This window comes from Blautia sp. JLR.GB0024 (assembly GCF_037000545.1).
Classification (GTDB): Bacteria; Bacillota; Clostridia; order Lachnospirales; family Lachnospiraceae; genus Blautia; species Blautia celeris.
This window is the reverse complement of record NZ_JBANBF010000001.1, coordinates 749,730-807,400: the sequence shown is the minus strand read 5'-3', so window position 1 is coordinate 807,400 and position 57,671 is coordinate 749,730. Positions and strand designations below refer to the sequence as shown.

Annotated in this window: 57 protein-coding genes and 2 pseudogenes (1 of these 59 only partly in view); 6 read left to right on the top strand and 53 right to left on the bottom strand. The window is 43.9% G+C overall.

Translation table 11 applies throughout. The features are described from left to right. The first annotated feature begins 79 nt into the window (after positions 1-79). The 4 genes from V8Q34_RS03680 (at position 80) to V8Q34_RS03665 (ending at position 2,886) form a co-directional block, all read left to right on the top strand. Positions 80-574, top strand: coding sequence for a hypothetical protein (locus V8Q34_RS03680; RefSeq protein ID WP_335834847.1), 495 nt, complete (start codon positions 80-82; stop codon positions 572-574). 47 nt (positions 575-621) lie between these two features. After that, positions 622-1,056: a methyltransferase domain-containing protein gene (locus V8Q34_RS03675; protein WP_335834846.1), complete on the top strand. Its 435-nt coding sequence runs from the start codon at positions 622-624 to the stop codon at positions 1,054-1,056. A gap of 881 nt (positions 1,057-1,937) precedes the next feature. Next, positions 1,938-2,396 carry a YbhB/YbcL family Raf kinase inhibitor-like protein gene (locus V8Q34_RS03670; RefSeq protein WP_033139790.1) on the top strand — a complete coding sequence of 153 codons (459 nt, stop codon included), beginning with the start codon at positions 1,938-1,940 and terminating at the stop codon, positions 2,394-2,396. A 28-nt stretch (positions 2,397-2,424) separates the two neighbouring features. Further along, the gene (locus V8Q34_RS03665; protein ID WP_033139791.1) at positions 2,425-2,886 is read left to right on the top strand and encodes a hypothetical protein; all 462 of its coding nucleotides are present in this window, start codon (positions 2,425-2,427) and stop codon (positions 2,884-2,886) included. Between the two features lie 121 nt (positions 2,887-3,007). Here the strand turns inward: V8Q34_RS03665 and V8Q34_RS03660 are convergent. The 31 genes and pseudogenes from V8Q34_RS03660 to V8Q34_RS03510 all read right to left on the bottom strand — a co-directional run. Then, a pseudogene (locus V8Q34_RS03660) lies at positions 3,008-3,244 on the bottom strand (flavodoxin); the annotation flags it as partial. A 341-nt stretch (positions 3,245-3,585) separates the two neighbouring features. Beyond that, on the bottom strand, positions 3,586-3,969 hold the full coding sequence (locus V8Q34_RS03655) for a DUF6262 family protein (protein ID WP_335834845.1): 384 nt from the start codon (positions 3,967-3,969) through the stop codon (positions 3,586-3,588). Then, the gene (locus V8Q34_RS03650) at positions 3,944-5,458 is read right to left on the bottom strand and encodes a tyrosine-type recombinase/integrase (RefSeq protein ID WP_335834844.1); all 1,515 of its coding nucleotides are present in this window, start codon (positions 5,456-5,458) and stop codon (positions 3,944-3,946) included. The genes V8Q34_RS03655 and V8Q34_RS03650 overlap by 26 nt, the downstream gene beginning before the upstream one ends. Then, positions 5,448-7,211 (bottom strand): tyrosine-type recombinase/integrase, encoded by a 1,764-nt coding sequence (locus tag V8Q34_RS03645; RefSeq protein ID WP_335834843.1) that lies wholly within the window; start codon positions 7,209-7,211, stop codon positions 5,448-5,450. The genes V8Q34_RS03650 and V8Q34_RS03645 overlap by 11 nt, the downstream gene beginning before the upstream one ends. Positions 7,212-7,223: 12 nt before the next feature. Continuing rightward, on the bottom strand, positions 7,224-8,336 hold the full coding sequence (locus V8Q34_RS03640; protein WP_335834842.1) for a tyrosine-type recombinase/integrase: 1,113 nt from the start codon (positions 8,334-8,336) through the stop codon (positions 7,224-7,226). 171 nt (positions 8,337-8,507) lie between these two features. Then, complete coding sequence (locus V8Q34_RS03635; protein WP_335834841.1) at positions 8,508-10,475, bottom strand: ATP-dependent DNA helicase; 1,968 nt, start codon at positions 10,473-10,475, stop codon at positions 8,508-8,510. Between the two features lie 567 nt (positions 10,476-11,042). Next, the gene (locus tag V8Q34_RS03630; protein WP_335834840.1) at positions 11,043-11,468 is read right to left on the bottom strand and encodes a sigma-70 family RNA polymerase sigma factor; all 426 of its coding nucleotides are present in this window, start codon (positions 11,466-11,468) and stop codon (positions 11,043-11,045) included. A gap of 363 nt (positions 11,469-11,831) precedes the next feature. Beyond that, complete coding sequence (locus V8Q34_RS03625) at positions 11,832-12,527, bottom strand: winged helix-turn-helix domain-containing protein (protein WP_335834839.1); 696 nt, start codon at positions 12,525-12,527, stop codon at positions 11,832-11,834. Positions 12,528-12,658: 131 nt separating this feature from the next. Next, entirely contained in the window at positions 12,659-13,768 is a 1,110-nt protein-coding gene (locus V8Q34_RS03620; protein ID WP_335834838.1) for an MBL fold metallo-hydrolase, read from the bottom strand. A 54-nt stretch (positions 13,769-13,822) separates the two neighbouring features. After that, entirely contained in the window at positions 13,823-15,001 is a 1,179-nt protein-coding gene (locus V8Q34_RS03615) for a MalY/PatB family protein (protein ID WP_335834837.1), read from the bottom strand. A gap of 11 nt (positions 15,002-15,012) precedes the next feature. Continuing rightward, positions 15,013-15,356, bottom strand: a pseudogene (locus tag V8Q34_RS27495) (cyclophilin-like fold protein). 254 nt (positions 15,357-15,610) lie between these two features. After that, the gene (locus V8Q34_RS03605) at positions 15,611-16,222 is read right to left on the bottom strand and encodes a LysE family translocator (RefSeq protein WP_335834835.1); all 612 of its coding nucleotides are present in this window, start codon (positions 16,220-16,222) and stop codon (positions 15,611-15,613) included. A gap of 31 nt (positions 16,223-16,253) precedes the next feature. Beyond that, positions 16,254-17,132, bottom strand: a complete 879-nt coding sequence (locus V8Q34_RS03600; RefSeq protein ID WP_335834912.1) for a DUF3737 family protein — start codon at positions 17,130-17,132, stop codon at positions 16,254-16,256. A gap of 205 nt (positions 17,133-17,337) precedes the next feature. Then, entirely contained in the window at positions 17,338-17,940 is a 603-nt protein-coding gene (locus V8Q34_RS03595) for a cyclophilin-like fold protein (protein ID WP_335834834.1), read from the bottom strand. Positions 17,941-17,990: 50 nt separating this feature from the next. Then, positions 17,991-20,357 (bottom strand): ABC transporter permease, encoded by a 2,367-nt coding sequence (locus V8Q34_RS03590; protein ID WP_335834833.1) that lies wholly within the window; start codon positions 20,355-20,357, stop codon positions 17,991-17,993. A 16-nt stretch (positions 20,358-20,373) separates the two neighbouring features. Next, positions 20,374-21,135 carry an ABC transporter ATP-binding protein gene (locus V8Q34_RS03585; protein WP_335834832.1) on the bottom strand — a complete coding sequence of 254 codons (762 nt, stop codon included), beginning with the start codon at positions 21,133-21,135 and terminating at the stop codon, positions 20,374-20,376. Between the two features lie 16 nt (positions 21,136-21,151). Next, complete coding sequence (locus tag V8Q34_RS03580; RefSeq protein ID WP_335834831.1) at positions 21,152-22,495, bottom strand: phenylacetate--CoA ligase family protein; 1,344 nt, start codon at positions 22,493-22,495, stop codon at positions 21,152-21,154. Between the two features lie 9 nt (positions 22,496-22,504). Further along, a complete protein-coding gene (locus V8Q34_RS03575; protein WP_335834830.1) occupies positions 22,505-23,623 on the bottom strand; it encodes a carcinine hydrolase/isopenicillin-N N-acyltransferase family protein in 1,119 nt (372 codons plus the stop codon). Between the two features lie 281 nt (positions 23,624-23,904). Then, a complete protein-coding gene (locus V8Q34_RS03570) occupies positions 23,905-24,609 on the bottom strand; it encodes a response regulator transcription factor (RefSeq protein WP_335834829.1) in 705 nt (234 codons plus the stop codon). A 41-nt stretch (positions 24,610-24,650) separates the two neighbouring features. Further along, positions 24,651-26,150 (bottom strand): sensor histidine kinase, encoded by a 1,500-nt coding sequence (locus V8Q34_RS03565; protein WP_335834828.1) that lies wholly within the window; start codon positions 26,148-26,150, stop codon positions 24,651-24,653. A 174-nt stretch (positions 26,151-26,324) separates the two neighbouring features. Continuing rightward, positions 26,325-26,549, bottom strand: a complete 225-nt coding sequence (locus V8Q34_RS03560) for an HPr family phosphocarrier protein (RefSeq protein ID WP_335834827.1) — start codon at positions 26,547-26,549, stop codon at positions 26,325-26,327. 28 nt (positions 26,550-26,577) lie between these two features. Then, complete coding sequence (locus tag V8Q34_RS03555; protein ID WP_335834826.1) at positions 26,578-27,597, bottom strand: glycosyltransferase family 2 protein; 1,020 nt, start codon at positions 27,595-27,597, stop codon at positions 26,578-26,580. Between the two features lie 16 nt (positions 27,598-27,613). After that, complete coding sequence (locus V8Q34_RS03550; protein WP_335834825.1) at positions 27,614-28,225, bottom strand: hypothetical protein; 612 nt, start codon at positions 28,223-28,225, stop codon at positions 27,614-27,616. Continuing rightward, a complete protein-coding gene (locus V8Q34_RS03545) occupies positions 28,222-30,660 on the bottom strand; it encodes a glycoside hydrolase family 3 C-terminal domain-containing protein (protein WP_335834824.1) in 2,439 nt (812 codons plus the stop codon). The genes V8Q34_RS03550 and V8Q34_RS03545 overlap by 4 nt, the downstream gene beginning before the upstream one ends. A 76-nt stretch (positions 30,661-30,736) precedes the next feature. Continuing rightward, the gene (locus V8Q34_RS03540; RefSeq protein WP_335834823.1) at positions 30,737-33,784 is read right to left on the bottom strand and encodes a glycoside hydrolase family 3 N-terminal domain-containing protein; all 3,048 of its coding nucleotides are present in this window, start codon (positions 33,782-33,784) and stop codon (positions 30,737-30,739) included. Positions 33,785-33,905: 121 nt separating this feature from the next. After that, complete coding sequence (locus tag V8Q34_RS03535; RefSeq protein WP_335834822.1) at positions 33,906-35,156, bottom strand: GHKL domain-containing protein; 1,251 nt, start codon at positions 35,154-35,156, stop codon at positions 33,906-33,908. 73 nt (positions 35,157-35,229) lie between these two features. After that, positions 35,230-35,934, bottom strand: coding sequence for a LytR/AlgR family response regulator transcription factor (locus tag V8Q34_RS03530; protein WP_335834821.1), 705 nt, complete (start codon positions 35,932-35,934; stop codon positions 35,230-35,232). A gap of 261 nt (positions 35,935-36,195) precedes the next feature. After that, entirely contained in the window at positions 36,196-37,368 is a 1,173-nt protein-coding gene (locus tag V8Q34_RS03525) for an iron-containing alcohol dehydrogenase (RefSeq protein WP_335834820.1), read from the bottom strand. A 36-nt stretch (positions 37,369-37,404) separates the two neighbouring features. Continuing rightward, the gene (locus V8Q34_RS03520) at positions 37,405-38,175 is read right to left on the bottom strand and encodes an SDR family NAD(P)-dependent oxidoreductase (RefSeq protein WP_335834819.1); all 771 of its coding nucleotides are present in this window, start codon (positions 38,173-38,175) and stop codon (positions 37,405-37,407) included. A 75-nt stretch (positions 38,176-38,250) separates the two neighbouring features. Then, a complete protein-coding gene (locus tag V8Q34_RS03515; protein ID WP_335834818.1) occupies positions 38,251-38,790 on the bottom strand; it encodes a flavodoxin family protein in 540 nt (179 codons plus the stop codon). Between the two features lie 24 nt (positions 38,791-38,814). Continuing rightward, on the bottom strand, positions 38,815-39,045 hold the full coding sequence (locus V8Q34_RS03510; RefSeq protein WP_335834817.1) for a hypothetical protein: 231 nt from the start codon (positions 39,043-39,045) through the stop codon (positions 38,815-38,817). Between the two features lie 179 nt (positions 39,046-39,224). Between V8Q34_RS03510 and V8Q34_RS03505 the strand changes: the two genes are divergently transcribed. Further along, complete coding sequence (locus V8Q34_RS03505) at positions 39,225-40,115, top strand: LysR family transcriptional regulator (RefSeq protein WP_335834816.1); 891 nt, start codon at positions 39,225-39,227, stop codon at positions 40,113-40,115. 54 nt (positions 40,116-40,169) lie between these two features. Here V8Q34_RS03505 and V8Q34_RS03500 read toward each other — a convergent pair whose 3' ends face one another. Genes V8Q34_RS03500 through V8Q34_RS03485 form a run of 4 tightly spaced genes read right to left on the bottom strand, consistent with a single transcriptional unit; the run spans position 40,170 to position 42,811 of the window. Next, positions 40,170-41,039: an aldo/keto reductase gene (locus V8Q34_RS03500; RefSeq protein WP_335834815.1), complete on the bottom strand. Its 870-nt coding sequence runs from the start codon at positions 41,037-41,039 to the stop codon at positions 40,170-40,172. Positions 41,040-41,074: 35 nt separating this feature from the next. After that, entirely contained in the window at positions 41,075-41,626 is a 552-nt protein-coding gene (locus V8Q34_RS03495; RefSeq protein ID WP_335834814.1) for a cyclophilin-like fold protein, read from the bottom strand. Between the two features lie 14 nt (positions 41,627-41,640). Continuing rightward, positions 41,641-42,582, bottom strand: a complete 942-nt coding sequence (locus tag V8Q34_RS03490) for an alpha/beta hydrolase (protein WP_335834813.1) — start codon at positions 42,580-42,582, stop codon at positions 41,641-41,643. Next, positions 42,563-42,811: a hypothetical protein gene (locus V8Q34_RS03485; protein WP_335834812.1), complete on the bottom strand. Its 249-nt coding sequence runs from the start codon at positions 42,809-42,811 to the stop codon at positions 42,563-42,565. The genes V8Q34_RS03490 and V8Q34_RS03485 overlap by 20 nt, the downstream gene beginning before the upstream one ends. Positions 42,812-42,959: 148 nt before the next feature. Here V8Q34_RS03485 and V8Q34_RS03480 point away from each other — a divergent pair, with 148 nt between their 5' ends. Beyond that, on the top strand, positions 42,960-43,901 hold the full coding sequence (locus V8Q34_RS03480; protein WP_335834811.1) for a LysR family transcriptional regulator: 942 nt from the start codon (positions 42,960-42,962) through the stop codon (positions 43,899-43,901). Here the strand turns inward: V8Q34_RS03480 and V8Q34_RS03475 are convergent. From V8Q34_RS03475 to V8Q34_RS03390, 18 genes are all read right to left on the bottom strand, one after another. Further along, positions 43,834-44,940 carry an aldo/keto reductase gene (locus V8Q34_RS03475; RefSeq protein ID WP_335834810.1) on the bottom strand — a complete coding sequence of 369 codons (1,107 nt, stop codon included), beginning with the start codon at positions 44,938-44,940 and terminating at the stop codon, positions 43,834-43,836. The two genes, V8Q34_RS03480 and V8Q34_RS03475, sit on opposite strands and share 68 nt — an antisense overlap. A 74-nt stretch (positions 44,941-45,014) precedes the next feature. After that, the gene (locus V8Q34_RS03470) at positions 45,015-45,221 is read right to left on the bottom strand and encodes a flavodoxin (RefSeq protein WP_335834911.1); all 207 of its coding nucleotides are present in this window, start codon (positions 45,219-45,221) and stop codon (positions 45,015-45,017) included. Next, positions 45,188-45,556 carry a hypothetical protein gene (locus tag V8Q34_RS03465; protein WP_335834809.1) on the bottom strand — a complete coding sequence of 123 codons (369 nt, stop codon included), beginning with the start codon at positions 45,554-45,556 and terminating at the stop codon, positions 45,188-45,190. The genes V8Q34_RS03470 and V8Q34_RS03465 overlap by 34 nt, the downstream gene beginning before the upstream one ends. Continuing rightward, positions 45,553-46,134, bottom strand: coding sequence for a KAP family P-loop NTPase fold protein (locus V8Q34_RS03460; protein WP_335834808.1), 582 nt, complete (start codon positions 46,132-46,134; stop codon positions 45,553-45,555). Before V8Q34_RS03460 ends, V8Q34_RS03465 begins: the two co-directional genes overlap by 4 nt. A gap of 101 nt (positions 46,135-46,235) precedes the next feature. After that, positions 46,236-46,994: a carboxymuconolactone decarboxylase family protein gene (locus V8Q34_RS03455; protein WP_103732346.1), complete on the bottom strand. Its 759-nt coding sequence runs from the start codon at positions 46,992-46,994 to the stop codon at positions 46,236-46,238. Between the two features lie 51 nt (positions 46,995-47,045). Next, entirely contained in the window at positions 47,046-47,675 is a 630-nt protein-coding gene (locus V8Q34_RS03450; RefSeq protein WP_033139794.1) for a TetR family transcriptional regulator, read from the bottom strand. 157 nt (positions 47,676-47,832) lie between these two features. After that, positions 47,833-48,042 carry a tautomerase family protein gene (locus V8Q34_RS03445; protein WP_033139795.1) on the bottom strand — a complete coding sequence of 70 codons (210 nt, stop codon included), beginning with the start codon at positions 48,040-48,042 and terminating at the stop codon, positions 47,833-47,835. Positions 48,043-48,070: 28 nt separating this feature from the next. Further along, positions 48,071-49,105, bottom strand: coding sequence for an aldo/keto reductase (locus V8Q34_RS03440; RefSeq protein WP_335834807.1), 1,035 nt, complete (start codon positions 49,103-49,105; stop codon positions 48,071-48,073). Between the two features lie 94 nt (positions 49,106-49,199). Further along, positions 49,200-49,787, bottom strand: coding sequence for a sugar O-acetyltransferase (locus tag V8Q34_RS03435; protein ID WP_335834806.1), 588 nt, complete (start codon positions 49,785-49,787; stop codon positions 49,200-49,202). A 182-nt stretch (positions 49,788-49,969) separates the two neighbouring features. Then, entirely contained in the window at positions 49,970-50,854 is an 885-nt protein-coding gene (locus tag V8Q34_RS03430; protein WP_335834805.1) for a LysR family transcriptional regulator, read from the bottom strand. A 149-nt stretch (positions 50,855-51,003) separates the two neighbouring features. Continuing rightward, the gene (locus V8Q34_RS03425; protein ID WP_298078557.1) at positions 51,004-51,576 is read right to left on the bottom strand and encodes a DUF305 domain-containing protein; all 573 of its coding nucleotides are present in this window, start codon (positions 51,574-51,576) and stop codon (positions 51,004-51,006) included. A 113-nt stretch (positions 51,577-51,689) separates the two neighbouring features. Then, a complete protein-coding gene (locus V8Q34_RS03420) occupies positions 51,690-52,391 on the bottom strand; it encodes a GGDEF domain-containing protein (protein WP_335834804.1) in 702 nt (233 codons plus the stop codon). A 271-nt stretch (positions 52,392-52,662) separates the two neighbouring features. Further along, positions 52,663-53,067, bottom strand: a complete 405-nt coding sequence (locus V8Q34_RS03415) for an ACT domain-containing protein (protein WP_033139802.1) — start codon at positions 53,065-53,067, stop codon at positions 52,663-52,665. A gap of 242 nt (positions 53,068-53,309) precedes the next feature. Then, positions 53,310-54,545 carry a sporulation protein YqfD gene (locus tag V8Q34_RS03410; protein WP_335834803.1) on the bottom strand — a complete coding sequence of 412 codons (1,236 nt, stop codon included), beginning with the start codon at positions 54,543-54,545 and terminating at the stop codon, positions 53,310-53,312. A gap of 20 nt (positions 54,546-54,565) precedes the next feature. Beyond that, entirely contained in the window at positions 54,566-54,841 is a 276-nt protein-coding gene (locus V8Q34_RS03405) for a YabP/YqfC family sporulation protein (protein ID WP_033143400.1), read from the bottom strand. 125 nt (positions 54,842-54,966) lie between these two features. Next, the gene (locus V8Q34_RS03400; protein ID WP_033143408.1) at positions 54,967-55,503 is read right to left on the bottom strand and encodes a DUF2284 domain-containing protein; all 537 of its coding nucleotides are present in this window, start codon (positions 55,501-55,503) and stop codon (positions 54,967-54,969) included. 107 nt (positions 55,504-55,610) lie between these two features. Continuing rightward, complete coding sequence (gene ilvD, locus V8Q34_RS03395) at positions 55,611-57,266, bottom strand: dihydroxy-acid dehydratase (protein ID WP_335834802.1); 1,656 nt, start codon at positions 57,264-57,266, stop codon at positions 55,611-55,613. A 140-nt stretch (positions 57,267-57,406) separates the two neighbouring features. Next, positions 57,407-57,671: the 3' portion of a hypothetical protein gene (locus tag V8Q34_RS03390; protein ID WP_335834801.1), read on the bottom strand. 2,447 nt of this gene lie beyond the right edge of the window; only the last 265 of its 2,712 coding nucleotides appear in the window; its start codon lies beyond the right edge, outside the window; the stop codon is at positions 57,407-57,409.

Sequence of the window (57,671 nt, the reverse complement as noted above, 5' to 3'; positions counted from 1 at the left end):
TCTTTCAATTAAGCATAGAACTGATTGAATAAACAACTTTCAGTTGTTTGAGCTGAAAAATTTGAAGAGGAGGGCGACTATGCTTTTAGTAATAGAATGTATGATTTCATGTATAATCTTTGCAGTAATTGTCTTGCCTACACAGTATAAAGACCCAGTTAAATATATTATGTCTTACCCTCCGGAGATTAGAAAAAGAGTGGAGTCCTTACCAGAATATAAAAATTCTATAAAAAGGACTGAAAAAAAGCACATATTAAAGAAACTCATTGCTGTTTTTGTATGTGTTACACTTTTGTCAGGAGTGGCCTATTTTTCAGGAGCTAAAACCTTTCAAGCGGCATTTTTATATGTATTTATCTTATTCCTTGCTATTGAGCTCTTTGATGTAATTGTGCTTGATATTGGCGTGTTCTGCCATAGCAAAAAATTAAGAATAGCTGGAACTGAAGATATGGATAAAGAATACAAAAATTATTTATTCCATGTTAAAGGCGGCATAAAGGGAATTATACTGGGAGTTGTGGTTTCTCTTTTATCTGCGTGCATTATATACATTGTATCTATTATATGACTTTCAGCTTGTCGGGTAGAAAATCAGAAAATGTAAGGGAGTATTGCATGGATAGTAAAGAAATAAAAACAAAATATGAAATTAGTAAGAGTATTGAAAATACAAGAAAAGGCTTTGAAGAAAGTTTTGAAGAAGGAACCCTTTATAATAGACAGACACAAGATAAAGCTCATCTTGAACGAATACTGCACTTCCTGAATATAAACGACGGTATGAAAATTCTTGACTTAGGAACAGGGACGGGATACTTGGCATTTCCCATTACTGGACGATATCCAAAAGCAGAAATAATTGGTTTGGATATTGTTCAGCAGGCGTTGGATAAAAATCAAGACAGCGCTTTCATGTTGCTGTTAGACGAAGAAACCAGATCCCATGTGAAATCTCTGCTGTTCCAGCCATTCCATATCTATTGTGTCAGCTATCCTATACCATGCCCTTCCCGGAATATCGTAGTAAATCTTGCATTTATCGTCGCGTAGATTTGCGTAAATCCTTTTTTGCGGTCTGCTAGCGTTTCCTTCATTACCTTCTCGCGTCAATATCCAGCTTAAAGTTCCCCACGGTGTCAGATGAGATACCCATCTTCCGGGCACTCCTCTTCTGTCCGCTCGGCTTCCAACTGTTCTCTTGCAACTCCGGTCAGCATGACCGCTTCATCCGGTTGCGAGATATCTTTTGGAAACCGAAAATACCGATGTAATCGTCCTCTTTTTGGAATACGCCGTTCCTCTGGCTGAGTTTGATTGCCGCCAGCTCAATGGTCCTGCTGCTCAGCGGATTGAATTCGGCAGTCTCCAGGTCATAAAGAAAAACGCCATCAACAAAAGCCGGATAGCGTCAAACTGCTATACATTCAAATTAAAATATTGTATGATTAAACAAACGAAAACTGAGGAGGCAGGAAAACGATAACGGGATACTATTGCACAAATATTTTTTCGGAGAAAGCACAAGAACTTGTTGTATTCTATAGGGATATATTAGAAATACCTTTCATCAGGACTGATGTGGATGATTCAAATGGAGTTTATCTTGGCTTTATAAAAAACGCCCCCACTCTTTGTATATGGGATTGTAAAGCCATTCATGCGCAGCCAACTGGATATCAATCATTTGTTTTTCAAACAGAAAATCTCGATGCCACAATGGTATGTTTAAAGGAAAAAGGAGTCACACTATCTGATCCCATTAGATATGATTAGGGAACTTACGAAGTCCGTTTAAAAGATCCTGATAAAAACGAAGTAGTAATAGTTGAGTTTGCGTTATCAACAAATTGAATTTTGCGGGCTGGTTTCAATCTCCCGGTTAAGGACAACATTGAAAATAAAACGCAGTCTGTTTTAGGAAGGAATAGCAAATGAAAAAGTTAATTGTATCCTCCCCATGCTTTGAAGATGGGGGACTCATTCCTGTTAAATATACTGGACATGGAGAAGATGTATCTCCGGAGTTAGTATTGGACGATTTAAGTGAAATGGCAGAGTCTATCGCAATCATCATGGATGATATGGGGCATCCGATTCCGGCATATAATCATTGGGTAATCTGGAATATACCCGCCATATCTTTGATTCCTGAAAATATTCCGCATGGTGAGCAAGTTGATTCCTTGGGCGCTATACAGGGATGTGGATATGGCAAACATCGGTATAGGGGGCCTAAGCCACCATTTAATTGGTCACATATTTATCACTTTAATGTCTTTTCGCTGGATTGTCGTCTTGATTTACCAAGCACTGCCAGAAAAAAAGATTTGCTGGCGGCTATGCAAGGCCATATTTTGCAAAAATCAGTATTGGCCGGTCACTATCGCTGAAGATTATTTATAATTGGAGGAATAAACAATGCAAGATTTTTTTGAAGCATTAACAAGTGAATGTAAAAACACAGCATTACCCGAAGAGTTTAATTATTTCGGAAAACTTATCGGTAATTGGGCGATAGACTATATAGAGAGTAACAATTCCCTTTCAATTAAAGGCGAATGGTATTTCTCATGGGTTCTTGAAGGAATGGCTATTCAAGATGTTATTATTCTGCCTGATTATGAGTACGGAACATCACTGCGTATCTATAATCCCGACACACACGCATGGGATGTCGCTTATGGTTATACCGGAAAAATAATACGACTTGAAGCAAGAGAACAAAATGACATGATAGTGCTTACCTACATCAACGATAAGAAAAGAAAGTGGATTTTCACTAGGATTGAGGATAATCGTTTTCATTGGAAAAATGTTACTGTAAAAGATGATGGTGAATGGAATATAAATGCAGAAATATTTGCTGAACGTATCAAGTAACCACAGTTCACAGTGTTACAACTTTCAGTTTGACGAACTAAAATATGGGAAGTTTGGAGGAAAGTTTATAAGTATATGGCTGCTCTATCCTGAAGTCTTTCTGTTGCCATATTCTAATCTTTTAATATCCGATCTCCCCCAGCCATTCCTGTATTTCCGCCTGAGCGCCGGGAATATCGTCACGGTATACGCCAATCACATTTTCTTCTATCTCACAGTCGTCCGGCAGTTCTGCCGTGATGTCCTGTACGCTGCTTGCCAGTCCTCCAGTTCCGTGGGAACAAAAAAGCACGATCTTCTTCCTAGCTAAATCGTGTTCGTCTATAAAGGTCAACACAGGCATAGGAAGAGAGTACCACCAGTTGGGGAATTAAAATGTAGCCTATCCCTCTTATGCCTTGAATTTACTGGCTTTAACGTCATACAAAACTGTGTTCTGTGTTCCCTTTTCCGGCGTTTCTTCGGTACTGTAGCATTAACCCTCAACCATTTTCATTCTACTGCTACTCCTTCTTTCCTGCAAATACCTATATCGTATTGTGAACTATGCCTATAACGTATTATTCCTGCCTAGGTTTACGTACACTTTTTCGAACTTGTTCCAAACAAAACTTTTTAGTATTTTTAAACCCAAGAATTACAACAGACAAAAGCCAGCGGTGTTTTCCTTCCTATCCGCTGACTCTATATAAATTTTGATTATAAGTTTTTAAGAGTGTTGAGTGCTTTCTTGTTCAACGCTTTCCGCAGCTTCTCATTCTCTTTTTTCAAATCAGCATTTTCTTTCTTCAGGCCAATAATCTGCTGCTGGAGCATTGCTATCTGCTTCTCCATCGCCATATTTAAGATTTCACGCCGGGGATCTATCATCCCGGCCTGCTGTTCCACCGCCTTATCCATCTCCTGCCGGATAACCTCGTTTTTGTAAAAGAACCCTCTGGACAGTCCGGTGATGCGCATCAGCTTCGGAACTGTTATCCTCTCTTTTTCTTCCAGCAGCTCATAAATCGCCCTCTTTGCAAGATCAATCTTTTCTTTGCTTTTTTTCTTATTCTCTTCAATCATTCGGTCGTATTTGCTCATACTCTTCTCCCCATCCGTCCAGAATCTGGTAAATCACATCCGTCATCATATTTCTGACTTCTCTTGTTTCATCTGCCATCCGCTGGTTGCTCATTTTCCGGTAGTGCTGTACGCTCCCTAGTCTCTTATGTCCCAGCAGCTTTGCAATCGTCCAATCATCCAGATGCATTTCGGTAAGTTTTACACCGTAGAAGTGCCGGAAAAGATGCGTACCAAAGTGAAATAGTTCACCATTGTCATCTTTTAAATCCTCTTTTAAAATCATTCCCATGACCTTATACTTTATGGTTGTGTATTGCAGCGGCCTCTTGGGATTCTTTTCATCCACAAATATGTATTTTGTCTCGCCGTATTTTTCTCTTGTATATTCCAATGCTTTCTGTATCAGACGTGCTAATTCCCTGCTGATCGGCTTTTGGAATACTCTGGTTTTTACCTGATGGATCTGTATCATATCCTGGCCATTTTCCTGATACAGGCAGTCGCACCGGAGTGTGGAAGTGTCCGATACCCGTGTTCCCAGCATCTGATGGATAATCAGCCATCTTGCAATCTGTTCATCCAGCTTTGCTATATGTGCATTTAACCGCTGCATTTCCTTGTCGGAATATACTTTAAATTCTGCCTTGATCTCAGGTGGTATATCCGTATTCAAGAACAAGGTCTCCAAATTCGAATATTGATATAGCTTTCCAATTCCCTCCAGCAGATTTCGGAGCTTTAATACATTATCACTGTTGCTCCGGTGGGAGCTATCATCCGTCATCTGGCTTATGAGATACCCTTCCAGTATATCCCGGTCAATTTCACAGCAGGATTGTATACTGGGCCATTCTTTATGCAGATAGGCTGAAAATTTCCTCACGGCTGTCAATTCCCTCAGTACGGTTCCCACTGCCTCATATTGAAGGTTCAGATAGACAATCTTTTTTACTTCTGACCGGATATCCGGCTGTATGATATTTTGAAAATTCACAGTCTCCACATTATAAATCGGATTGTGACGTATTTCGATTCCTAATGCATCCAGCTTCCATATATCCTTTTCCACCTCATCCCGTTCATCCGGCGGCTCTACATGGTGCAAGATTTTCTTTAAATATTGGATCAGCCTTGCGTCTATGACACTGCTTGTACCATAGATGTTCTTTTTCTCATAGGTCAGCTTGATTCCTTTCTGAATCATCCAGCCTTTTAGAAGCCGTATCCATTGGTCCGGCGTTTTATCCAGAAAGCTCCTTATATTCTTCAAATCCTTTTCTTTCATAAACAGTGCGAGCTGATTGAAATACGTTTTATCACTGAGAATAGTGGTATAAGATACCTCTCTCCCTCTTTGAAAAATAAAACTTTTCATCTCTTCTCTGATCTGGCCTTCTGGTAACAGCGACAGATCGTAACACCCACTGCTTTCTTTTGGCCCGGTATTCTTCCTGTCTGCCGCCTTATAACACTGCAATTCCCTATAATATATCCTGTCATTCTGCATTCGTATCTCCTTTCTTCAGACACGCTGCCAGATTGTTTTCTTTATGACTGAAAAATTCTTCATTGGCTTCTGCAAGCTTCTGGGGCATGTAATCGATGTACTGCCTTGTCATTTCGTCATAGGTATGTCCCAGATAATCCCGGATGCTTTGGAGGGATACCTGATTGTCATAAAACATTGTGGCTACTGTATGGCGGTAATCATGAGAGTTGAAGAGATACTCTCCATTTATGATTCTGTTTTCTTCACATGCTTTTAACATTTGATTGCGGAAGGTCTGATACAAAAAGGCGCCGCCTTTTGTATTTTGAAAAATGTAACTGTCCGCCTGTATCTTATGATTTTTCAGGTAGACCTCCATAATCTGGTAAAGTCCCTCCGGTATCGGAACTCTCTTATACAATTTCATTTTTACCTGATATACCTGTATCCAGCAGTCATCTCCCTGTCGGTAGTAAGCATTTCCTTTGAGTGTGCATACTTCGCTTGCCCTTAGCCCCACACACCAGAGATGCAAAAACATGCATCGTAAATGCTCCGGGAATTTATATAACTTCTGCAGTATCTCCATGTAAACTTCATATTCTACGCTTCTGTCGTGATGCACAGGCTGGACTTTCTGCATGTGGTATTCCAGCCGGAATGGTACGCGTTTGATGTACTGCCGTACTTCCATAAACTTATAAAAATGTCCAATGCCGGATAACCGCTCATTGTATCCTTTCGGTTCAATCTGTTTTTCCAGAAGCAGTTTTGCATATCGCTTAATATGCAGGGCTGTACATTCGGTAGCTGTCAATCCTTCCTGTTCCAGAAATTCTAAAAAGTTTCTGATGCAGAGATATCTTCTTGTTATGGTGCTGATGGCCTGCCCGGTAATGCCTAGCTCATATTTCATATATGCCTGCGCGATTTTTCGGTTATCCGGATGCCGGATTTCCATAAAGGAGATGCTTCCTACTGGATTGCTCTCATTCATTCGATCCATTTTTAGATGAAACCGCTCTAAATACCAGACCGTCGCATCCCATGGAATTCTCTCGGCATTTTCAAAGGATACCCTTCTGCAGAAACCGATGATTGAAAGGTATGTATCTGTTGCTGAGACTCCAGCGTCCCTCAGCCAGCTTTCAAACAGGTCAATCTGTGACTGCTCCAGCATGCCAACATCCTCTATTTGGTGCTGGGTACAAAATGTATAAAAGCTTTGTAATGCAAGCAGCTTATTTCGTTTCATATTCCGGTTTTTGTAAGTATCGATCACTTTGTTAAGCGTGTCAAAAACCTGTCTTTTTAACAGCTCCGGACACTCCCTTTTAAAATCCCATACCAGGATCTCCATCTGTCTTGTTACGCTGAACTGCTTCACGATATCTCCGTCTGGATGGTATGGAAGAAATAAAATCGTATTTTGATACTTCCACTGATATCTTTGTTTTCCTGCCAGCGTTTTCATCTGCTGTGCGATTTCATACTGTTTTACCAGATCAAAAACTTTAATGTATCTTCTTACTGAGACTTTTGCATAGTTAAGCCTATTCAGATACTTTTCATACCGCACCCTCATAGGATAATCCATATCCGAGATATGCCATACCGCTTCCGCGCTCAGGAATTCTTTCAGCCTGTTCAGCGCCACCGCATCTGAAATCCCACTAGCATTTATTTCTTCTACTAAAAGCTGCTGTCGTTTTTCGATTGCTTCCTTTGTTTCAGTCTGAACTTCTGCCTGCTGTAGCATAAAAACAGGCATGCACCCACCTCCCTATTCCAACAATTTTTCTGCCCCGAAGATAGATGCATGCTTTTCGTAAAATTCGTTGCTGGCCGCTACCAGTTCTTCATCTATCCAGTCCAGATATTTTATTGTTGTATCCAAGTGTTTGTGTCCAAGGGCCTGACTAATCAATTCCAGCCGCCATCCTGCTTTTTTCCTCATATTTGCAAAGTAATGGCGCAACATATGAGGGGTGAGTTTAATTCCTGTCTTTTTTTCCATACGCTCAAACATGTCATAAACACTGTCCACCTTTAAAGGTTTCCCTTTGGTGCTGCCCATAATGTTTACAAATAAGTAATTCTGGTGCTGCAGTATTTTTCCATATTTTGATAGATAATGCATTAGAAATTCAAAGGTATCGTCACTGATCTTTGCTTTTCTGTACTCTGCATTTTTTGCTCTGGCATCATTCTCATTATCCTCGCGGAAATAGACCCGGATGACGTGATTCCTGTAATCAATATCTTTCACATAGTCAATTCCCAATATCTCACCAATCCGGTATCCTGTCTCTGCCAGTAGTAAAAGCAGGAGTTGGTCCCTGCAGTTTGTACAGGCCTGCAGGACAGTAACAATCTCATTCTGTCTTGCAGATTTCCCTTTGCTCTCTTCTGCTTTCAGGTAACCGTGGAAGGCATTGTTTCTAAGGACTCTTTTCACTCCCACTTCGTTGACTGCCACAATCTGATTATATGACAGCACCTTGAGGGTTCCATACTGCTCATATTCACGTTCTATAAAAAGATAGAACCTGAACACATCTTTCAAATATGCGTTACAGGTTCCATTTTTAGGAGAACTCTCTTGTTTTGTATGATTTCCAGCTTTGATCCAGTATAAGAAGTTGACAAAGTGTTCCGTCTGCTCGTCATATGGCAGTCCGTATATCTCTGTTATCTGCATGTCTTTTTCTTCCAGATATTCCAGATAATATAAGATGGCAAATGCAGAACGCCGGATGGTATTAGGCGACCTTCTGACCCTTGTCTTATGCATTAGATATTTGGACGGAAGCGTCACAATATCCAAGGTTTCCGTATCACGAATATAGAAATACTTTACAGATGCTTCTTTTACTGTAACCACTTCGTATGGCATAGGCTACTTCCCTTCCTTTCTCTAACGCTATACACAGTATACCCAACCCATGCCCGAATATCTATTCACAAATACCAACAATTCGTGCAAATGGGGGCGTAAAATACCAACAAATTTTCTTCTCTAAAACTGCTCATAATGAAGCACTACCAATAACCCTGAACCCGTTTTCTATAGGTAGTATTCCATCCCTTTCCGGCTACGGATGAAGGCCTCCACCTCTGCAATATCATCCGTCATCTGGCAATCCGGCAGCGCACACAGTACGTCTTCATGATAGCGTCCGCCAGCTGCTGCCCGGTAATCCAAAATTGATACCACACAGGTATCCTGCTCTGTCCGGATAGCCCTGCCAAATCCCTGTCGGAGCTTTTTCTGCATATCAGGTACAATGATTGCTTCTATGTAATTCTCCAAGGTCTCATACTGCTCTCGTTCCGCCTCACTGATTGGGTCCGGAACAGCAAATGGCAGTTTCACGATAATCAGGGAAGATACCATATCTCCTAGAAAATCCACCCCTTCCCAACAGGAACCGGCTGCGAACAGCACCCCGTTTTCCAGAGTTTTAAACCTTGCAATCTCGTCCTGGGAATGGCGCCATACTTCCAGCATGGGGAAGGGAACCTTGTCCCGTAAAATCTGATATACACTCCCCATCAGAGAGTAGGAAGTAAACAGCACCAACGTATGTCCGAATGTGGAACAGATCAACGAGTGGATATGGTCTGCCAGCATCTCTGCCTCTTCCCTGCTCCCCCGTCTCATTTTCTTAATGGTTTTGGGGAGATATAAAAGACAGTTCTTCTTATATTGGAATGGTGACTCTGCAACATATTCCCGCAGTTTCCGGGTTCCATTTAGTCCGGTCACTTGTCGGGTCCGCCCAAATCCATGCCCAGCCTTTAAGGTACCGCTTGTAAGGATAGCGGGAAATCCCTGGCTCCAGAGGGTATCTTCCAAAAGTCCCGGAACTTTCCGGCTGGTGGCACAGAACACCGGGAGCCGGTTCCGGTCCTGCCGCAAATATAAAATATAATTTTTGTCCTGGCTGCTGAAACTGTCAAGAACCTCTTCTGCTTCTCCCAGCCTGTTTAAAATCCAACGCGGGACGTTCCCTTCCAGTTTCCTGATAATCTTTCCAACCTGGTGCCGGGCATTTTCCAGCGCCCACATATTTTCAGTAGACACAGTAAAGGAACATCGTTCCCCTGGTGTTATGGGAAATTCTTTTTTGATATACTCCGACAATTCCAAATAAAGTTCCTTTAACTGGCGGGATGTCTTTTTCTGGTATTCCTGTTCCAGAAAATAACCAATCTCCTCCATATCGTCATAACCAAGGGTCTTCCCATACATCTGCCGGGCTGCCTCTGGCAACTGGTGTGCCTCATCTACAATAAGCGCCCGGTAATCTGCAAGCAGAGGCCGGTAATCTTTTGCCCGATGAGAAGCATCCGCAAGCAGGTAGTTATGATTGCATATCTGAATAAAAATATCTGTCCCTTTTGCTTCCTGCAGATAGCGCTGATATCTGCATTCTATTCTTCCGGGACATTCCCTGGGGCAAAATTTAGGAACACATACAAGTCTCCGGTCAAATCCGCTCAGCCCATGGACTTCATCCATGTCATAATACTGACGCAGGGAAAAAAGCGCCTCCCTTTGGGATTCATTCTTCCTTTTATGTCGGACTGCCTCCAGCCGCTGTTTTAAACGGTTATCGCATACAAAATGCTCCTTGCCTTTCCTTACGATTGCCCGCAGAGGTGCATGGATAATCCCGTTCTCCAAAAGTATGTTGGAAAGATACGGGATATATTCTTCAATAATCGCCCGTTGCAATGCGACACTGGACGTGGATATGACTACCGGACGGTTATCATATCCAATCCTATTTCCTGATAACATGGCATATTTCCGCATAAGGACACAGGCGACCAGGTATGCATAGGTTTTTCCGATCCCCACTCCGGCATCGCATAACCCAATGCTTCCTTCCAGCAGGGTATCCAGCATTCTGTGGCAGAGACGGATCTGTTCTTCCCTTACTGTAAGTCCGTTATATGGGAGCAAAACCCGGAAAATATATTCGATTTCTTTATGCGCTTTTTTCTGGTATTGATTCTGATAAAACATCTTATTCCTTCATTCCTTTTCCCGCATACCGTCAATACCACATCAATACGGCTGTGGGCGAACCCACAGCCGCATGTATCTGATATCAACGGCACACTTCTATTGATTTCTTTTTTGTATCTTTTTTCTAGCTTCCGTATTTGGCCACGCCTCCCCGTCAGCCGTCCGCTCCTGGCGGAAGGGAACATTACAGGCGGGCATCTGGCCGGATGCCGCTCGCAGATGTCCTGAAGGTCTTGCTGATTACAACCTGGAGTTCATCTTTTGCTCTTTGGCACAAAAAACGTATCATTATCCCCCGCTTGTGATCATGGCGCAAAGCCAGCCACGGCTTTATTTCAAATATAAGGAATCGCTCGAAACAAAACCGGACAGCGCAGGCTGGGGAAAACAAAGTTTCTGATACTTATGCTTCCTTTATCTGACTTCCGGTCCCATTTGTCCTGGCGCTTACTCTGTCACGCTACTACTTGCGGGAACGTACCTGTAATGTTGATATTGGATTGTCAAAGAGCAGGAGGGGGCAGATTTCCCCCTCTACCCTATAGCCGCCGAAATATATGTTTTTTATTCAAATTTGAGAAATTTTTTTCTCAGGCGACCGATTTTTGTATAAATGGTCTGTTCCGGCATTCCTGTCTTATTGGAAATCTCTTTTACAGTAAATCCCATCATCTTCAATAAGATAATCTGTAGCGTCTTCCTGTCTGCGTCCAGCAGGATATGTAAGAGCCTTTCATCACCGATAGCATCTAATAAAGGCTGAATTCCTGTGATATCCGGTTCTTCCAGTTCAGATGTCCAAAGGCTTGATTCCTCCGGGAAAGCAGCTTGATGCTCCCGATACCGCCGCTCAGACTTAAACTCTTCCCAATTCATACTCCGCAGTTCTTGGATTGCACTTTCGTCCATTCCCAGTTCCCGCAATTGCTTTTCTTCTTTTTCCTTCCAATGTCTCCATTTCTTTTCTTCTCTTGCTTTGTTATAGGCCATCCTTTCCTACCTCCGATTTGATATTTTTGAGAAATCAAATCGAAGTGCGGAGGTGACCGGATTCTTTTATTTGAAGTAGTATTTTGTAAGTTATTGACGGGATATGTCGCGGAAAAAAGTGTCACAATCCATTGCTGGATTATGACACCATATTGATTTTTCCAAAAGAATGCCTCTTTTGTACGACTTTCCTGCAAATATACTGCTCCTTTGCATGATGGGATGGTGAACTATCCCATTTTTTGGCAATATCGCAGTATACTAAACCCAACTGTCGGGAACCTGTTTGCTAACTGTCAATTTACTGTCAGTTTTCGCAAGTTTCGACAAAAAAAGAAACAGACCCTTTTTTAAGAATCTGTTTCAACTAAAATCTTCCTTATGTAATTCCAAGTAGTACCCTATCCCACGGACATTCTTGATAATATCCGCAGCTCTTGGCTCTATAACTTTCAGTTTATCCCGGATACGGTGGCGTAAACACCAGATGATGTTATTACTCTCTTCATAATAATGTTCTTTCCAAACAATCTGATAAATCTGACTGAACGTATATACCCTTCCAGGTGTAGAAACTAAAAGATATAAGAAATCAAACTCATGTTTAGTAAGTTTAATTTCTTGTCCGTTCCACAACACCTTTCGGTTAAATCTATTTACTGTCAATGGCGGTTCTACTATGATTTCTCTTTCCTGCATAATATCTTCATGCCAATATAGATACCGCCGGACAAGGGAATAAATTAACAAATTTATTTCTTCATTCGAATCGGAATGCCCAATAATTGCATCTGCACCTGCTTCGATAAACATTTTTTTCTCATCTATCGTCCCCATCATAAAGACCAATATAGGCGTTTTCTTTAATTTTCTGATGGTTTCAATCATTCTGCAAGTTGTTTCCTTATCCTCTCTTTTTTCAATGAGAATTAAATGATAGGGAACTATTGTCAAGTGAAACAATGTGTCCTGAAGGCTTCTGGCATAGTAAGATGTTGTAGATTTTTCTATCCCGTTGAATAACTCTGTTTTTGCGATTATCAATAATTTGTTTTCCATAAGCAGTCTTACCCACCTTTATTTCTTCTGGATATGCTATTCTTTTCTATCTTTTCCGTATTCCCTATCTGTATCGCTCCCAAATCATAAAAAGATTTATATCGATTGATAATGCTTAATTAGATTTACTATTACTTCACCTCCTGCCACCATTTTTCCTGATATTTTTCTATATATGCGAAATTAACAGTCTCCCCGATGCGTGGAGTTGACACCGAAACTTGCGAATTTGTAGCCAATGTTGTTATCTGTTCCACCGGATCATCCCAATTATGTCTAGAAAGTGTAAAACCAGCCCAATGAACCGGTATCAGCCAACTTGCTCCCACATCCTCTGCTGCTTTCAGTACCTCTTTAGGATTCATATGACAATATGGCCACTCCGAATCATACTGACCATCCTCGGACAGAATAAGTTCTGGTTCCCCATACTTTTCCCGTATTTTTTTTAAAAACTCTCCATATCCAGTATCTCCGGTATAATAAACCTTATGGTATTCATCCTGCAGATAGTATCCACACCATAGCGTCTGGTTATTTCCCCACGGAAGTCTTCCCGAATAGTGCTGCCCCGGCGTTGAGGAAATGGTAAGACCTTCAATTTCTGTATCTTCCCACCAAGCCATTGTGTGTATCTTATCCGGATTTACTCCCCACCTTATTAAATGGTTTTCTACTCCGAGGGGAACACAGTAGTTTTTTACTTTTTCATCTATATCTTTAATGGTTCGGTAATCTAAATGATCATAGTGATCATGGGAAATTAACAATACATCAATCTGAGGCAGATTATCAGCAGTCATTGGAACTTCAGCCATCCGCTTTGCCCCCGCAAATCCTACGGGCGAGGAATATTCGCTAAGTATTGGGTCTACAAATACATTCATACCATGAATCTGCAGTAGGGATGTAGAATGGCCAAACCATGTGACAGTTAACACATCTTTATTGACTTCTGACAGTTCCTTCACTTTCTTTACCGGTATTATTCCCTCCGGAACCAGCTCTGCTTTATTATTACTAATTCCATCGTTTGTATCTACAATAAGCTGAAATTTTTCTGGTGTATGAAAAACATTATTATAAAATGAATCTGTACGTTTGCTATACGTCTCTTTTTGTTCTCTGGATGGATTCTTTCCTAACGCAGGCCAAAAAATCAGAAACAGCCCCACTGCCAATATCAAAACCGCCAACACAATCAGTATGGTAAATATTACTTTTTTTACTATGTTTTTCAAAAAATTTTCACCTTCCCATCTGCTCTGCTTCTGGTTTACCAATAAACAGGCTATTTAACACTGTCTACTTACCCATTCCTCATAAGCTGCTACACTATCCTTTAAACGCTTAAGTCCATCCTCAATCTGCCGTCTTGGACAGGCAAGATTCATCCGCAGAAATCCTTCTCCACTACGATACTCGTTTCCGTCTGACAGATAAAGGCCGCTGTGACTACGGATAAATCTGCAGAATTCTGAAGAACTTCCAATCACCTTTCGACAGTCGAGCCAAAGCAGGTAGGTTGCATTAGCGGAAACAGGAGAGATGCTTTTGATTTCCTTTTTAATATATTCCTCAGCAAAAGTTCTGTTTTCCCACAGATACCTGCGTAGAGCATCCAGCCACCCTCCTCCATAAGAAAAGGCTGCAATGGGTGCGATAGCAGCAAATACATTGGGTTCTGCCGCTTCATCGGTATTTAATCCCCTATTAACCTTATATCTCAGATTCTGCTCTGGAACAATGACAGCAGCCGTCTGGATTCCTGCCAGGTTAAAAGCTTTTGTGGGTGCTACACAAGTGATGCTGTTGTTTCGGCAGCTGTCAGATACCGAAGCAAACGGTATATAATCCAAACCTGGCTTTGTAAGGTCACAATGAATTTCATCTGACAGAACGAAAACGTGATATTTTGCGCATAAGTCTCCAATTCTTTGCAGTGTTTCACGGTCCCATACCTTTCCTACAGGATTGTGTGGATTACACAAAATTAGAAGGGTTGTCTGAGGGTTAGAAAGTTTCTCTTCCAAATCTTCAAAATCAATCTGATATTGTGTTCCATCGTATTTAAGCCGGTTTTCCAGTACATTTCTTCCATTATTTAATATTGAATTAAAAAATATATTATATACCGGTGTCATTACCAAAATATTCTCCCCAACTGTAGTGACCTTCCGAACGATACTGGAAATGGCTGGCACGACACCGGTACAGAATATCAGCCATTCTTTTTCTATTTCAAAACGATGACGTTTACTCCACCAGTTCTGGTATGCCTGGTACCATTCATCTGTCAGTATTGTATATCCAAAAACCCCCTGCTTTGCCCTTTCCATAATGCTTTCTATAATTTGGGGAGCTGTCCGAAAATCCATGTCTGCAACCCACATGGGCAATTCCCGTTCCTTCACATCCCATTTCATGGAGCCTGTATTTCTGCGTTCAATCATGTCATCAAAATTAAATTCCATTATCTTTTCTCCTACTCTCCTGCCCCAAAAGTTACTTCTACAGTACCGCCTGACAAAGCATTGGCAAAACCTGCTTCATCTTTTATATGACCAATCCGGGTGTAGTTGTAAGAAGTATCAAAGTCCTTGAAAAACAGAACAATACAATCAGAGCCAAACAACATGATATCCCCGTTTTGATACTACCTATATTTTCAGGATTTGAAGGAAGTTCCTCATCCAGATAATCATATTTTTCATTCCCGTGCAGTTCCTCCATGTTTATTGTCATTGGCAGCCTATCCCGCAGAGCCTGCACTGTTTCATTATCAAATAGGTCTGCCTCAAACCGCTGTCCACTTACTTCAACTATCATTTTCTGCATTTGTATATCTCCTGTCTTCCCATTTTCCTCTTCTGTTTCTTCGAGAAGATTCCTTGTATCTGTTTCAGTAATGTAGTGCTGAGTTTTCTCCCTATGCTCTGTCTCATTTCCACAGGCGGCCAGCATCAATACACAGGCGCCTAAAAGGAAAATAGCCATACCGCTTTTTCTCATCTTAACACGCTCCATTCTTTTCACTTCTGAATTGCTAAAATTTTCTAAAATGCCTCTCCTGTTCCTTTTTTCTATATAAAAAAGCTGACCAGAATGACTGTGCCAAGCAGAGCCAGGATCCCTCCAAAGATTTGATTTATTTTCATCAGATTCATCTGTTTTGTTTTTTTCTTCAGCCTTTCTGTTCCTGCGGTTAAAGTTCCCCACCAGATATAAGTTCCCAGGAATACCCCGCATACCAGTGAAATCCCTTCTGCCAATCCCATCTCTCCCGTAATCCCAAACCAGGAGAAAGCCAGAAGAAACGTAAGAATTACCGCCGGATTGGTAATTCCTACTGCAAAGGAGGATAAAAACATCTTCAAAAAATCAGATGTTTCTGCTATTCTTTGGCTGTCCTTATCCTTTTTGAACAGCAGGCCGATTCCCATTACAAGAATCAGACATCCTCCCACACAATGGATGATATCCTGCCCTTTCAACAAGAAATCAGAAATCAACGTCAGACCAAAAGCCCCAACACATGCGTAGAAGCAGTCCGCTACAGAAGAGCCAAGTCCAGTGATCAGCCCTGCCCGTACTCCATACCGGAAAGTACGCTGCACGGTCATGGCTCCCACCGCACCTGCCGGAACCCCAAAGAAAAGCCCAATCAAGATTCCACGAAGTAGAAAAAGTGCCATATCTGCCTTTAAACCTCCGTCATATAATGCTTTAAGCGCACATATGTTCCAACTCACGAGTAATGTCGCCACAGACAATTTCTGTTTTTGCCGGATCAATCTTATCCTTTTCCAGAATCAGTTCCCCGATAGCATCTGCACGGATGGTGCCGCCTGCGGGATTCAGTACGCTGTCCACTCTTCCCTGGATTTCCACATTCACTGTAGAATATTCGAAAGCAAGGGTGGTGTTGAGCAGCCTGCAATTTTTCATTACAAGGTTTTCGATATAGCACATTCCCTGAAGACTTTCGATGGTGCAGTTGATCAGCGTCAGGTTTTTCGCATTCCATCCCAGGTATTCTCCGGAGATAAAGGAATCGTAGACTGTCACATTCTCACTGTTCCAGAAGGCATCCTTGGAAAGCATCTTTGCATTATGGATTTCCACGTTCTTCGCACCGTCGAAGGAATAATTGCCTACCAGCTCGAAACCGTCAATCTTCATGTTCTGGCTGTTCATGGCAAAGTAGTCTCCTTTTGCCATAACATCCTTCATCATCACGCCATCACAGCTCCACAGTGTCTCCGCCGCATTGGGAAGGGAAACGTGTTCCAGTGACAGCCCATGACATCGTCGGAAATTCTTTGGGGCCTCGATTACCGCATTTCTCACCTCCAGGTTATCTGTATACCATACTCCCGCACGTGCCATCTCGAACCATGTACAGTCCTCTGCCACAATGTTTTTTGCATACCACAGCGGATATTTCCACTTGAACATACTGTTTCGCAATTCAACATCGCTGCTTTCCTTTAGCGGTGATTCCCCTGCATCAAAGATGGTATCCGTAACCAACAGATCTTTCTCTCCAAACAATGGACGCTCCCCTGTCAGATATGCCTGGTTTACTTTTCTTCCTGTTTCCATTTTTGCTGTATTCATCTTAACTTCCTCCTTGAATTAAGTTCTTATTTCTCAATTCCTGTTTCTGTATTTATCTTATCACTCAGTCTTTTCAATAACAAATACTTATATATTATGAAATATAATAGTTTTTTATTATGCAATTAAGCTCAGCCTTTAACCTTTTTCCAATGTGACCTGACCCTGCGCCCTAACTATTTTTGCTGGTTTATGGCTGCGCTATCTGAATAATCTTATTTCCCCATCCTTCCAGCACCGGGTTGTTTTCCACTGCGCTGATAAACTCATCTGTCGCATCAAAGGTTCCAATCTTAACATACTCTTCGGAAATCTCTGCATCATGATAAAACAGTACAATACGGTTGGGGTCGGAGTAGAATACATCTCCTGCTTTCGCTTCTGTGACTGTTTTCGGGCTGGCAGGGATCTCATATCTGCTTGGAATGTCATAGTATTCCATCACAGAATAGTCCACATCATCATCCCTGTCATAGATTGGAAGCCGCCAGTCAGATGTCCCCACATAACGGACGATTGCCTGAGCAGTCTCATTGTTTTCCATGTGCATCTCAAATGGCTCTCCGGAATCCCCAAACCGCACTTCCAGTTCCATAGACAAGGCTGCTGTTTCTGTTTCCATGCCCTCACTGTCTGCGCTGCTATTTTCTGAGGCACTATCCTCCACCGCCTGGGATTGCGCGGCCATTTCTGCGCTCCTTTCTTCACTGTTCCCGCAGCCTGCCAGCAGTTCTGTCGCTGCTACTATCATCGCCATTGTCCCTATCATTTTTTTCACTTTGTTCTGTTTCATTTTCCTCATCCTTTCCGCACGAACCCGTGCATACATGTCTTTTTATCTTCCTAATCCGCTGTTAATACGGACATGTCTCCATGCTTCAGTTTCCCTGACACCAGGTAGGCAAACACCAGAAACAACACAACTACCACAACTCCCGGCATCAGTATGGTTCCGGGGGACGGAGCAGAGGAAAAGTTACTGATTCCTGCAAGCCGCATGACCGCAGACACCAAAGGCTCTGTCAAAAAGGCCGCCAAAACCGTTCCCATGACCGCTCCGGCTGTCGCCACAGTCCCAAACCGAAGCGCGAACATCATCCGAAGACTTCGAGAATCACATCCAATCGCTCTGTAAATTCCCAGGTCCTTCTGTTCTGCATCCAGAATCCTTGTACCTGTCATAACAGTCACGATACCGATAAATACGGCGCTCATCCCATACATAAATAGTAGCAGCATATGCATAGCTCTGATGATTCCCAACAGACCGGGCCAGATGTTTTCATGGACATGTACATCTCCACCATAAGCCTTCTCCAGACTTTCTGTGACTACCTGTTTCTGGGATGGATTCGCCAGGAAATAATGGCGGCACCAGAGCTTTTGGTCATCGCTGCCGATGGAAAGATACCCTTCCCTGCTCATCCCAAGATTCGCTCCCATATCATTGGCACAATGGTAAATGCCTGAAACGGTAAACTCTTTTGTCCCGATATCGCCCCGGATGCTGACCGTATCCCCGATATCTACTCCCAAATCACGGGCCAGTACCTCTGTAAGCACCACTTCATCATCAGTCCGGCTGGTCTGCCCCCGGCTGATATGGAAGCGTCCCGGCTCTGTGATCACATTTGCTGTATAGTTCGTTCCATTTACAGAGACACTGGGCATTGCAAGTTCATAAATGTCTATAATTTCACTGTGGCTTCTAACCGTCCGCTCCATTTCTTGCCATTCCAGTTCCCCAAGGACCTGGATTCCCAGATCAAGGTCTGCCGGGTTAAAGGCATCCATCATCCCCTGGCCGTCCGGTCCAAGCCAGTCGTTCATTCTCCCCGCCAGAGATGCAAAAAATACCAGCAGCGCTGCCACCATACAGGCACTGATATAGCGCCGCTTTCCAGACAGGAGCTGTCTCAGTGCCAGGGAAAACATAAGTCCCCTTGCCCGGATAGGGGATAAAACATTTCCACGCTTTCTCTTGTCCACCACAGCTTTCATTCTGGTTTCTCCCCGGATTGCCCCTATCGGGGAAATCGAATGGATGGCCCGAAGCCTTACTGCAGTAAACAAGGCAAGCAAAAAGGTCAGTCCCACAAAGATTTCTATCACTGGCAGAATGGGAAGCCCCGTCCGTATCAAGATGCCAGAAGTGGTAATCATCACCCGGCTCACCACTCCTGCCACCGGTACAGCACCAAGGACTCCAGCCCCCAGCCCCATCACCACACTAAAGAGATACTGGAATTCCTGTAGACGTACCAGTTGTCTGCCCGTCATTCCTACTGTTTTCAGTATCCCTAGGTTTTTCCAGTCCTGCTCAATGATGCTGGATATGCTGTGTCCCAGTATTACAAATGCCACGCCCAGAAGCACGACTGCAAAAGCCGCCAGCAGGCCACAGAAGGCATTCTGCAGGATTCCCATAAAAGATTCCATGGTATCTGAGCTGTGGGTAAATTCCGTATACTGGGAAAGAGGCGTATCCGCATTCAGCCTGCGGCTCAATTCCGATATGGTAAGCCCGGAAGCCTGGTCCGCTGTGATATGGAGCATGGCACCGTTTTTTGCCAACGCATCCGCGCCTTCTGCGTCTATGATCCGGACAATCTGTTCATAAGCAGACGGTGCAATCAGAAATCCTTTCATTCCAATCATGGTGCTTCCCATAGCCGGGTCTTCGTAATATCCTGCCACAGTAAAGCTTACATCCACTTTGCTTCTGGCAATAGAAAACGTAATCGTATCCCCAATATCTGTATGTAAGATTGACTTCATAGATGGCGATACATAGATTTCCCTCTCAGCAATTTCCCCAGGTGTCTGCCCATAACCCGACAGATCATCACGAAAAAACCGGTACGGTCCGCTTTCCTCCTGCCATGGGATGAGCTGTCCTTCACTGTCAGATTTGATACCGTTTCCTTTATAATCGCTGAAAACAAGGTTCTGTACCGTTACCGTTTCCACGCCTTCCTGCCCCCGGAGGCTTTCCGCCAGTCCATCCATGTCCGGTACCCCGGATACCCATGCGGTAATGGTGCCAAATCCGGTGCGTGTAAGCTCTGAATGGATATATCGGTTTCCCTGAAGGTATACCGTCAGGACTGTGCATAGGGAAAGTGCTGCAAAAAACAGAAGAACTGCAATCCCAAGCAGGCTTCCTTTATGTTTTTTCATTCCTGCCCGGAGAATTATCTTATTTTCCACCTTTCGCTTCCCTCCCTTACCATTGCAGTCCTGCAAGCCACTGACTCACTTCATTTTCCCGTTTTTTTTCTTCCAGTTCACTGTAATCCGGCAGCTTCCGTTCATCCGTCACTTTTCCATCCTCCAGATACAAAATGCGGTTCCCTCTTGCTGCACAGCGCATATCGTGGGTCACCATGAGGATGCTCTGCCCCTGCCGGTTCAGTTCCGTAAGCAGGTTTAAGACCTCCGTGGTATTGGCTTTATTCAAGGCACCTGTAGGCTCGTCCGCAAACAGAATACCCGGCTTTCCAATCATTGCCCTGGCAATGGCAGCCCGCTGCGCCTCGCCTCCGGATACCTGGGATGGAAGACGGTCCTTTGCTTTTGCCGCCCCCATCTGCTCAAGAAGGTTTGCTGCCTGCTCCTGCACCTTCTTAGGGCTTTCCTTTCCACTTACATAACCTGCTACTAAAACATTTTCAAAAAGCGTAAGATTGCTTACCAGATGCGTCTGCTGGAACACAAATCCAAACTCCCGGGCACGTATCTTCGCCATCTGTGCCTCCCTTAGCCGGCTGATTTCCATATCACGGTACATTACCTTCCCGTCATTTATTTTATCCATGCCGCTTAAGGCGTACAGCAGGGTAGATTTTCCCGCCCCTGAGGAACCCATGATAATCGTAAAATCTTTCTCATAGATGTCTACATCCACATGGTCCAGAACCTGATTACTTACACCCCCCTGGCTGAATGCGCGGCTAATTTTTCTGCCCTGCAGCAGTATCTTTTTCATATCACATTTCCTCCTGTTAAGTCAGTATCAGGGACTTCTTACCCGTCTTAGGATTCGGCTGAATTTCATCTACAAAGTTCACGTAAAACTGTACAAAGCCAAGCCCCTTGTCCTTCAGAATCCTGTGCATTTCCTTTAACATTTCTGCCCGTATTCGTTCCCTGGAAATCCCCGCAGTCGTCTGCGCATACATCTCAAAGACATCCTTTGCGGTCTTCCGAAACTGGTAATCCTTCAGGCCGTCAATACAAAATCCCTCGATTGCCAGCGGATGCAGGAATTCCTCATTTCCTTCCCCATCCTCAAACCAGAGAATGTCCTCATCTCTTCCCAAAAGCCCTACTGCCCTGGTAAATGGATAAGCAGCCCCTTCCCCGGCCGCCGCCAGCGTCAGGGTGTCTGTCAGACGATAACGAATCAGCGGCTGGGTATAGTTATACAGGCAGGTTAGGTACATCTGTCCATTCTCCACCTCGATAATATTCAGGTCGTCAAAGAGCAGCATCCCCTCCGCCGGGTTCATCTCCACCCCAAGAGCCAGGGATTCGCTGGAACCATAAAAGTTAACCACTGGTGCATTGAATATCTTTTCCAGGTAACTGCGAAGAGAAGCCCCAAGAGGTTCCCCACAGGAGATGACCCGTTTCACATTCACATGAATCTTGTCCTTCTCCATAAGTTCCGCCATGATTTTGATGGCGGAAGGGTATCCGATTACAATGTTAGGCTGAAACTCCCCAAGCTTCGTAACCCACTCCTCCAGCGGCTCATTGATGTCTAAATACATCTGGCTGGCTCCCACGCCGTCAATACCATCCCCTACCGCCATGGCCCCTCCGTACCGCCCGCTGGTGGCTGCGATGTACACGATTCTGGGTCTTTTCAGAAGCAGCCCTATGATTTCCCACATGGACATGTCCCACAGGGCTGCCCGGATGATGCCAAGGAGCATATGATTCCATGCGTTTTCGTCATAAACAAAATAACCTGGTTTTCCGGTGCTTCCAGAAGAATGCACCACATGGTATTTCCCCTTATAGGGTTTTCTGTTAACTTCCGCCTGCTCATCAAATGCCCTGAGTTCTTCCTGCATGAGTTCCCTATCCGTCACCAGCTCGTTAAAATGTTCCAGCAGCTCCCTTTTACTGATAGTTGGAAAGCATGACAAGGGCAGGGTATCTAATTCTTCTTCCGTAATTCCCGCTTTCTCAAATGTTCTTCGGTAATAATTCGAATGCTCCCAGGCATGGTGGAGCAGTTTTTTCAGCTTTTCATTCTGAAACTTATGTATCTGTTCCGGATTCAGTCTGGTATGCTTTTTCAGTTTATAGAGATCCATCAGTGTTTTTATATAATTCATAGCTTCCTCCTATTCTACAGCAATGGTATATCCATTCTCATAATTTTCTCTGTGGAAGTAGGTCAGTTCCTTTGTTTCCTGATTCATGACAATGCTCCACTCCGTAGACTCAAACTCGTCAAAGTTATCCTTGCTTACGCTGTCCAAAGCATTCCTTACCTCTGTCTCTGTCATGGTTTCCTGGTCAGTCAGCCGTTCCATCAAAATATCGTACCGTTCATGGGACTGTCTGGTTCCGATTCCGTATTTCTCCCCTTCTGTCAGATAAAAGTTTGTTACAGCAGGCGTTTCCACCACTGACATTTCATTGTTGATGTATTCCACTACCACACTGTTTCCCTGTGCGTCTGCCAGTGCAAAATGAATCATCATTCCCATAGATGCATGAAGATCATACTGCCCAAGCAGCTCTACCGCTTCCTCTACATCTGCCGCACGGTCTAACAGGAGACGTACCGCTGTGGTAGTGGTGATATCCGGCTTATCCGTATTCTGGCTGATGCTTACAGAATCCTGTATCATATTGACTGACACCGCCAGTCCCTGTTCATTCATCCCGTCCAGGGGTGCATACAATGCAATCATCGCCTGTATATTGTCCGGCAGCCTGGAGAGCTCCACGCCGCTTGCGGATATGAAATCCCGGTTCACTGTGGAAACGGATGCATACCCCTCTTCTGGCCTTGCACTGACGATCAGTCCGTCACAGGTATTCCAGTCAAAATTTCTCCCAAACAGATAACCTCCGTCTTCACCTGCTACAGATAAGGTGCTGCAGCCGAAAGGATTTTCTCCAAAGAGGAGCTTCCATCCCCCTGATGAGATGTTTTCCATCAGGTATTCTGCCACTTCCACATCATCCGCAGCGCCGCCCTGTTCCAGAAACTCCGTAAATCCATAGCTCCCTTCATACCGGACAACGGACAATCCATCCTTAAGCTCCTGGATTTCCTCTGTGGGTGTGATTCTGATTCCACCTAAGCTTGCTTCTGATTCCTGACCGCTGTTTTTTGCTGTGTCACTGTTTTTTGTTTCTGATGACTCTGCCTGACTGTTTCTGCCACAGCCCGACAAGATTCCTGCCAGAACTGCCGAGCAGAGAAGAACGGTAAGTATTTTTTTCTTCATATCTTTTCGCTCCCTGTCACTTTTTATTTCTTTGTTTTATCTGCATTTACTATATACAGCCTGGATAACATGGCTCTAACAGAAACCTAAACAATTTATAAACGAATTCTTGCATATTTCTCAACAAAGCTTTCTTTTGTCGTTCTATGTTTTTATCTTATCGCATGAGTATTTCAATAGCAAATACTTATGTTTTGTATTTTTGTATAGTTATTTTCTATTATAATAAAAACGGCAGCCTTTATTCATTGGCTGCCAGCTTATCTGAATTTTCACCTTTTTTAATCAATCCGAAATCGGTATCCGGCTCCCCAGACAGTTTCAATAAATTGTGCCTTTGCATGGTTCTTCCCCAGTTTATCCCTAAGACGGTTCACATGAACCGTAACAGTCGCCACGTCTCCAAAGGAGTCCATGCCCCACACCCGGTCAAACAGGGTATCCTTGGAAAAAACAATGTTTGGATTTTCCGCAAGGAACACAAGAAGTTCGAATTCCTTATTTACCAGCACAATCTCCTCCCCGTCCAGATACACCCTTCTGGATTTAGTCAGGATGCGCAGGTTTCCATAAGTAATTTCCCGTTCGGTTTCCTGCTTCTTTGCACTGGTACCCTCCAGCAGAAGATTATGGATATTGATATGGGATTTCACCCTCGCCACAAGCTCCGCAGGGCTGAAGGGTTTCACCAGGTAATCATCTGCCCCCAGGCCAAGTCCTCTGATTTTATCAATATCCTCTTTTTTCGCCGTCACCATGATAATGGGAACCTTCATATTCCGTCGCAGCTCCCGGCATATGTCAAATCCTGTCTTTCCCGGCAGCATGATGTCCAGGAGAATGGTATCATAATGTCCCGTTTCTGCCATTTTTTCTCCAATCAGTCCATCAAGAGCCAGTTCTGTCTCATAGCCACTGGCTTCCAGATAATCCCGCTCAAGCTCTGCAATCAGTTCATCATCTTCTATAATCAATACCCGTTCCATCCACTGCCTCCTATTTCCTTATCTTCCTGAACTATTATTTCTTATTTACTGCCTTTATCCTCCGTGTATAATGGAAGATGTATGATTACCGCCAGACCTCCTCTGTTTTCCGCCCATACCTGCCCACCATGTCCGAGAATAATTTCCCGTACAACCGCAAGTCCGATTCCGCTTCCTTTTTCCGTCTTATTCCTGGAATCATCCACCCGGTAAAAGCTGTCAAAAATTTTTCCCAGACTTTCTTCCGGTACACCCGGCCCATCGTCCTGGAACACAATCTCTGCCCATTTTCCATCCAATGTCAATTTCATAGAAATCAGTACTCTGGAAGTTTCTTTACATCGGTATTTCACTGTATTTGTAGATAGATTATCAAAAATCCTCTTAAATTCCTTAGCGTCCAACCGAACAAGATAGCTGCCTTTTCCACATCTGAACTCTATCTCCGTCTTCTGCTGCTCTGTATCTGCTTTTTCCATCTCCAGATACTGGTGCACATACTCCTTCAGATCCACCACCTGCATATGGTAACGGAATCTCCTGTCTAATCTGCTATATTCAGAAAGGTTCTCTACCAGGTTTACCATAGTTCCTGTCCTTGTCTTGATTGCCATCAGATACCGCATCCTCTTTTCCGGCGTATCAGCAATTCCATCCAAAAGGCCGTCTAAATACCCACTGATTGAGGTAAGGGGTGTGCGCAAATCATGAGAAATTCCTGTAATCAGGTTTTTTCTCCGCTTCTCATCCTCCAGACGCTGCTGTACGGATTCTTTTAGATATGCACGCATCTCATCAAAATCCCTGCACACATCTCCAAATTCATCCTTTTTGTCATACTGCATTTTTGTATCCAGGTTTCCTTCCCGGATTTCTTTTGTCCCAAAACTCAAAAGTTTCAGTGGGTTTAAAATGCTCTTCGAGATCCACCACGATAAAATACCGTTGATTACCATCGTCAGCAAAACAAAAAATGCGATGATTCCAAAGATGTACCGTAAAAAGTATCGCTGCATATAATTCACTGCCTTACCATCTGTTTTCGCCGGATGAATTGCTGTGATACAAAATACTTTTTCCCCATGCCAGAAGGTGTTTTTAATGACAGACACCTCATAACGGCTGGCTGTCAGTGTCTTGGCATAATCTATGGCCTCTCCCGCTACCTCACGCCCGATACGGATATCCTCTTTAGAGAGATTGGAATAAATCTGCTTCCCATCCTTTGTAATCATAAAACGGTAGCCCAGTCTCTCCATGGCGTCTCCCAAACTGGTCATCTCCGCACTCTGGCAGATTTGCCCGTCCTCATCCGGCTCTGTACACAGCACCCAGTTAAAATCCCAAAGTTCCTGCTGATAGTTGTACATCAGGCTCTGGGCAAACTGTACTCCGTTCTCGTCATTGTACATGGACACCAACGTATGCCAATAACTTCCCAAAGATGTATTGATGCACATCATAATCACAATTGCTGTAAACAAAATTGGAATTAGAACCATCAGAACATTTGACAGCCTGATTTTTTTCTTAATTGTCAATCTTCCCAGCACTCCTTATCTTTCTTCACTGTACCTGATAGCCTATATCAAGGAATGAATATATCTTATTATTTTTCTATCATCATAGCGGATAATGTTAAAAGATTCCGCAAAAAACGATAAACAATTTCTAAACTGAAATGCGCCATAATCCAGATGAGTGTAATGACATTCTTAACAATATTTTTTTAGTTTTTCTATATCACATTCTTCTGCTTCTGCAATGTTAAGCTGCAGCGGTTTCGTCAAATCCAGGCTAAAAATTCCCATAATAGATTTTGCATCTATTACATATCGTCCTGAAACCAAGTCAAAATCCCCATTCATTTTAGATAAATCATTTACAAATTTTTTTACCACATCAATGGACGGCAGTTTTATATACATCGAAGTTGTCATTCGTATTTTTTCACCTTTCTTCTATTTCTTAATTAAATCCCACGAATTTTTGTGCCAGACAATAGGCCATTTCTGAAATTTTTCGTCCGCTTTTGCCAGGCAGATTCATGCTTCTTCCAAGTACGCTCCATTTCATCCAATAATAAGTCTTTCTGTCATTTTCTTTCAGATAATTCCACAATTCATATTTTTTCTCCAGACTTTCCGCTGTTTTAGAACGAATCAGCATAATGGAGGATACTACCGTAATAATCTCCAGATAATTACGCATATAGTGGCGCAATTTCATGTTTGTGATTTCCCTGGAAAGAATATAATCATCCATCATATAGTAATTAACTTTCAACTGCTGGTCGATTCTTTGAATCATGACACTCTCATTGACAGACTGATCCTCCCGGCCTATGTAGTACCTGTAAAAATCCACATTCAAATAATACATGGTCTTTACGAATGGCAGTGGATGATAGACAAATATATTGTCCACATAAAAGGTATGCTCCGGTAATTGCAGTCGGCATTCCCGCAATAACTTTGTCCGGAAAATAACAGAATGCATTAAGATATACTGCCCTTTTCTTAAAAACTTCACTTCATCCCATGTAAATATCCTGTTCTGAGGGAATGCACTTCTATAACGGATGGCCTTTTTGTGCCTTGCTCCTTCTTTCTCATATACAAAATTACTGATTACCATATCAACCATCTGCTGCTCACCGGCAAGATTTTCCAGTGTTTTCATTACTTCCCTGTAGGCGGATATAGATACCCAGTCATCACTGTCAACTACTTTGAAAAACAGCCCCTGCGCATGGCGCAGTCCGGTATTCACAGCTTCGCCATGACCGCCATTTTCCTGATGGACTGTTTTTACAATATTCGGATAAGCCGCTGCATATTTGTCCGCGATTTCTCCTGTTTGGTCGGTGGAACCATCATCTACAATAATGATTTCCACCTCCGAGCCTCCGGTCAGCAGAGAATGGATACAATTCTCCATATAATTTTCCGAATTATAACAGGGAACTACAATTGACAAGACCTTCATCTGTTTTTCCTCCGTATCATGATTCCTTTTTTGTTTCCCCTTCTGGAAAGATAATCTTAAACACAAAGAAGAATATAATCATGGACACCCCGCCTGTGATAAATGTTACCAGCACATTATACACTGCAGGAGCTACATAGGCAGATGCAATGGGCATCCACAGGTTATTAAAACCGTTGCAGATAAGGGAAATCACAATCCATGCGATGAAATACCACATGGCCTGATACACCGGATTCCCTTTGCTCTTAAATGTGATGTTTCTCTGCAGCGGAAAATTAATACACTGGGCCAGGAATGAACCAACCTCGTAGCTGATAAAATATCCTAACCCCCCTCCAATCAGCACCGCCCCGGATGCATCATAGAGCACGTTATATCCAAGCAGACTCCAGGTGAAATCAACGCCTAAAAGATGCAGTTCCTTCTGCGGCCACATAAACTCTGTCCCGGCAAGGTCTTTTCCTAACATTCCCGGCATAAATGTGAACACAAGATATTGGAATACCGTAACCATCATGCTGAACACAAAGAAGTAAAAAATCTGATATATCCATTTCGATAACCGGGGGTGCTTTTTTTCAAATCCCCTCCACGCTTTCATCCATTTTTCTTTTAACTGGCTCATTCTTCTGCTCCTTTCCCACCAGATAATTTTTTCTCATAAACCTTGTTTGCTTTCCTGTTTTGAAAGAATCCACCGATTACTTTTCCCATCCCCTTCACAAAATGTCCATTCACAACTTCCACAATCCCCTCTACCATGTCCATACTGACTGCACCTGCTGTCATCTTTGCCAGGGCGCGAAATGGCATGTTATAGATAAACAAAATATTCAGATTCGGTTTCCCTTTTTCTTCACTTTTTTTCTTAATACTTGTCAGACGGTTATAAATGAATCTGGCAATCCTACTCTTCGCATAGTACATCTGGCAGATTGCGTCATTTGCTGTCAATTCCCCGCCCCATCTTCCATCCGGAATAGACTCTCCAAGAAGTGTCTCAAATTCCTTATCTGATATCTGCTGTACAATCCCAGTATAATAGTATGGCATTTCCTGCGGATTATAGGGATATGCTGTTGTGGTGCCTTCCACCTCTATTTCCCCTTCCAGCCGGATGTCACTGACGCTTGCCCCGACCATGATTTTGTAAGTCCCCATCTCCACTTCCCATCGATTTGTTTTTACATTCCAATAACGGAAGGTCTTATCATCAAAGGGAATCCGTACCTCTTTGCTTTCCCCTGCTTTTAAGAATATCTTTGCAAAGCCTTTCAGTTCTTTGGCAGGACGAAATACAATGGCATTGGGAAGCCCTACATACATCTGCACCACTTCTGCTCCATCCCGGTCTCCTGCATTTGTAATCTTCGCTGTGATTCCGTCTGTATTAACTTTTAAATCAGAATACAGAAACTCTGTATAGGACAATCCATAACCAAAGGGATATTGTACCCGCACCATACTGGTGTCATAATACCGGTATCCTACATATATGCTCTCCCTGTACTCTGAGTTGCGCTCTGTACTTGGGAAATGCCGGAAAGCCGGTGTATCTTCATACCGTAAGGGATAGCTCTCTGCAAGCCTTCCGGATGGATTCACCTTACCTGCCAGAATGTCCAGCAAGGCACCTGCACCTGCCTGCCCGGACAGATATCCATGAAGGATTGCCTTACAGCAGGTCTGCCAGGGCATTTCTATGGCGGCACCGGCACTCAAAATTCCTACAATATTTTCATTTACCTGTAAAAGGGCTTGTAAAAGTTCAATCTGATTCTGGGGAATCCTCATATGTGTCCTGTCCAGACCTTCGGATTCACTGAGTTCATCCAGTCCAAAGCAATAAAGGACAACATCTGCACCTGCCGCCAGGTCTAATGCTTCTTTCTTCAAAGCCTCATCTGCCTCTCCCGACCGCCGATAGCCTCCGACCACTCCGGCCACACGTAAGTCATAGCCGGGAATTACTTTTTCAATGGTTTCCACGAATGTCGGATTCACCACTGAGGAACCGGCACCCTGGTAACGCGGCTCCTTTGCAAAATCTCCAATCACTGCCACCTTGCAACCTGGCTTCAACGGCAGGATATGATCTCTGTTTTTTAACAGGACTGCGCTTTCCGCTGCTGCTTTCCTTGCAAGGCAGTGATGCTCTTTCTGTTCAAAGCTTTCCCTCTTTATTTTGCTGTTTTCACGCAGTTCCAGCACTGCATCCAGCAGTTGGTCAACGCAAGTATCCAGCTCCTCTCGGGTCAGGCTTCCTTCCTCAACTGCAGCTGCAATCTGTCTTGCCGAATCCAGGCCGGGGGCTGGCATTTCCAGGTTTGAACCTGCTTTTACCCCTTTTACATGGTCATTGGAACCACCCCAGTCTGTAACGACAATTCCATCAAATCCCCACTCTTTGCGCAAAATCTCCTGGAGTAAATGCTGATTTTCATTGGCATATATTCCGTTTACCTGATTATAGCTGGACATAATGGCTTTGGCCCTGCCTTCTTTTACGGCAATTTCAAATCCGGTAAGGTAAATTTCCCGAAGCGTTCTTTCATCCACTACCGCATTCATAGCCATCCGCCGAAGCTCCTGGCTGTTTACTGCGAAATGTTTGGGACAGGCGTAAATTCCCTGGCTCTGGATTCCCTGAATATAAGCAGCCGCCATCTTTCCTGTCAGAAAAGGATCTTCGGAAAAATACTCAAAGTTTCTGCCGCAGAGAGGACTTCGCTTGATATTCAGTCCAGGTCCTAATAATACCTGTACATTAAGTGCCAGTGCCTCCCTGCCAAGCGCTTCCCCGATTTCCTTTCCCAGTTCCGGATTCCAACTGTTCGCGATGGCTGCCGCGGTTGGGAAACAGGTAGCCGGAAGAGATTCATTTAACCCCAGATGATCTCCTGCTCCTGCCTGCTTTCGGATACCGTGAGGCCCGTCTGAACAGAAAACCGAAGGAATTCCAAGACGGGAGATATCTCGGGAATCCCACTCCCCTTTTCCGCTTAAGAATGCGGCTTTTTCCTCTATTGTCATTTTTTGAATGATATCCTGGTGTTTCATTTTTACCTCCATGCTGTGCGTGCCTTTATAGAAAGACAGGGCTTCTCATATTATCAAGAAGCCCCGAACCTATTGATTATTCCTTTTCTGTTTTTGGAACTACTTCGATTGTCGCTTTTTTCTTCTTTTTAAAATAACAAACCAGCACAACCGCCATAATGCTAAGAGAAACAACTGTTACAGCAGTATCAATACAGATAAACAGTTTTGTCATATTTGGCATTTTATCTGCATCCGGGTCCGGAATGGTATAATTGCCACTGTTGACCACGGTATAGAGGATATTTTTACATGCCTGCCTCATGGCAAGCACCATAGTCGGTGAGGTGTTGGTAATCTGGTTGGACTCTGCGGTAAAGAATCCAAGCATGGCGTCATTTCCATTGCGGACAGCATCGTCCGTATTCTGGTAACCATAAGAGCCGTTCCAGTCAGACAGTACCATCCCCCGGAATCCCCATTCGTCCCGTAGCACCGTATTCAGCAGATTTGCATTGGCTCCTGTCCATCTATCACCGATAAAGTTAAATGAGGACATGACCGCCAGTGATTTTCCATCAAAATTCTTGACACAGATTTCAAAGGGCTTCAGGTAAATCTCACGGATTGCCTGCTCGTCCGAATAAGTCAGAAGCAGACTGCAGCGGTTTGTTTCCTGTTCATTCAGAGCAAAATGCTTCAGATAGGCATATACGCCTTTTGTTGCCATTCCGTTCACTATGTTGGAAGCCATATGCCCAGACAGAACCCCGTCCTCGGAATAATATTCAAAGTTACGCCCGGTAAATGCAGAGCGGTGGATATTCATGGCCGGTGCATATGCTCCAAAGATACGGCAGTCTGCATATTCTGCTCCCTGTGCCTCCCCAATCCGGTGGGCAAGTTCTTTATTCCAGGTCTGTGCAATAAGTAATTCCGTAGAATATGCCGTACCATACACGCCAATATACCAGTCATTTAATCCGGAGGTTCCATCAGAATCCAGCGTTCCCACTTTTCCAATAGAATCTACGGCAACTGTCTGGAATCCGCCCAGATTTACCATGCTGATCATATCTTCCACGGACAATTGATCCAGCAGATCTTCCCACAGAGGGTCATCATAATCCTTTCCTGTCAGGTCTGCAGCTGTTACACCATTGTCCGCATCTGTCATAGGCATCTCATCCTTCGGATTGTCGTATTTCTTGGAATCATAATGTGCAACAGACTTTTCAGCAACAAATGCCTTTGTCTCATCATCCATGACATACATGTCCTCTGACGGCGGTGCAGTCGCTTCTTCATAGTTTGCAAATCCATCTGCACGGGACAGATAAGTCACCTCTCCTGCAGAGTAATCCTGGAACTGATTTACCGCAGTTATTTTATCTGACTCCCTTTTCTCTGATTCATAGCTTATATCTGCTTCCACATGGATGGTTTCTTCGTCCAGTACATTATGGGAATCTGACCGGATGGAAAGGATGTAATCCCCTGCTTCCAGCACATACCCTCCATTTTCTGTCTTAATTCCTCTGGCATCATAAGCCGCCATATCCTCCTTTGCAATCTCAAAGGAAAGCTCCTCAGATTCTCCCGGTTCCAGCTGCTTTGTCTTGCCAAAGTCAATCAAATTTACACTCGCTTTCTCAATACCTCCGTTGGTATATGGCGGTGTGTAATAAAGCTCCACCACATCTTTTCCTGCTGTGTCTCCGGTATTCGTCACGGATACCTTCACTAAAATACGGTCTCCCTGGTCAACCGCTTCCGTAAGCTCCTGGGTGAATGTCGTATAGCTTAATCCGAATCCGAACGGGTATTGCACCTTTTCTTCATAGTTAATTAGGTTTTCTTCTGCTGCTGTTTCGTAGAATTTATATCCCACGTAAATATCTTCTACGTAGTTTACAAAAGGAAGGGCTCCTTGATAGGCCACATCCGCTTTGGTAAGCTCTGCTTTCAGATCTTCCACATTGTTGAATGCAAAGTTTCCATAATTGTTGTATGTAGGTGTATCTGCCAGGTCGTACACATAGGTATCCACGGTTCTTCCGGATGGATTCACCGAGCCATTCAGGATTTCACCTAAAGCTGCCATTCCTGTTGCCCCTGTTCCCGGTGTCAGAATCACGGAACCGATGCTGTCATATTCATCTACCCACCCAAGCTCCATGGGGTTATTGGAATTGATTACAACGACCACATTGTCAAATTCAGAGCATACTTTCTCAATCATGGCTTCCTCTGTATTGGAAAGTTCCAGATAGCTTTCACCTTCATCAAAATCGTCATAGTCACCATTATTATCATAATTGCAGGCAAAATACTTATACTCTTCATTCCCGTTGGCAACCTCATCCTTGGGGTCGTAAGTACCATCGATAACCGCTTTCATGTCAAGCGGGACATCCTGGCCTTCGCCGCCGGACCTTGATAACACAATGACGGATGTGTCAGAAAAATCTTTCGCCTCCTGCATCAGTTCCTCTGTATAATGATCCACGGTAGGCTCCGGCAGTGACCAGTCTGTAAAGAAAACACTGACCACGTTTCCGCCAATATTTCTGTCTGGTTTATACTCCTTGTACATGTCAACAAGGCTCTGGTTCACATGGAACCCGGCATCTGTAAGGGATGTAAGAATATCCACGTTTCCAGAATTCGAAGCCGAGCCGGAACCTGTTCCACCGTAAATAGGACTTGTGGATGCCCAGCCAAATACATTAATATTAGAACCTTTCTCAAGTGGGAGCGTTCCGTCATTTTTAACCAGTGCCATACCTTCTTCACCGGTTTCTTTAATAATCTCCCTGGATGCTGCCATAGACTCTTCTGAAACAGAACCTCTTCCATTCAGAATAGGGGCCAGATTGTTATACATCGGCCCAAAGCAAATCACATTCGCCAGGACTGTCACAATCAATATCCAGGATATCCCTGCACCAAAACGGACTACGTGTCTGGTTCCTTTTTTCACCAGCCAGTGTGCTGCAATCATGACAACCACAGCAACGGCAAACAGCCCCACAATGGCATAGATATAACCAGCCAAAGAACGCACATACTGCTGCACATCTGTTTCACTGACCCCCATATTGGTAAAAACCGGGGTCAGCACATCAATTAAAAATTGAATCATTTTTCTTCCTCCCAACCTCTCTTTTCTTGTTATGGGAGTATTATAAAAAAAGAAAACGCTCAATAACTTAAAATGCGAAAATCGGTCGTTATTCTGCGATAATCGGTTATTCTTCCCTTTATTATCCTTCGATTGCTGAGGGAAACAGCATATCCAGATTGAACTTACCATCGCTTATGGACAGCATCATCTCCCCATGATATTTTTCTACAATATAGCGCATACTTTTCACTCCAAATCCATGTCTTGTCCTGTCCTTTTTCTCTGTAACCGGCATGCCATCTCGAAATTCCAGCTCACTGCTGCACCTGTTCTCAAGATGAATCAAAACCATGTCATGGCGGCATTTGATCTGCAGACTGATGATACGCTCTTCTTCCTTCTCTTTTTCCATGCGTTCCATAGCATTATCCAGTGCATTCCCCATAAGTGCATACACATCCGCAGAAGCCATATAAGAGATCATTTTCCCCTCCACCATACAACTAAACTGGATATTTCTCTCATTAAAAATCAATGTTTTTTCTCTGAGTACATAATCCAGCGCACTGCATCCGGTATGGTATGTAGCGTCATAAATTGATACGGCATCCCTGATTTCCTGCAGATATTCACTTCTTGTCCTGTCATCTGCTATTTTTTCAAGGGCTCTCATCTGGTGCTTTAAATCGTGGCACTTCATGTTGATAATATCAATGGCTTCTTTTGAACTCTGCTGCTGTGCGCTGGATATCTCAAGAAGCTGCTCCATCATCTCCCGTTCATGCTTCATTGCATTCTCACGGAGCACGTAATATTCCATTAGCAGAACAAGCGCACAGCACAGAAAACTATAGGCAGGACAGATGACCTCGCCCAACGGTGTCCCGGCAAACTCTCCGGGATAAGACCAGTAAACACTGAATCCAATAGCAAAGACCATGATAACAAGTGCAAGCAAAACAATCCGGAAATCACTGTCTCTTTGCTGATTTTCCTTACTTTTTGAATAAATAATCAAAAAGTACACCACTAGCGCCCCCGCAACATAGATAAAATACCGTGTAATAAAAAGATGCGAAAGGCTGCCATATAACGGATAAGAGTGACGTAACAAATAAAGACCAATTCTGCTAAGCGCAAAGACCATATGCTCTGTGGCATACCCACCTGCCAAAATAAACACCAATTCCCGAAAGCCAATGTCAAAACTGCCCATGATTGGAATCACTGTCAGAAATGCATACCCCAGATAAAGCAGCACATATGGAAACAACGAATTACGTTCCAACGGAATAAGCACAGTTTCCCACAAAGCGCTCAGAGTAATCTGCACAGCCAGTCCCAGTATGAACCGTAGGAAAAAACGCTTTTTCTTTGGCAAGCCAATCAAAAATATTGCTTCTGATACAAGCAGCTGAAACGGAAACTGTATATAAAGATGTTCTAAAAAGTAATATAGCATCTTACATTCCTCCCATAAATTGAATATAGTCCTGTGTAAACGTTTTCTTCTGCCTTCTGGAAAGGGGCAGCTCCTGTCCTGAAGTCAGCAGTACACTGTCTTTACCAATCCTCTTTATATAATGCAGATGAACCAAACATCCGGAAGTACATTCAGAAAAAGGGAGGCCGCTCATTTTATCCTTGATTTCCTTTATACTTCCTCTGGTGCTAAAGCAGTCCTCTTTCATGTGAAAAAGCAGATAATCACGTTCTTTTTCTATGTATAAAATCTCAGAAACCCGAATCCGGAATATACCTTCCTTATTATTGATTAAAATATCCTTTTCTCTGTGGGTTTCGATAAACCGAAATGCTTTTTGAAGCTTTGTGGAAAAATTGTAGTACCCCACAGGCTTTACCATAAAGTCAATCGCCTGCACGGCATATCCTTCAATCGCATACTGTGCCAGGCTTGTAATAAAAATAATTCCTACAGACTGGTCTTTGGAACGGATTTCCCGTGCCACTTCCAGGCCATCGCTTCCCGGCATCTCAATATCAAGAAAAACAACGTCATAGTCACCTTTGTACTCTTCCAAAAAATCAATGCTTGCATAAAATACTTTAATCTGAAAACTCTGGCTGTTTTCCCTTTCAAATCGTTCCAAATAGGTAACAATAAGGGCAGCATCCTCTTTTGAATCATCAACCACTGCTATTTTCATCTTTCGATTTCTCCTTTTTCACTTCGCAATTTCTCTTCCCTGCTGGTTCTCTTCCATTTTTTTATCTTAACATAGACTGTTGCATCATAGCCAATACTTATATTTAATAGTTTTTTATAGTTTTTTCTAATTCATAACACAAATTCATGGTATATTTAAAAACCTTGAGGATTGTGGAGGTTCTTTACAAAATACATAAAAACAGGAGTATACTTCATCCGGTTAGGATTGGTACACTCCTGCACATATAGGAACATTATTTTACATACTTTCTTTAAAGGTTTTCCTGATTTCTTCCCTGGTCAGCACTTTATAACCGCCTTCCATGATAAGGGTACTCTCCACAAGGTCATCCAGCATATCTTCTTTCACGCCCAGTTCTGTGATATTCATGACTACCCCGATTTCTTTCATCCATGTTTCCATGGAGTTTAATCCTTCTATGGCAGCCTCTTCATCCGTTTTCCCTTTTGCATCTACTTCCCAGACATTCACGGCAAAACGTTTGAATTTCGCAAGGCCATAAGGCATGATATACCGGTAATATGGCAGGGATACTGCAGAAAGCGTCATCCCGTGGGCAGCATCTGTATGCGCCCCCACTGCCTGGCCAAGCATATGCACCATCCAGTCAGTCGTTTTTCCCATAGCAACCAGCGTATTGAGCGCCCATGTGGCCGTCCACATAATATTGCTTCTGGCCTCATAATTTTCCGGCTCTTTTACTGCAATCCGGGAACTGTGGATCAGTGACCGCATTAAGCCTTCCATCAGATAATCGGAGGTGTTGTCATCTTCCCCTGAGAAATATTGCTCGCAGATATGATTCAGGATATCATAGATTCCGGATACCATCTGATACTTTGGCAGTGAATAAGTAAACGTCGGATTCAATACCGCAAATTTAGGAAATACATTCTCTCCAAAAATGTGACCGATTTTCAACTTGCTTTCGTGGTTCGTGATGACTGCTCCACCATTCATCTCAGACCCGGTTCCAACCATAGTCAGCACACATCCTACCGGAATAATTTTAGTATCTGCATCCACATCCTCGAATTTCAGATAATACTTTTCCCACGGATCTTCCTTGCAGTTTACAGACACAGAAACCGCTTTGGCGTAATCACAGCAGGAACCGCCGCCCACTGCCAGAATAAAGTCCACCTGATTCTTTCTTGCAATCTGGATGCCTTCCTTAAGTTTTTCAACCGTCGGGTTTGGCATAACACCGCCATCCTCAAAGATTTCCTTTCCATTCGCTTTTAAGATTGCCATAACCTTGTCGTAAATACCTGTCTTTTTAATGGAACCTCCGCCATATACAAGCTGTACATTCTTACCATATTTAGGTAATTCTTCATTTAAATAGTTCAGAGAATCCTCTCCAAAATAAAGTTTTGTCGGGTTTGAAAACACAAAATTTCCTAACATATTTTACATCTCCTTATCATCTTCTGATTTCTTAATTTAAAGAAAAGCTCCGTTACATACCTGCAGAACCTGACCACGTACAGCCTTTCCCATCTTACTTGCCAGATACAGGCAGGCATATGCCTGGTCCATAGGGTCACACTCCGGTCCCGGAAAATAAACATAATGTCCGCTGTACTCAAGCATTTTTGCTCCCCCCGGCTGCTCTCCTGCACGGTTCGCCAGATGTGCCGGTGTAACGGTAGCTCCCGGTGCCACTGCATTACATCTGATATTTGTGTTTACCAGCCTCATGGCAACATTTTTTGTCAGAGTATTTAATGCTCCCTTTGTGGATGTGTAAGTAGCTCCGCAAAACGGGCGGGTTCCATTCACGGAAGAGATATTGATGATGACGCCTTCATTTTTCGGCATAAATATTTTCAGTGCTTCCCGGATATACCGCATAGGTCCCCCAAGATTCGTATCCATTACATACTTCATCCATTCATCCTCTGTCTCATCAATCATCTTCTGCTCACCGATTCCTGCGTTGTTGATCAGGATATCCAGATCTCCAAAAGTTTCCAGAGTTTTTTCCATTACCTTTTTTGTATCTTCTGTGGAACATACATCTGCCACCACACCGATGGCTTGTCCACCTCTGGCACGGATTCCTTCCACCACCTGATTCAGTTTTTCTCTGCCTCTGGCTGTAAGTACCACACTGGCTCCTTCCTCGGCAAAAAGTTCTGCCATTGTCTGCCCCATGCCATAGCTGGCTCCTGTAATAACCGCAACTTTTCCTTCTAACATTTTTGCATCCATCGTTAAGCTACTCCCTTTCTTTGTTTTTATTCTCTGTTTTCCTGACTTTCTCACCCAGGCCTTTTCTGCTTTCTATTAGACATTCTTTCCTAGCTCAAAAGCTTTTTTCAGTGCCGGATGGTCCTTTACCTCTCCAGTGCCATTCACTCCGCCGGCAAATACGATTCCTGCAAACCGTGCTTTTTCAAAGCAGTCTATCCATCCCTGCAGACCTTTTTCTGCCCCATCTGTGGCAGTTTCCTCCTGCTCCGCAGCGGATGTAAGCAGGTAAATCTCCCGGAACGCATACTCTGACGAAAACAGAGGATTCGCTCTGTCAAGCATGGTTTTTAGCTGTCCGCTCATTTCGTAGTAATATATCGGTGTGGCAAATGCGATTACATCTGCACTTTTCATTTTTTCTGCAATACCTGCCGCATCATCCTGGATGACACAATGCCCTGTTTTCTGGCAGGCAAGACATCCTTTGCAAAACCCAATTGTTTTATCTCTCAGACTGATTTTTTCTGCCTGATGCCCTGCTTCCCTGGCACCACGCATGAACTCATCTGCCAGAATTTCTGAATTGCTTCCTCTTCGCAGACTTGAGGATATAATCAAAATTTTCTTACTCACTGTTCTTTTCTCCTTTCAATCATATCAAGCTTCGTTTTTTGCAATTTGGTAGACAAGGTAATCCAGACAGGAAATCCGCTGCTCTTCTTTATGCACTTCATTCAGAAGCTGTTCTCTGTGACCCTCCAACAGCAATAACTGTTCTTTTACATTACCCTCTTCAAAAAATGTCATAAATTTTTTAATGGCATCTGTCCCGCACCCTGCATCCTCCAGATTTTGAATGATTGCTTTACGGGAAGTGGACTCTAACATGAATTCTCATTCCCTCCTTTATTGTTCTTCGAACATAGTATAATCTGCCATCATGCAAATAGCCAATACTTATATTATATTCTTATCTATAGTTGAAGCCTATCGTATGTCGTGATATACTAATTTGCAGAAGATATAAAACTGACAAGCCATGAATCATTATCTCAAAGGAGGTCCTTATGGAATTACGGGTACTTCAATACTTTCTTGCTGTTGCAAGGGAGCAAAGCATTATACGGGCTGCTGAGTCCCTGCATCTGTCCCAGCCCACACTTTCCACTCAAATCAAAAATATGGAAGAAGAACTGGGCAGACAGCTTTTAATCCGCGGGACAAAAGGTTCACGGAAGGTGACACTGACCGAGGAAGGCATGATTTTACGGAAACGTGCAGAAGAAATTATGGATTTGGTTGAAAAAACAGAAAAAGAAATTTTACTTGCAGATGATATCCTCATGGGTGATATCTATATTGGCACAGGTGAAACAGATGCAGTCCGGGAAATTGCAAAAGCTGCGAAAAACTTACAGGACTCCCACCCTGGAGTTCATTTTCATATTTCCAGCGGAAATGCGGTCTACGTCACGGAGCAGCTGGACAAAGGACTCATTGATTTCGGAATTATGCTTGGTCCTGTGGACTTGACAAAATATAATGCATTAAAGATGAAAAATAAAGACATCTGGGGCGTATTGATGCGCAGGGATTCACCACTGGCACAAAAGGAAACTGTTTCACCGGAAGACCTGCTGGACAAGCCTTTGATTTTATCCCAGCAGGAGGATAAGGGCGGCAGTTTTTCCCAATGGATGAAACAGGACATATCCGACCTGAATATCGTCGCCACCTATAACCTCTTGTTTAATGCTTCTTTAATGGTCGAGGAAGGATTTGGATATGCTGTCGGGCTTGATAAAATCATCAACACCGGTGGAGACAGCCCACTTTGTTTCCGACCTCTATATCCAGTCCTGGAGAACGAAATCAGCATTATCTGGAAGAAATACCAAATATTTTCCAAGCCCGCCGGGAAGTTTATCAGTATCCTAAAGGAGATGCTCCTTTCGTAGGAGCATCTCCCTGCTTATTTCTCGCCTGGCATTAAGGTTAGGCGTGCAAATCAATTATAAACTGGTCAAAACCGGATTTTTGAGGTAATCATATACCCTTTTCACCTCACTAATTTTTCTGGTATCCAGCATAGACGGACAGTCTTTATCAAGTCCGCTGATTTTCTCTATATCCTCCGCATCCAGCTCAAAATCCCAGATATTCAGATTTTCTGCCATACGCTCCTTATGAACAGATTTCGGAATGACAATTACATCCTGCTGCACATTCCAGCGCAGAATCACCTGTGCCGGCGTCTTACTGTGCTTTGCTGCAATCTCCATCAAAACCGGCTCCGTAAACATCCCTTTTAGTCCCTCCGCAAATGGTGCCCATGCCTGAGGCTGTACTCCTAATTCTTTCATAACCTGCATATCTCCCAGACGCTGGTAGTGGGGATGACGCTCAATCTGATTCACTTGGGGAATAATTTTCACATTATTGCATAAGTCCAGCAGGCGGTCCGGCATAAAGTTACAGACACCGATGGCCCTGATTTTTCCTGCCTTATATAATTCTTCCATGGCCCGCCAGGAACCATAGTAATCTCCAAAGGGCATATGAATCAGATATAAGTCCAGATAATCAAGTCCCAGCTTTTGAAGCGACTCTTCAAAAGCCTGCATGGTCTTGTCATATCCCATCTGCTGGATATAAGCCTTTGTCGTGATAAAAAGTTCCCCTCGTGGAACAGCGGATTTCTGGATTGCTCTTCCTACTGCTTCCTCGTTTTGGTAAGAGCTTGCCGTGTCAATCAGGCGGTATCCTGTTTTAATGGCTTCTATTATTGTCTGTTCACAAACGGCAGGGTCTGTCACCTGAAATACACCAAAGCCCTCCATAGGCATTAAGGTTCCATTACTTAATTTTACATTACTTACCATAAATCATTTCTCCTTATGTTTTTCCTCTCTCCTCCCTATTCCTCATAAACTGAAACCGTAATGGAACCATTCAGTTTATCAATTTCCTCTTTACCGGATATAATCGTTCCAAGCTCATACAGGCTGCCGTTGGGGTCACAGGGAGCATAGAACATCACTACATTTCCCCACGGTTCATAATAGGACAGGGACCCGGCCTCGCCGCCACTTAAAGGGGTACCTGATGTATCCAGCTTTTGCGGAGGATAGAAAGTCATCTCATTATTGCTGAAAGGCTCCACTTCCATTGTCAGCGGCAGCTGTGCATACAGATCTTTGGCTGCCTGGCTGTTATTCAGTTCATAAATCATTTCATAATTCGCTGATTTTACAGATATTTTCATAGTTTCGTTCTCCTCTCTGTCTACTGGTCCGCTCTCAGGATGTTCCTGCTGTGAAGTGTTTTTTTCAACTGTTTTTTGCTTTTCCTGCTGTTCCGTACTGCTTTCCTCCGAAGTATCAGAAAGGGGTTGGGCGCTGCTTGAATTTCCGCATCCGGTCATGCCCAGCAGGAATACAGCAGAGATTAAAATTACGATTCTTTTCATATCCATCCCCCTGTTTATTTCAGGTTTTCCTTTAAAAATCCTTCAATCTTATCAAAGGGTATCCGGTCTGTTCTGTCATACAGGTCAATATGTTCTGCATCCTCCACGACATAAAGTTCTTTTGGCTCTGCGGCCCTTTCATAGACCTGTTCACTAAAGAAACGGGAAGCAGCCCTGTCGCCGACAATTAGAAGAATCGGGCGTGGGGAGATTTCATCTATATGGTCAAGGAGTGGATAATTGATAAATGACAGATCGCTTGTTGTGGTAAAACCGGCTCTTGCATTTGGATGGTGTCCTCTTTTAACGCCATAGAAACGATAAAACTCATCTGAAACAGAATCAAGTCCTTCCGGTATCTTTTCCACAGGTTCCTCAGGATAAGATGGAATCCATTCAGGACAGCCATTTTCAGCATCCACCCAGCGCTGTTCACTGAGTCTCTCCTTGGTCTTTTGCAGACTTTCCTTATCAGCTCCCAGACGGGAGGCTGCACTGATATCATACATGCTTGCCGTAACCACCGCTTTAATTCTTGTATCGACCTGGGCTGCTGACAGGGAAAAGCCACCGCTGCCGCAGATTCCAATGGCTGCAATTTTTTCCCTGTCAACATAAGGCAGAAGCCCTAAATAGTCCACGCCTGCACTGATATTCTCACTGAACAGGTCCGGGGAGGAAACATGGCGGGGTTCCCCAGCAGATTCTCCCATATAGCAGGGGTCAAAAGTCAGCACAACAAATCCCCTTTGTGCCAGCTCGTTTGCATAGACACAGGGACCTTGTTCCTTGACGCCGCCATATGGCGCCCCTACAATGACTGCCATATTTTTCTCTTTCTGATTCATAGCCTTTGCCGTATATAGATCGCCCGCCAAGGCTATACCGTATCGGTTGTTGTAACGGACATGCTCTCTTTTTACATTTTCATTTAATCTACAGATATAATTGCTCATGGTTCTCCTCCTTCTTTTGTTCCACAGAACGAATCATAAAATCTATCGTGTCAACTTTTTTCTGTGCGGCATGAAGATCATCCATCAATTTTCTGCGTTGTTGTTTCAAAAGCCTCAGCATATCGGATATCTGGCTTGCCTTTGCATAATACAAATACCTTGCCGCTGTTTCTTCCTGAAATCCACAATCCTTTAGACTGCTTTTCAAATATTCATTTTCGGATTTCAAACTGGAACCCTCCTTTCAAGTTCATCCTAATTATATATTTGATGGGTATATAATTACAAACAGTTGTTAATAATAGTTTATCATCGTTGACAGGAATGATAAAAAGTATATAATGGTAACAGAGGAATCTACAGGAAGAAATTTGTAAATGGGAGAATATAATGCGATGATTGAGACAAGGCTTTTACGATATTTTCTTGCTATAGCAAGAGAACAGAATATAACGAAAGCAGCAGAAATGCTGTTTGTGACGCAGTCCACCCTGTCAAAGCAAATGATGGACCTAGAAAAACAGCTTGGTAAGCAGCTCTTTATCAGGGGAAAACGAACAATCACCCTGACCGAGGAAGGAACCTTCCTGCGCAACCGCGCCCAGGAGATTTTGGAATTGCTTGAAAATACAGAAGCCGCTCTTCATGCGGATACAGAGGATTTGTGCGGAGACATTTCCATTGGCTGTGGGGAAACCATCGTTATGGATTGGATTACCGGATGTCTTCGAGAGTTTCATGTACAATATCCCGATGTCCGGTTTCACACACACAGTGGTGATGCGGATCATGTTTTGGAGCGGCTTGACAAGGGGCTTGTAGATATGGGACTCCTGCTTGGACCATTACGGCAGGAAAAATATGATTACCTTAACATTCATCAAAAAGATACATTTGGACTCTTAATCCCGAAAGATTGTGAACTCGCCAAGCAGGAAGCAGTCAATATCGACCAGTTAAAAGTCCTGCCCATGATTCTGGCAGAGCAGACCTTTTCCGGGCATCAGGAATTAGAGTGGTTCGGGTCAGATTACTCTGTCCTGAATGTTGTCGCCACCTACAATCTGATTTATAATGCTACCTTTATGGTGGAACATGGCATCGGCTATGCGCTCTGCCTTGACCGCCTGGTCAACACGGAAGGGCGAAACCTGACTTTCCGCCCCATAATCCCTGAACTGTCTGTGGATTTGTACATTGTAACAAAAAAATACCAAACGTTTTCGCCTGCGGTGAAAGCCTTTCTGGATCTTATAAGGAAAAATATTGACCGAAGTAATCAGCAATCGCTTCCATCCGTGCCATCTGATCTACCCTAAACGGACAGCGGCTGTTGCAGTGTCCGCATTGGATACAGTTATCTGCGTGAACCTCCAGCCCTTGATAATGCTTTGCCGCCATAGAATCGCCATTCTTAGCGAGGTCATAATATTTATTGATCAGTCCAATGTCAATTCCTATAGGACATGGTTTGCAATGATTGCAGTAAACGCATGTTCCAACGGCCTCTGCGGGACTGAAGGAACCGATAACAGAATAATCTTTCTCCTCTTCACCTGCCTCAAAAAAACCAAGCAGATGCTCTACTTGTTCCACACTGCTCATTCCAGGAAGAACCGTCAACACCCCTGGTCTGTCTAAAGCATACTGGATACATTGATACTGTGTGAGTGCTTTCCCAAAGGGAGAAATGGATGCATCCAGCATCTGGCCTCCAGAGAAAGGCTTCATGGCGGAAATACCGATTCCTTCCGCTTCGCAGCGGCGATAGACGGCAGTGCGTTCATCAACAGAACCTTTGGCATATTCCCCCTTTTGATAATCATATCCCGGATTAATCGAGAACATCAACATATCCACCGGAACATCCTCCAGTACCCGCTGAATGGTTGCGGGAGTGTGCGATGACAGACCGATATGGCGGACAACTCCCTGACTTTTTAATCCCAAAAGATACTGGAGCGCACCGTTTCGTTGATACTCCTTCCAGTCCGTCATTTCATCAATACAGTGGATAAATCCATAATCAATATAGTCTGTACCCAGTTTTTCAAGCTGCCACGCAATGCTGCGTTTAACCGTATCACCATCCGTACTCCATCCATATGTACCAGCAGAATAATCTGCGCCAAAGTGCATCTGATAGAAAGCCTCTTTTCTTACATCAGCCAGCGCTTTACCAAAATACGAAAATGTCCTGCCTTCCGCAGTTGCCAGGTCATAATAATTGATTCCACCTTCATAGGCTCTGCGTATAGCAGAGACGGCATCCTTCTCTTCTGCCTCTGCTATATAAGAGGTACCAAATCCAATGACACTGATTTTATCATTTGTTCGTTTATTGATTCTATATTTCATAAACATCCTCCATACCCTGGTAACCTCATCTTTTTAAGATGCTGTTAATTATATCCTTGTATCATTTTCACCAACTAATTAGCAGTAATATTGAGTCCGAGGCCATCAATCCATTCTATCATATCGGAACGCGACAAGCCACCGCTCAGTCTGTCACCGTTAAGCCAGATTGCATTGTCAGAACATAGTGAATGCAGATTTTCTGCACTTTCTCCTATACCACTCCCACCGGAAGTGCAGAATGGAACTATTGTTTTTCCAGAAAAATCAAAGTTCTCCAGAAAAGTATTGATAATTCTCGGTGCCTGGCCATGCCAGATTGGATAATAAAATGTAGCCTATCCCTCTTATGCCTTGAATTTACTGGCTTTAGCAGAAAGCACAATTGTGTACTGTGCATTATTTCTGTGTACATAAAAAGCAAACTGAATTCTTTTATAGACTCCAGCTTGCTTTTTGGTTTTTTCTCTTGTTCGTCTCTGCTTCCATCGCCTATAACTCTAAGAACAAATTGCTTATAAATTTCAATCTGAGGTAAAGTCTTTTCTACAAAATCGCTGTTGCCTTCTATAAATTTTTTCTTCTCATTTGCATCAACAATATCTAATAAAATCATACAAGGCTACTTCTATAAATAAGTTTATCTCTAAGTGATAAATGATAACACATCCCTAGCTCATCTGCAATCTTTGTTAACCAATATGTTTTTTCAGTATTAGTGTTACCACATTCAACAGTACGCTTTGAGTAACTGCTCATTTCTGGTAAATTTACATTTTCATCAAAAAATTTATTCAAATATCTAGTAGCATCAAATCCACTACCATAATAATTGGATATGGTATGTACCAATTGTTCTTTATTTACAGATACTACAAATATAATGCGGTCATCTTCAAAGTAATGTTTTATCCTTTCTAACATTTCTATGGCAAATGTCGGTTTACAGCGATCTAATTCATCAATAAAAATAATTAATTTCTGTGTTCTTTCCACAATGATATTATCAAAAACATCTTTTACCCTCTCTCGAATTTCTTCTTCCGTTTGTACAATCGATAAAATATCTGTACTTTTACCTTTTATTTTTTCAACCATGCCTACCATGTTGATGGACAGTTTCTTCGTATCTTTGATAAACTGATTGATAAAGTGCGGCGTTACTGGAACTCTGTCGTGTCCGATGATTCCCACATGGGCCACCAGTGTCCAGGTTGGATGTTCTCCATTCATAGTTCCGATCACGGTTACCGGCATCACTTTTAAAGCAATGCCGGTTTTTAGTAGTCACCAAATCATCTCAATTTTCCATACTGTTCATCATTAACCGCTTCCAGCCATTCATTTGATCCGTTTTCTGCAGGCACTTCTATGGCCAGATGGGCAAACCAGCTGTCCGGCGCCGCACCGTGCCAATGCTTCACTCCTACAGGAATATTGATACAATCACCCGGCTTCATCTCAACAGGTTCTTTCCCCCATTCCTGATAATAGCCTCGTCCGCCTACACAGATGAGGATCTGCCCTCCGCCTTTGTCCGCCTGATGGATATGCCAGTTATTACGGCATCCCGGCTCAAACGTCACATTGTAAATACCTACCTGTTCGGAAGAAACCGGGGCCAGATAACTCTGTCCGGTAAAGTACTGTGCAAACCCATCATTTGGCATTCCTACAGGGAAAAAGATGGTATTCTGGAACTTGTCTTTCTCCGTCTCTTCCTTTTCCGTCTCATTCCATACTTCTTTCGCCAGCTTAAATGCCGCCCATCCTTTTGGCCATCCTACATAAAAGGCAATGTGGGTGAGAACATCTGCGATTTCTTCCTTTGTCACTCCATGTGCTTTTGCATTCTGCAAATGATAGATCAGAGAGGAATCGGTGATCCCTGATGACACCAATGCTACCACAGTAATCATGCATCTTGTTTTCAGATCGATGGACTGGCTGTTCCATTCCTCACCAAATAAGATGTCATCATTGAAATGTGCAAATGACGGAGCAAATTCTCCTAATTGATCTCTTCCTGCAGTCTGTACGATTTTTTCTGACATTGTTATCCTCCTTGCTTGTAATTAAATTTTTCACTCAGTTTATATGTGTTTTTATTTCTTATCCGGAAGCAGCTGCATCAGGCACTGAAAGGTGATCTCATAAATGGATTGATATACATAGTTGACCCCAGCCTGTTCCATGGCCTCCTTTTGCTTTTCCGTCACTCTTGTGTACGGATAAATGCCATAGATAAAAGGGAAAAATTCGTAAATAAAATCCTGCTGCTCTTTTAGTTCCATATCCGGGAAAAACTTGCTCATGCATCTTAACATTGTTCTCATAGATTTTCCGTAAGCCTTCTTAAAATCCACCAGATTTTCCAGGCGGCTGTTTTCTTCCATGTCATACATATTCATGGACATGATTTTTAAGAGCTGCTCCCGATGCTCCAGGCTTTTTGCTATCTGGCCTGCAAAATCTTTCTTTGAAAGTGTCTCATTCCCTTCTATGATCTGCTGAAGTTCATCAATCCATAATTCATATTCCCGTTTCAGTAACTCCAGAAAAATCTCCTCTTTCGTCTGAAAATAATTATAGATTGACGTTCTGGTAAAGGATGTCACTTTTCCAATCTCTTTTAAGTTGATTTCCCGAAAACTCATGGTCTGGTATAGCTGTTCACAGGCCTTTACAATTTCTTCCTTTCTGGCGGAAGTCCGCTCCGGCGATCCTTTTGGCATTTCCTGCTCCCCCTCTCAAGTTGTTCATCTAATTTTCTGACACCGTGTCACTATAATAGTTATAGCATTGTCCTGACATTGTGTCAACATTCAGTTAGAATCTCTCCATTTTCTCCGAGGGCATGCAGATTTCTCCTGATGGCAATCCTGTTTCGTTCTACACACCGGGCTTTACATACATGATATCATCCGTTAACTTTTCCATAGACTGATTCCAGTTTTCTTTCAAAATATCTTCCACTGAAACCGATACATACTTACCATCAATCTGAAGCTCTGCAGTAATGAACTCATGTACCCTCTCCGCTAATTTCTTTTTTTCTTCTGCAGTTCTGCCCGGAATCATTGTGATTGCAATATGCGGCATATTTCTTTTCTCCTCTCTGATTGTGGATTTATATTCTCTGATCTCCTGTGGACCACACTGGTTTCTTCTGCATATTCGCCTGGTTCTGGGCCATAACGCCGGCCAGTTTATGGGGAACGTACGTCTTCTCAAGATACTTCATTTCTTCTTCTGTCAGTTGTATGTCCACAGCATGTGCAGCTCCCTCGATATGTTGAAATTTTGTGGCGCCCACCACCGGAGCCGTTACTTTGGACAGAAGCCAGGCCAATGAGATTTCTGTCATAGACACACCCCTTTTTTGTGCCAGCTCTGCTACCCTGCTTATGATAACTTCGTCCTGTTCCTTTGTCCCGTCATATTTAAGCCTTGCATAGTCATCTTCCTGCAGGCGCTTTGATGTCTCCCCCGCCTGTTTGGAAAGGCGTCCGCCAGCCAGCGCACTGTACGGTGTCAATGCAATATTTTCTTCCCGGCAATAGGGAACCATTTCCCGTTCCTCTTCCCGGAAGATAAGATTATAATGTCCCTGTACAGAGACAAACTTTGCGAATCCTTCCCGCTCCGCTAATGCGTTTGCTTTGGCAAGCTGCCAGGCGAAGCAATTGGAAATACCGATATATCTGGCTTTTCCGGCTTTTACCACACGGTTCAGCCCCTCCATGATCTCATAAAGTGGGGTCTTAAAATCCCACATGTGGTAAATATAAAGATCCACATGATCCATGCCCAGATTTTTAAGGCTCTGATTTATCATACGCTCAACATGCTGTTGTCCGGTAATTCCAGCCTTTATTTCTTCCTCTGTCCGGGGGAGGAATTTTGTGGCGATTACCAACTCATCCCTTTTGGCATAATCCCGCAGTGCTTTTCCTACATATTGTTCACTGGTTCCGCTCTGATAGGCGATGGCTGTATCGTAAAAATTCACCCCCAGCTCCAGGCCCCTTTTTATGATCTCTCTGGAATGCTCTTCATCCAATGTCCATGAATGCTGTCCCCTCTTTGCATCTCCAAATCCCATGCATCCCATACAGATGCGTGATATTTTCAAATCCGAATCACCTAATGTTGTATACTTCATAATTATTTTCCCTTCCTTTCCCGGCACATATATCAAGTTTTTTTAGCCATTTGGCTATATTTTCCAGCAGCTCGGCGCCGCCGTCCGGTTATCATCAGATATCTGCCTCCCTCCTCTTTTTTACCTTACATGGATTCCCACAGGCTACTGCCCCGGCCGGTATGGACTCTGTTACCACACTTCCGGCTCCGATCACTGCATGATCTCCGATGGTAACTCCCGGCAGCAGGATCGCGCCTCCGCCGATCCATACCCCATCCCCTATGCGGACAGGCTGTGTCCATGTTTTCACATATACGGCACCGTCATCTTCTTCCCAGAACCGTTCGCTTGTTTCTTTTGCATGTACAGCCGTATAGATTTTTACATCCGGTCCGATCAAAGTGTTTTTTCCTATGGTGATTTTCCCTGTATCCAGCAACGTGCAGTTCAAATTGATAAAGCTGTTGTCCCCGATGAAAATATTGCTTCCGTAATCCACATAAAATGCCTGGTTCACACGGACATTTTTTCCGGCTGCTCCCACAAGCAGATCTAAGACCCGTTTTTTCTCATTTTCGTTTGCCGCAGGAATCCTATTATACTCCCGCATCAGATCTTTAGCCCTGTACTGCAGCGAACGAAGTTCAGAGTCACGGGCATCGTATATTTTGCCGGACTGCTTCTTTTCAAACTCAGTCATCTTCCAATACCTCCTTTAGCTATAGGTCTATTATAAATTCGCAGTCCGCTTTTCGTCCAATGCTTACATTTTATCGTTTATCATACGCTGAGCGTATGATTCCGGGCATAAAATAAGGGTGTACCCAAAGCCATGAAAGACTTGAGGAACACCCTCTGTATTTTAAAAAATCGTATTTATTGTTACTCGCCCCATTTATGAGTGTGCAGCATTTGAATAAACAAGGATGCCGCCGGCTGGAACAGGTGATTCTTTTTCCAAAGCAGGACGCTCCGCGTTGTATGTTCCGGATAGACTGGGCAAAAACAAATATCCGGACTGCAATGAACAGACAATGCGCCGTCCAGACATACCGCACAGCCGATACCTGCTTCCACCAGAAGTGCCACATTAGAAAGCAGATTGTAATTTACAGGGATGTTCAGATGGCTTTCTTCACACTGCAGCCAGTTCAGCACTTCATTTCTTGCATTTTCCCTTTTTGGCAGAATTAAGGGATATTCTCTTAGATCCTGCACATAAATCTTGTCTTTTTTTGCCAGCAGATGATCTTTGCGAAGCAGTACGCCCCAGCTCTCTTTCTGTGACAGGCGGAGAAATTCATATTTTTTGGTATCAACCGGCTCCAGCAACAGGCCCAGATCCAACAGCCCTTTTTCCAGTTTATCTTTGATATTATCAGCCATCTCGTTATATAAATCGAACCTGACATCCGGATATTTTTCCAGAAACTGCTTCATATATCTTGCCAGGACACGGCTTCCCAATGCCTCTGATGCGCCAAGTGAAATCACTCCGCTGATGGCTTCATTTTTCCCTGTAAAGGTCTGTTCTGCCTTATCCGCCAGTTCTACAATCTCCTCTGCCTGTTGTTTGAACAGCATTCCATCATCTGTCAAAGTCAGGGAGCGTTTCCCCCTGATGAGCAAGGTAGTGCCCAATTCATTTTCAAGTTCGATGAGCTGCCTGCTGAGTGTAGGCTGCGTCACATGCAGAATATCTGCGGCTCTGGTGATATTTCCCTCATTGACTGCTGTCAGAAAATAACGAAGTACCCTTAATTCCATACGCCTGCCTCTCTCAATGTCTCTTATTGTTATCGTGGAATTTGTCTGTGTCTTAATTCATTGTAACATATTTGATATGCAATCGGCAGGATATTTTCGGGGCGCAGGCGATAAAAGGTGGGGACACTGTCTTACGGTGCCCCCTGAACTTATTTTTGCGTGATCTCCCCTAGAAGCTGCTGCATCTCCTGAACACCCTTTTCCTGGGAATCAATGATCGACTCCAAAATCGGTTTTAATTCCGGACAGATACAAAACTTAAGTGCATTTTGGGACATAAGGACAGCACCCCTGTGGTGGGGAATCATCTCACGCATGAAATTTGCGTCAATGCAGTTGTCGGTGCAGGCCGTGTGCATTTCCCTGAACATATTCCGAAGGATGCACTCATTGCTGCGCTGGTAGTAATTCAACGCCCGGGGTGTATTTCTCCGGCGGCTGCATTCGGAGCAGATGGCCTCCATACTGCAGATACTTTCTTTCTGGGAGCATATGATATTCTGGGCAATGTTCTGAAGCGGTATGCATGTCGTAAAGCGCAGCAGATTTTCCGACATTTTGATGGCTGCCCGGTGGTGCGGGATCATCTGTTTGATAAAGTTTGCGGAAATACTGTCGGTAAGGCAGACAGATGTCATGTTCTCGATCATTGTATCTAGGATGCACCGGTAACGTTTCACATAATCTATAGTGTTATTGCTCAGCTGGCATGTATTTGTCATTTTTATTTCCTCTGTGCGCCTGGTGCGCACTTAAATCAGCTCATTATACATTATGCCGGCTTATGCGTTGCGTGAATTTATCCGAAATGCGCTTCTCCCTTTCCTATCCCGGTTCAAAAGAGTCTCCAGATACCCGTAGTCGCAGAAGTTTTCAAACTGCAGCCGATATTCAGCTTTTCAATACGGTTGGCATTAAGGCGCAGGGCTTCGCTGAATTTATCCTTTGTCTCCTCAAGCAGCTCCTGAAAATAGGAAGGGATAAATAAATGACGGATGGCATCGCTGCTTAAATTGACAAAATATACTCCGTTAAAACCAGGTGCCCAAACAGACAGGAATGTATCCGCATCCTGTTTCTCCAAAAGTATCTGTTCTAACTTCTTGTTTAGAACACGTAACTGACGTTCTTTTCCGTTCATCCTGCGGAAAACTTCCGGCTTATCCTGATTCAGGCAAAAGGCTACGAATTCATCACCGCCAATGCGGTATACATATTCCGGACCAAACACCTGCCGGAGCACCTCTGCCAAATCCTTCAGCATTTGATCACCTGCTGCATGCTCCATATGATTGTTGATCTCGTGAAGCCCGTTTGCATCCATATAAACGCAGGTAAATGTCCGGTAACTTCCGGCTGCAAGCATCTCTGCATCGGAACGAAAGCAGTTTCGGTTTTTAATACCGGTGAGAAGGTCACGGTTTGCACTGATTTCCAGCCTTTCATTTTCTTTCGAGCTCTCTTTCAGACTCAATATGATCCATATAATAATTGCCGCGGTAAGCAGTAAAAATGCTGTGATACACATGCAATACATCTGGCCCCCTATCACGCGGTCAGGAGCGTCTATACCTCACTCTTTTATCAGCTTATGTGGGGATACCCTATCCGAAATATGCGGGGAAATCGTGAAACCTTAAACAGATACTATCTCCCCTGCCTCACTTCCCTGCTGGATTGCCTTAACAAGGAAGATATGGAAGGGTTTGCGGCAGAGCTGAAGACTGTTTTAAGTTCTGATGTTGAATTTTCAGTCAAGAAGCTTATTGATCTGGGAATAGCAGAGGCATCTGTAATCCTTTAAACACTTACAGGACACAGTGTCCTTTGGCCTGCAGGCAGTTTTTCACCTCATTGATACAGTCCACATGGAGGATCATGATAGGCATTCCCGAACTTCGATTGAAGGAAAGGTATAGATAGTCCACATTGATATTGCTGTCCAAAAGAGAGACCAAAAGCCTGTCCAGGGCACCGGGATTGTCATCCAGCTCCACGCCCAGAACATCCGTGTCGCGGCAGATAAAACCTTCTTTGGAAAGGGCCTCCAGCGCCCGCTGCGGATCAGAGACCACCATTCGGATGATGCCGTATTCGGCACTGTCGTTTGTGACAGAGCCCATAATATTAATATTTTCCCGTGCCAGGATACCGGTGACAGACTGCAGCATCCCTTTCTTATTTTCTGCGAATATGGATATTTGCTTTAACATATATTCCCCTCCTGTAAGTAAAAACGTTAGTAGAATCCAACACAAGTATATGTTCTCTTCCACGGTTCTGTCAATACATTTTCCCCAAGGCAGGGTGCGTGAAATTTGTCCCCGGCAGGTTTTTACATCTGTCGGGGACGGAAGGATTCTAAACGCAGCCTTTTCACAGCTGCACACAGAGCGTCTTCTTTCCTGATTTAGGCTTTCATGACCGTTCCCGCATTCCACGGGCAGCAGTAATTTTAGTTTTCCTCTGCCTCTTCTGCATTTGGGGCAGGCTGTTCCAGAATCTCCACCGGCTGTTTTTCCGTGGATTTTTCTATGATTGTCAACTGGCCTTTTGCCACGCAGACATTGTTAAGCACCTGTATTTTTACATGGTTCTCTTTTACCTGTACTTCTTTTTCGCGCAGGGTATCAAGCAGAAGTTCAAGCTGTTCCTGCGCTTTTTTCTCAGCGCCTTCCTTTGTGTATTTGAAGGGCTTTGTGACACTCTCATAATCTGTGCTGCTTCCGTAGAAAATGGGAAGGCGGAAGTTCTCTGTCAACCGGACCTGATGCAGCTTGGTTACGGTATCAAACTGGTCAAAATGATTCTTCCCTTTCAGATTGATAAAGTAATCACCTAACTGCAGGACCGGGCCTTTCTTGGCTTCCCCGGTATAGACATTCTTCTGAAAATGTATGTCGAATTCATGGTAATACTGCATCTGGGACTGAATATAGATGTCAGCATCGGATTCTGTGTATTCATACCCCACCACTTCCTTGCTGTCGTTCATAATATCCACCCTGCCGGATACCAGAGTCTCGCCTTTTTCGCAAGTCTCTCCCACTTTTTTGCAGGGCGTGCCTTTTCTGGTGATCATGGAGACAATGGTTCCTGATTTTCCGGCAATTATGCTGCTGGGATTTTCCTCGGTCTGTTTTATTATCTTGTTTGCCGTGGCATTTTCTTTTACTTCCAATATGAGCCGGGTGCCGGATATTTTTGCGGATACCCAGGTGATGTCAGGAAATTCCCTGCGCATCTGTTCCGCTATGTAGGAGCAGTCCACATCTTTTTTTAAGATACCGTGATGGATTTGGATCTCATCCAGATAATTGAGTATGGTCTGCGTGCTGTTGTGGTGGTTTCCCTCCACATGAATGTTCCAGATATGCTGGGACAATACCATGAGCAGAAAAAATCCTGCCAGAATGCCGATAAAAAATGCCTTTCTTTTTTTGTTCCGGTAAAAAAAGAAGGGCAGTCCGTATTTTTTTATGATTTTCACACGGGAACCGGTCTTTCGGCATATGGGTTTCATCTGGTAAAACCCGGAGATACTCACATTCATTTCGTAGAACCCTTCCCGGTTCTGCAGATCCCAGACAGGGATATTATGGTGGGCACACATATTCAGGAAACGTTCCGGGCCGCCGCTTTGCAGACGGATGCGGACATAGCCTTTGCAGTAATAATTCCAAGCCTTCAACTTTGTTACCTCCCATTTTCTTATAGAAAGGAAACACGACAGATGCTTCCTGTGATCTTCATCTCTTCGTTGGTGTAGTAGTCAATGGTGAGGTGGGTTCCCTCTATTTTTATAGCATCGTGTTTGGTGAGGAGAATAATGCAGGTGTCCTCATACTGGCGGATGCATTTGTAATTTTCTATAAAAAGCTCCCTGGAGCCGGTCATGGTGAAGATGGCTTCCCGGTATGCCAGGTCTTTGGGGATTTGAAGGGAGTCGGCGATGCGGCCGGTGATGGGGGTGGATTTTTTGCGCATGGGGGTGCTCCGGGGTGATGTCTTACTATTATGAGTATGCGAAAAGTGGAGAATTGATGACAAAAGGGGGCGGGAGTTCCCGGTATGGGACGGTTCCGCCCTCCTGATCTTTGATACCTTGCAATCTATTCGATAAAAAGAATGCCGAACCAGAGAATCTGGTTTGGAGACAGGGTAAAATCCAGATTATATTTTTCAGCCAGTTCACTGACGATGATGCCGTGGCTCTCCACACAGGGATGCATTTTCTCCGGGAAACGGCAGGGGGCATCCGGATACGTGCATGTTTCACAGATGTCACAGGATTCTGTGGAGAGAGCCATACACCCGGTTCCCTGGGACTTTATGAACTGTTCGATGGCGGCTGTTATGTTTTCATGTTCCCTGCGGGTGGACAGCATCTCTTCAAAATTGATGACATCGGAGACCTCCGCTATGGTGGAGAACAGAAAGCATTCTTTGTAGGCAAGACAGCGGTGCCTGCACTCCTCCACACTTCCCACAGCCGGCGGACAGGCCCAGGTGGACTGGAAACGATCGCACTCTTTTTCGCAGATCCATCTGACGCGGTAGGAAAAATCAATTTCCTCCGGACTGAAGAAGGCATATTGATAAACCGGATACTGACAGATGAACTCTTCTATTTTTTCGTGTGATATCATTGGTAAATCCTCTTCTTTCTCTTTTCTTTCCTCTGCAATATGTCTTTTATTATACAGGAAATGCCGCATTATGGCAATGCGGCATTTCTATGGTGTACGGCAGGGCCTCAGTCCAGGACCGCCCCTCTGCTGCCGGAGGAAACACTTTTGGCATATCTTCTCAGATATCCTTTAAGCGCTTTTTCTTTTGGTTTCCAATCGACCCTTCTGGCCGCCAGTTCCTCGTCGGAGATGAGAATATTGATCCGGCAGTCTAAAATATCAATTTCAATCAAATCTCCATCCTCCACCAGCCCGATATTCCCCCCGTCTGCCGCCTCCGGGGATACATGGCCGATGGCGGCTCCTCTGGTTGCCCCGGAAAACCGTCCGTCAGTGATCAGCGCCACCTTGTCACCGAGGCCGCTTCCCATAATGGCTGAAGTCGGATTGAGCATTTCCCGCATTCCGGGGCCGCCTTTTGGACCTTCATAGCGGATGACGACTACATCGCCTGCGTGGATCTTTCCTGCATAGATGGCAGACAGGGCCTCTTCCTCTCCGTCAAAGACGCGGGCCCTGCCTGTGTGCCGCATCATTTTCTCGTTCACGGCAGATTTTTTGACCACACAGCCCTCCGGGGCGAGGCTGCCTTTCAGCACAGCGATACCGCCCCCGGCGCTGTAGGGCCGGCTGATTGGACGGATGATGGAGGTGTCTCTTATCTCATGTCCGCTTATATTTTCTTCTACGGTTTTCCCTGTACAGGTAAGCAGCTCTGTATGCAGGAGGTTTCGCTTACTGATTTCATGCATCACGGCAGGGATGCCGCCTGCTTCTTCCAGTTCCTCTATATAGTGGTTTCCTGCGGGAGAAAGGCGGCACAGATTCGGTGTTTTCTTTGAAATTTCATTTGCCAGATCCAGGTCAATCTCTATCTCACACTCATGGGCAATGGCCGGAAGATGAAGCATGCTGTTGGTACTGCAGCCAAGGGCCATATCTATGGTCAGGGCATTTTCAAATGCCTCCCTGACCATAAGATCCCGGGGCTTCACATCCTCTTTGACAAGTTCCAGGATACGCCGCCCGGTCTCTTTTGCAAGACGCAGCCTGGCGCTGTAGACAGCCGGGATGGTTCCATTTCCGGGAAGGGCCATCCCCAGCACCTCTGTCAGGCAGTTCATACTGTTGGCAGTAAACATGCCGGAACAGGAGCCGCAGGTGGGACATGCTTTCTTCTCATAAGTACAGAGCGTTTCCCCGTCTATGCGGTTTGCCTTAAAGGAACTGACCGCCTCGGACACGGTGGAATAGCTGATGTGCTCTTTTTTGGAAATGCCGGCGAGCATAGGCCCTCCGCTCACAAAAATGGAGGGAATGTTCAGGCGTGCGGCTGCCATGAGAAGGCCGGGAACATTCTTGTCACAGTTCGGCACCATGACAAGGCCGTCAAAGGGATGAGCCATAGCCATGGCTTCTGTGGAATCTGCGATCAGCTCTCTTGTCACAAGGGAATACTTCATTCCCTCATGTCCCATGGCAATTCCATCGCACACTGCGATCGCCGGAAATACAACAGGAACGCCGCCTGCCTCAGAGACACCCTGCTTAACCGCTGCAACTATCTTATCCAGATTCATATGCCCCGGCACAATCTCGTTTTGTGAACTTACAATTCCGATCAGCGGCTTCTCCATCTCATAATCTGTCAGTCCAAGTGCATAGAGCAGTGCCCTCTGCGGCGCGGCCTCCACTCCCTTTTTGATTCTGTCACTACGCATTTTTTATACCTCCTGGTTTTTCTGTATTATATCGCAGTGGTTGTATACTGTCAATATAGTTGTATACTCTATTTGCAGATGACAGAATCAAAAAAACGGTACAGCCACAATGTGCTGTACCGCCTGATCAAAGATTTATCTTATTCTTCTGTCTCGATCGCGTCTGTTTCAATGATAAATTTCACGTTGCTGTTCATGTTGTCTGCTTTTCCGCTGAAGGTATCATAAGTGCAGTTTTCAGAATTGAGGGCTTTTAATCGGTCCAGGACATCGCCCAATTCATCTTCTATGGTGTCCTTCATCTTTTTTGTGCCTTTTTCGTCGAATTCCTTCATGCCGTCCTTCAAGGTTTTGGCGCCGTCTTTGAGCTGGGAGATGCCGTCCTGCACCTGGCCGCTGGCATCC

Bases quoted from the DNA above. Each gene is read 5' to 3' on its own strand.
- V8Q34_RS03680 (WP_335834847.1), top strand. From the start codon at position 80: ATGCTTTTAGTAATAGAATGTATGATTTCATGTATAATCTTTGCAGTA.
- V8Q34_RS03675 (WP_335834846.1), top strand. From the start codon at position 622: ATGGATAGTAAAGAAATAAAAACAAAATATGAAATTAGTAAGAGTATT.
- V8Q34_RS03670 (WP_033139790.1), top strand. From the start codon at position 1,938: ATGAAAAAGTTAATTGTATCCTCCCCATGCTTTGAAGATGGGGGACTC.
- V8Q34_RS03665 (WP_033139791.1), top strand. From the start codon at position 2,425: ATGCAAGATTTTTTTGAAGCATTAACAAGTGAATGTAAAAACACAGCA.
- V8Q34_RS03655 (WP_335834845.1), bottom strand. From the start codon at position 3,969: ATGAGCAAATACGACCGAATGATTGAAGAGAATAAGAAAAAAAGCAAA.
- V8Q34_RS03650 (WP_335834844.1), bottom strand. From the start codon at position 5,458: ATGCAGAATGACAGGATATATTATAGGGAATTGCAGTGTTATAAGGCG.
- V8Q34_RS03645 (WP_335834843.1), bottom strand. From the start codon at position 7,211: ATGCCTGTTTTTATGCTACAGCAGGCAGAAGTTCAGACTGAAACAAAG.
- V8Q34_RS03640 (WP_335834842.1), bottom strand. From the start codon at position 8,336: ATGCCATACGAAGTGGTTACAGTAAAAGAAGCATCTGTAAAGTATTTC.
- V8Q34_RS03635 (WP_335834841.1), bottom strand. From the start codon at position 10,475: ATGTTTTATCAGAATCAATACCAGAAAAAAGCGCATAAAGAAATCGAA.
- V8Q34_RS03630 (WP_335834840.1), bottom strand. From the start codon at position 11,468: ATGGCCTATAACAAAGCAAGAGAAGAAAAGAAATGGAGACATTGGAAG.
- V8Q34_RS03625 (WP_335834839.1), bottom strand. From the start codon at position 12,527: ATGGAAAACAAATTATTGATAATCGCAAAAACAGAGTTATTCAACGGG.
- V8Q34_RS03615 (WP_335834837.1), bottom strand. From the start codon at position 15,001: ATGGAATTTAATTTTGATGACATGATTGAACGCAGAAATACAGGCTCC.
- V8Q34_RS03605 (WP_335834835.1), bottom strand. From the start codon at position 16,222: ATGGCACTTTTTCTACTTCGTGGAATCTTGATTGGGCTTTTCTTTGGG.
- V8Q34_RS03600 (WP_335834912.1), bottom strand. From the start codon at position 17,132: ATGGAAACAGGAAGAAAAGTAAACCAGGCATATCTGACAGGGGAGCGT.
- V8Q34_RS03595 (WP_335834834.1), bottom strand. From the start codon at position 17,940: ATGAAACAGAACAAAGTGAAAAAAATGATAGGGACAATGGCGATGATA.
- V8Q34_RS03585 (WP_335834832.1), bottom strand. From the start codon at position 21,135: ATGAAAAAGATACTGCTGCAGGGCAGAAAAATTAGCCGCGCATTCAGC.
- V8Q34_RS03580 (WP_335834831.1), bottom strand. From the start codon at position 22,495: ATGAATTATATAAAAACACTGATGGATCTCTATAAACTGAAAAAGCAT.
- V8Q34_RS03575 (WP_335834830.1), bottom strand. From the start codon at position 23,623: ATGAAGAAAAAAATACTTACCGTTCTTCTCTGCTCGGCAGTTCTGGCA.
- V8Q34_RS03570 (WP_335834829.1), bottom strand. From the start codon at position 24,609: ATGGAACGGGTATTGATTATAGAAGATGATGAACTGATTGCAGAGCTT.
- V8Q34_RS03560 (WP_335834827.1), bottom strand. From the start codon at position 26,549: ATGACAACTTCGATGTATATAAAACTGCCGTCCATTGATGTGGTAAAA.
- V8Q34_RS03555 (WP_335834826.1), bottom strand. From the start codon at position 27,597: ATGAAGGTCTTGTCAATTGTAGTTCCCTGTTATAATTCGGAAAATTAT.
- V8Q34_RS03550 (WP_335834825.1), bottom strand. From the start codon at position 28,225: ATGAGCCAGTTAAAAGAAAAATGGATGAAAGCGTGGAGGGGATTTGAA.
- V8Q34_RS03545 (WP_335834824.1), bottom strand. From the start codon at position 30,660: ATGAAACACCAGGATATCATTCAAAAAATGACAATAGAGGAAAAAGCC.
- V8Q34_RS03540 (WP_335834823.1), bottom strand. From the start codon at position 33,784: ATGATTCAATTTTTAATTGATGTGCTGACCCCGGTTTTTACCAATATG.
- V8Q34_RS03530 (WP_335834821.1), bottom strand. From the start codon at position 35,934: ATGAAAATAGCAGTGGTTGATGATTCAAAAGAGGATGCTGCCCTTATT.
- V8Q34_RS03525 (WP_335834820.1), bottom strand. From the start codon at position 37,368: ATGTTAGGAAATTTTGTGTTTTCAAACCCGACAAAACTTTATTTTGGA.
- V8Q34_RS03520 (WP_335834819.1), bottom strand. From the start codon at position 38,175: ATGGATGCAAAAATGTTAGAAGGAAAAGTTGCGGTTATTACAGGAGCC.
- V8Q34_RS03510 (WP_335834817.1), bottom strand. From the start codon at position 39,045: ATGTTAGAGTCCACTTCCCGTAAAGCAATCATTCAAAATCTGGAGGAT.
- V8Q34_RS03505 (WP_335834816.1), top strand. From the start codon at position 39,225: ATGGAATTACGGGTACTTCAATACTTTCTTGCTGTTGCAAGGGAGCAA.
- V8Q34_RS03500 (WP_335834815.1), bottom strand. From the start codon at position 41,039: ATGGTAAGTAATGTAAAATTAAGTAATGGAACCTTAATGCCTATGGAG.
- V8Q34_RS03495 (WP_335834814.1), bottom strand. From the start codon at position 41,626: ATGAAAAGAATCGTAATTTTAATCTCTGCTGTATTCCTGCTGGGCATG.
- V8Q34_RS03490 (WP_335834813.1), bottom strand. From the start codon at position 42,582: ATGAGCAATTATATCTGTAGATTAAATGAAAATGTAAAAAGAGAGCAT.
- V8Q34_RS03480 (WP_335834811.1), top strand. From the start codon at position 42,960: ATGGGAGAATATAATGCGATGATTGAGACAAGGCTTTTACGATATTTT.
- V8Q34_RS03475 (WP_335834810.1), bottom strand. From the start codon at position 44,940: ATGAAATATAGAATCAATAAACGAACAAATGATAAAATCAGTGTCATT.
- V8Q34_RS03465 (WP_335834809.1), bottom strand. From the start codon at position 45,556: ATGATTTTATTAGATATTGTTGATGCAAATGAGAAGAAAAAATTTATA.
- V8Q34_RS03455 (WP_103732346.1), bottom strand. From the start codon at position 46,994: ATGTCAGAAAAAATCGTACAGACTGCAGGAAGAGATCAATTAGGAGAA.
- V8Q34_RS03450 (WP_033139794.1), bottom strand. From the start codon at position 47,675: ATGCCAAAAGGATCGCCGGAGCGGACTTCCGCCAGAAAGGAAGAAATT.
- V8Q34_RS03445 (WP_033139795.1), bottom strand. From the start codon at position 48,042: ATGCCGCATATTGCAATCACAATGATTCCGGGCAGAACTGCAGAAGAA.
- V8Q34_RS03440 (WP_335834807.1), bottom strand. From the start codon at position 49,105: ATGAAGTATACAACATTAGGTGATTCGGATTTGAAAATATCACGCATC.
- V8Q34_RS03435 (WP_335834806.1), bottom strand. From the start codon at position 49,787: ATGACTGAGTTTGAAAAGAAGCAGTCCGGCAAAATATACGATGCCCGT.
- V8Q34_RS03430 (WP_335834805.1), bottom strand. From the start codon at position 50,854: ATGGAATTAAGGGTACTTCGTTATTTTCTGACAGCAGTCAATGAGGGA.
- V8Q34_RS03425 (WP_298078557.1), bottom strand. From the start codon at position 51,576: ATGACAAATACATGCCAGCTGAGCAATAACACTATAGATTATGTGAAA.
- V8Q34_RS03420 (WP_335834804.1), bottom strand. From the start codon at position 52,391: ATGTATTGCATGTGTATCACAGCATTTTTACTGCTTACCGCGGCAATT.
- V8Q34_RS03415 (WP_033139802.1), bottom strand. From the start codon at position 53,067: ATGTTAAAGCAAATATCCATATTCGCAGAAAATAAGAAAGGGATGCTG.
- V8Q34_RS03405 (WP_033143400.1), bottom strand. From the start codon at position 54,841: ATGCGCAAAAAATCCACCCCCATCACCGGCCGCATCGCCGACTCCCTT.
- V8Q34_RS03400 (WP_033143408.1), bottom strand. From the start codon at position 55,503: ATGATATCACACGAAAAAATAGAAGAGTTCATCTGTCAGTATCCGGTT.
- ilvD (WP_335834802.1), bottom strand. From the start codon at position 57,266: ATGCGTAGTGACAGAATCAAAAAGGGAGTGGAGGCCGCGCCGCAGAGG.